Here is a 57,671-nt window from a genome sequence, read left to right as displayed (position 1 = left end):
TTCGCCAAGACGCTCGAGCCCGAACATTTCGTTCGCTTCGTCTATCTTGACGGTTTCAATGCCTTGGGCTGTCCAGCCAAGCGCATCACTGATTGCCACTCCAATTGTTTTGGAGCCGACATCTAATCCCATTGTGCGCATAATTATTCCCCGTTATTCTTTTTGATATAAAACTTGACCAATTCTTCAAGTATTTCATCCCGCTCCAGTTTGCGGATCATATTGCGTGCATCCTGATGGCGAGGAATATAAGCCGGATCACCGGATAATAGATACCCGACGATTTGATTGATCGGGTTATAGCCTTTTTCCTCTAAAGCAGCATGGACTTGCAACATTACCTGCTTTACGTCCTGCTCCATCGATTCATCGGATGAATCGAATTTCATCGTGCGATCAAATGAGCTCACGACAAACACCTCGCTTTCGGAATATGTGGTTTGCATTTCGTTCCTGTTGCTGAATCCCATTATAACTGAAAGCGCGGATTTGTTAAACCTATTTGACTAAAGTGTAGACGGATTCGAGCGCTGCATCCAATTGTTCCGGATTTTTAGCACCTGCCATCGCCATATCCGGACGGCCACCGCCCTTGCCTCCGCATTGCTCAGCCACGTGCTTGACAATGTTGCCGGCATGGTAATCGTTGCCAGCAATGTTCTTCGTCACGCCTGCTGCGAGCATCACCTTGTCGCCGTCACTCGATCCGAGAACGATGACTGCCTGTTCGAACTTGCTTTTCAGATCATCGATCATCTGGCGCAATTGGTTATTGTCTTTTACTTGGACTTTCGCCGACAAAACTGTCACATCTCCGACTTGTCTAGCAGATTGGAGCAATTCACCAGATTGGGCGTTGGAAATTTTCTGCATCAACGATTCGTTTTCGCGCTGCAAATTCTTGATTTCGGTTTGGGCCGCTTCGACTTTTTGGACCAAGTCGCGCGGATTCGTTTTCAATACTGCGGCTGCTTGGTCAAGCGTCTCTTCGCTTTGTTTCAAGCTTTCGAATGCACCTTTTCCAGTCAATGCTTCGATGCGCCGGATGCCTGCCCCGATACCGCCTTCTGAAACGATTTTAAAGACGCCAATTTCCGATGTATTCGCCACGTGGACGCCGCCGCACAGTTCCAGCGAATAATCGTTGATCGCTACGACGCGCACGACATCGCCGTACTTTTCACCGAACAAAGCCATTGCGCCCATCTCTTTCGCTTCCTTGAGATTGTGATAACCGGACTCGACTTCGATGCCTTCCCATACTTTTTCATTCACTGCCTGTTCGATTTCAGCAAGCTCCTGCTTTGTCACTTGGCCGAAATGGGAAAAGTCGAAACGCAGACGGTCCGGGCCGACATAAGAGCCTGCCTGGTTGACGTGCGTACCGAGTACATCCTTTAATGCTTGGTGCAATAGGTGGGTCGCAGTATGGTTTTTCACCGTGTGGCTGCGCTGTGATACATCCACTTGCGCTTTGACGGATGCTTTTGTCAATTCACCGGACTCGATGATGACATTGTGAAGATTCTGGCCATTCGGTGCTTTTTTCACATCAAGGACTGCCGCCGACACCAAATCATTTGTCAGCGTTCCTTTATCCGCTATCTGTCCACCGCTTTCTGCATAGAATGGCGTGCGGTCGAGAATCAGCTGAACTTCTTCCCCTTCTTGTGCGCTGTCCACCAGTTCGCCGTCTTTGACAATGGCGACGATTTCTGCATCCTCAATGGCTGTATGGGTATAGCCGATAAATTCACTTTCATCTTTGATGTTACCGAGCACTTCGGATTGCGTCTGCATCGAGTTGACGTTTTGGCGAGCGCTTCTTGCGCGTTCGCGCTGTTCATTCATCGCTATTTCGAATCCGGCGTGATCGACCGACAACCCTTCATCTTCTGCATATTCTTCCGTCAATTCGACAGGGAAACCGTACGTATCATATAAACGGAAAACATCTGCACCCGGGATTTCAGTCAAGCCTGCTTGCTTCTGCTTGTTTGCCACAGTGGACAAAATTTCCAGGCCGTCATGCAAAGTTTCCAGGAAACGTTCTTCTTCGAGTTTCATGACGCGGATGATAAAGTCTTCTTTTTGTTTCACTTCCGGGTAGAAGCTGAACATGATTTCACCAACAACCGGCACAAGCTGGTACATGAACGGCTTTTCGATGCCGAGTTTTTTCGAGTAACGGACAGCACGGCGCAACAAGCGGCGCAATACATAACCGCGGCCTTCATTTGACGGCAAAGCCCCGTCCCCGATAGCGAATGCGACGGTGCGGACGTGGTCGGCGATTACCTTGAACGCCATGTCCTGCTCCTGATTTACGCCATATTTTTTGCCGGAAATATAAGCGGTTTTTTGGATGATCGGCACGAACAAATCCGTGTCGTAGTTGGTCGGTACATCCTGCACGACCGAAGCCATGCGCTCCAAGCCCATGCCGGTATCGATATTTTGTTTCGGAAGCGGCGTATACGTATGGTCCGCGTTATGGTTGAACTGGGAGAACACCAAGTTCCAGATTTCCAGATAGCGTTCGTTTTCTCCGCCCGGGTACAATTCAGGGTCTTCAGGATCGTTGCCGTAGCTTTCGCCTCGGTCATAGAAAATCTCGGAGTTCGGTCCGCTTGGGCCTTCCCCAATATCCCAGAAATTCCCTTCTAGACGGATGATGCGCTCAGCCGGCACCCCGACTTCGTTGAGCCAGATCGCATAGGCTTCCTCGTCTTCCGGGTGGATGGTGACGGACAATTTTTCAGCGTCAAAGCCGATCCATTTGTCGTCCGTTAAAAATTCCCACGCCCAGTGGATCGCTTCTTTTTTGAAATATTCGCCGATCGAGAAGTTCCCGAGCATCTCAAAGAACGTATGATGGCGAGCCGTTTTTCCGACATTTTCGATATCGTTCGTGCGGATCGATTTCTGCGCGTTGACGATGCGCGGGTTTTCCGGGATGACACGGCCATCGAAATATTTTTTCAATGTCGCGACACCACTGTTGATCCACAACAGTGACGGGTCTTCAAACGGCACGAGTGGTGCACTCGGTTCTACGTCGTGGTCTTTTTCTTTAAAAAAGTCGAGATACATTTGTCTGATTTCTTCAGCTTTCAAATTCTTCATCAAAATTCCTCCTTCGGCATAATAAAAAGCCTTCATCCCCTATAAAAAGGGACGAAGGCTCTGATTCGCGGTACCACCCTGGTTACACAGGCTGTTGCCTGTGTCTCTCAAGCGCCTTAACGCGGCGGAACGGCAGTGATTAGCTGCACTCGGGAGTAGCGTTCAAAAGATGCGGCAGAAGGCCCTTTCAGCCAAGGGGAGCCTTTTTCTAAGCAGCCGGAATCCATCTACTGTCTCCGTCTAGGTGTTGTGTATCTGTTATAAATTGAATTATAGAAAACCACGAGGGCCTTGTCAAGCGCCCTCGTGGTCGGCAAAGTCACGTGGTGTGACGCCGTCCATGCCGATCATCGGATGGATCAGGTGGACATTTTGCTGCGTTAAGCTTTTTGTCCCTGCCGCTTCCTGCGTTTCCGGCTGTTGTACCTGCTGCTCAAGGGCTTGTTCTTCGCTTTCTGGGCTCACTTTCAGACGGTCTGCCAATGTCGTCAGCCGGCTTGAATCATCGGTCCGTTCCACGCCGTAGCGGAAGACGCCCGGATCTCCGCATAGAATGAGGAAATCACGGCTTCTGGTAATGCCGGTATACAGCAGATTGCGACGCAGCATTTTCATATAGCCGCGGACGACCGGCATGATAACCGTCGGGAATTCAGAACCTTGCGCTTTATGGATCGAACAACAATACGCCAGTGTCAGCTGGTTTAAATCACTGCGCTGATAAGACACTTCGATGCCGTCGAATGAGGCGACGAGCAAGTCTTGTTTTTCCACCGTCTCTTTCGCTTTCATGATGGCGACGATCTCGCCCATGTCGCCATTGAAAACATTGCTTTCCGGTTGATTGACGAGCTGCAATACCTTATCGCCGATGCGGTAAGTGATATCGCCGAACGCCAGCTCCTTGCGCTTTCCGTCGTCGTTCGGGTTGACCATTTGCTGGATCATCTTGTTGAGCGCATCGATGCCCGCAGGCCCTTTGTACATCGGTGCAAGCACTTGGATGTCTTTGATTGTGTGACCTTTGGCGAGCGCGCTTTTGACCACTTTCTCGACGACCATCGGAATCTGTTCCGCCCCCGCCCGGATGAACGAGCGGTCGGCAGTTTTCGCTTCGATATTGTCCGGCAGTTTGCCGGCTTTCATCTGATGCGCCAATTCGATGATGGACGAGCCGGAACTTTGACGGTAGATTTCCGTCAGTTCGACCGTCGGTATGCGGCCGGAGTTGAGCATATCGCGCAGCACCTGACCTGGCCCGACCGGCGGCAATTGGTCTTGGTCTCCGACGAAAATCAATTGGGCATCGCTCGGCACCGCTTTTAGCAATTGATGCGCAAGCCACGTGTCGACCATCGACATTTCATCGATGATGATCAATTTGCCGTCGATTTCCTTTTCGGTTTCTTCTTCCCGCTCCTGTCCATTAAAGCCGAGCAGGCGATGGATTGTCATCGCTGGCAATTCTGTCGATTCGCTGAGGCGCTTTGCGGCGCGTCCTGTCGGTGCGGCCAAGATGATCGGGAATGGCTCTTTTTTCTTGGCATAATCTTTCGGGTCGAGCGATAAACCGTGAAGTTCCGCATACACTTCCACCAGTCCGCGGACAACTGTCGTCTTACCGGTCCCAGGCCCGCCGGTCAAGATCATCACTGACGAGTTAAGGCTTTTCTCGATGGCATCGATTTGCGTCTCGGCATAATTCACCCCAAGCCGCTCTTCTGCTTCACCGAGCGCTTTACGAATTTCCGAGGACGGGAATCCAGCACGCGCTTCTTGTTCTCCGAGCAATGTTTCGAGCTTCGTTGCGATACCGACTTCCGAATAGTAAAGCGACGGCAAATAAAGGCGGGTTTCTTCGCCCGCCACTTTGCCTTCGTCGTTCAATTCAATCGCCGCTTGTGAGATCGCCGCGACTGGAATGTCTTCGCGCTGGCTCGCTTCTAGCATTTGCTTGACGAGCGGAATCAAGTTTTTGGCATCGACGAAAACATGGCCTTCCGAGAGCGAAGCCTGGTTAAGTACGTGGATGATCGCCGCTTTGATGCGGTCCGGATGGCTGCCCGTCAAGCCGAGCTTCGATCCAAGTTCATCTGCACGGTGGAAACCGATGCCGTCAATTTCTTCAATGAGCTTAAACGGGTTTTTCGTTAAGACATCAATAGTTTCTTCGCGGTACGCCTGATAGATCCTCATGCCAATCTGCGGGCCGAATCCCCAATCGTTCAATTGAATCATGACACGTTCGAGCCCGAGGTTCATCTGCAAAGTCGAACGGATCGTTTCTTTCTTATCGTCCGATAACCGCGGCACATCATCGAGTGCTTGTGGGTCTTCAAGAATTTTCTTGATGGCGCCGGTGCCCAGTTTTTTGACGATCGTTTCGGCGGTTTTTCGGCCGATGCCGTTGAACAAATCGCTCGATAAATAATGGACGACGCCTTGCTCGGTTTCCGGCACTTCCTTCTTGAAAGTTTCCGCCTGGAATTGCACACCATATTTCGGATGGTTTTTCACCGTTCCGGTGAAACGGTATTGCTCTTCAAGCGATAGTTTCGGGAAATATCCGGAAACGATGATTTCTTTTTCGGTATAGGAGGAGTTGGTTTGCTGGATTTTCAATTTGATGATGGAGAATAGGTTTTGGGGATTGTGAAATATCGAGACGACCGGATGACCGAGCACAAATTCACTTTCTTTTTGGAATAAATCAAACTGTCCGGACATGGGGCCGTCTCCTCTCTTTCACTTATTGCAATCGTTCGTTGATCATATCGTAGGCATAGCGTGCCATTTCGTTATTTTCATCCAATGTAAAGGCGCGCTGCAGATGATACATCGCATCTTCCGTGCGGTCGCTTGATACGGCGTATAAAACACCGAGGTTGTAATGGACATCCGAATTGTCGACATCCAGCTCCAAAGCAGCGACAAACTGCGCTTCGGCCATGTCGAATAATTCCAATGAAGCGAGCGCAATGCCGTAGCTCAGGCGCGCCTGCAGATCTTGCGGGTCCAGTTCGACGGCACGCTGCAAATACGGCAGCGCCAGTTTCGGCTGGTCGATGCGTTCAAAGCATTTGCCGATCATGTAATGGGCATCCGATCCTTCGATGCCGTTTTGGACCGCTTTTTCGTAGAGTTTCAATGCCTCTTCGTAGCGTTCGGCATTGTAGTACAGATTCGCCAAACCATAAAAGGCTGTCGCCGACTGTTCGTCGAGCGTCAGCGCTTTTTGGAAAAAGCGCTCTGCACGGTCGGTTTCCCCCATCGAAGTCAGGACATGGCCGAAATTGATGTAGCCAAGCGCATCTTCTGGATGTTGTTCAATCGCCTGCGTAAAAGCCTGGATCGCATCTTCTGCACGGCCATCCTGCAAAGCCTTGATGCCGATTTCATTATAGTTCATTGCTGATTCCTCCATCATCCTACGTAGTCCAGCTGTTGACCTTGTTTGAAGACGCGATCGATCGTGCCGCCGCCGAGGCATTCATCGCCGTCATAAAAAACGACTGCCTGTCCCGGAGTGATGGCGCGGACCGGCTCATCGAACGTCACGACCGCTTCGCCGTCCTTCATGTCGACTGTCACGCCGACGTCTTGTTGGCGGTAGCGGAATTTCGCTGTGCACTGGAATGATTCTGCGGGTGCCTCGCCATTCGTAAAGTTCAAATTGACTGCCGTCAAGCTATCGGAAAACAGCGCATCGTGGTGGATGTTCTGCCCGACATACAGCACGTTTTTCTCCAAGTTTTTGCCGATGACGAACCACGGGTCTCCCGCACCACCGATGCCGAGCCCTTGACGTTGGCCGATCGTGTAATACATGAGCCCATCATGAGACCCTTTTTTTACGCCGTCCAATGTTTCCATTGAACCCGGTTGAGCCGGCAAATATTGGCCGAGAAACTCCTTGAAATTGCGTTCCCCGATAAAGCAGATCCCTGTCGAATCTTTTTTGGTCGCTGTGGCAAGACCCGCTTCAAGCGCGATTTCACGAACTTGTTTCTTCGGCATATCGCCTAATGGGAACATGACTTTCGACAATTGCTCCTGGTTCAGTTGGTTGAGGAAATAGGTTTGGTCTTTGTTATCATCAACACCGCGGAGCATATGCGTAACGCCGTCTTGATCCGTCTCCACGCGCGCATAATGGCCCGTTGCGAGATAATCCGCACCGAGGCTGAGGGCATGTTCAAGGAATGCCTTGAATTTGATTTCCTTATTGCACATAACGTCCGGGTTAGGCGTGCGTCCGGCTTTGTATTCTTCGAGAAAATACGTGAACACTTTGTCCCAATATTGCTTCTCGAAATTGACCGCATAATACGGAATTCCAATTTGGTTGCAGACGCGGATAACATCTTCATAATCTTCTGTAGCGGTACAGACGCCGTTTTCGTCGGTATCGTCCCAGTTTTTCATGAAAATGCCGATGACGTCATAACCTTGCTGTTTCAATAAATGAGCGGCCACCGAAGAATCGACTCCTCCGGACATGCCGACGACTACACGTGTATCTTGCGGAGCTTTTGTTTCCATAATGTATTCACCTTTTCTATTTTTGCGCCAGGCGCTTGGTAATTTGAACCGTTTTTTCGGCTGCTTGCGTAATTTCTTCTGCTGTCAGCCCAATGCCGAAACTAAAGCGGATCGAGTTGCGCAGCTCTGGTGCATCTTGCCCGTACATCGCCACTAAAACATGGGACGGGTCGATCGAACCGGCTGTACAGGCGGAGCCGCTCGAGGCGGAGACACCTGACAAGTCCAAGTTGACGAGAAACGATTCGATATCGATTCCCGGTATGCTGATATTGAATATATGCGGCAGCTGCTCGCTGCCGTTTTCTTTAAAATCGATGGCATTTTCCGAAAAGACAGTGCGAAAAATTTCCTTGTACTCCATGAACGACTGGCGTTTTTCATCCATCGTCTCCTGTGCAATCTGCACTGCAGTGGCAAATGACTGGATGGCCGGGACGTTTTCTGTGCCGGCACGGCGTTTACGCTCTTGCTCACCGCCGAACATAAGCGGCTTGAGTGCTGTGTTTTTGCGCTGATATAAAAAGCCGATACCTTTAGGGCCGTTTACTTTATGTGCCGAAACCGATAATAAATCGACGTTCAACGCATCGACATCGATCGGCAGCAAGCCGTATGCCTGCACCGCATCGGTATGGAAGCTGACGCCTGTCCCTTTCAGCAATTCGCCGATTTCTGCGATTGGCTGGATCGAACCGATTTCGTTGTTGGCGAGCATGATCGTCACGAGAATGGTGTCGTCCCGAAGCGCCTGTATGACGTCTTGCGGATTGACGCGGCCAAATTCATCGACCGGCAAATATGTCACCTCATAACCGGCTTTCTCCAGTTCCTCGCAGGCATGGAGAACAGCATGATGTTCGGCTTGGCTAGTAATGATGTGGCGGCCTTCCTTGGCGTTCGCCGTGCCAAAAATCGCCAAATTGTCTGCTTCTGTTCCACCGGATGTAAAAATGATTTCGGGGTCTTGTGCCCCTATGCTGCTAGCTAATAGATGACGCGCTCCATCAAGGACACGTCGTGCGCTGCGCCCGGTTTGGTGAATGCTTGACGGATTGCCGTAATGCACGGACAGTGCCTCTGCAAAAACTTTGGCCGCTTCCGGATGCATCGGCGAAGTCGCTGCATGATCCAAATAAATTTGCTTCATTTTAATTTAACTCCTTATATATAGAACATATAATGCTCGGTGTCATCATCTTCTGTTTGGGCCAGGTCTTCGATCGTTGTCGTATCGAGTACGTTTTTCACAGCGTCGCGGATGCGCACCCAAAGTTCGCGCTGGGGCTGCTTTTCGTCTTCGATGCCTTCGACCGGCTGAATCGGCCCTTCAAGCACCCGTATGACATCACCTGCGGAAATTTCTTTCGGGTGGCGCGTCAGCATATAGCCGCCGTAAGCTCCGCGTACACTTTTCACGAGTCCGGAGTTGCGCAGCGGCGCTACCAATTGCTCCAAATACGCTTCCGACAACTCATTGTCCGCCGCAATTTTGCGCAGCGGAACAGGTCCTGCGCCGTATTGTTTTCCTAATGCAATCATGATCGTTAAGCCGTAACGGCCTTTCGTTGATATTTTCATATAACTACTCCCCTAAACCTAATCGTCAATTCTTCAAATAAGTATAGCATATCTCACCGGACATAGGCTTTCAATGACTTCCAAGCTGCAATTCGCTATACTGATGAAATGAATAGACGGAAGGAGTTTTCCTTGTGCAAAATGAACCTCTTGCTTTTCGCATGCGTCCGCGGACAATCGATGAAGTCGTCGGCCAAAAAGACGCCATCGGGCCGCATACCGCACTTTATAAAATGATCAAAAGCGGCCACGTGCCGTCCATGCTGCTATACGGCGACCCAGGCATCGGTAAAACCTCGATCGCCCACGCCATCGCCGGCACCTCGGACTTGCCTTTCATCGCGCTCAACGCCACGACGTCAGGTAAAAAAGATGTCGAAGGGGTCGTTCAAGAGGCGCGCATGACCGGCAAAGTGCTGTTGTTTTTAGATGAAATCCACCGCTTTAATAAATTGCAGCAAGACGCCTTGTTGCCGCACGTGGAGTCGGGTTCGATCGTGTTGATCGGCGCCACGACGGAAAATCCATTCCATGACGTCAACCCGGCGATCCGCTCGCGCTGCGGCGAAATCAAGCAACTCAAGCGGCTGACACAAGGAGATATCGTAGAATTATTGAACAATGCCTTGTCCGATGAAAAACGCGGGCTCGGCCGCGAAAAGATCCGCATTTCCAAAGAGCAGGTCGAACGCATCGCAGAAGGCACGAATGGCGATGCGCGCAAAGCGCTGACGATGCTGGAATCGATCGTCATCGCATCCGACGAAGAAGACGGCGAATATCTTGTTGATGACGCCATCATCGAACAGATGATCAAGCGCGTCGGCGTATTCGGCGACAAGAAAGGCTCTCATTTCTTTAATCTATTGTCGGCGCTCCAGAAATCAGTGCGCGGCAGCGATGTCAATGCGGCGATGTACTATCTTGCCCATTTGCTTGAAAACGGCGACCTTACTGCGGTAACCCGTCGATTGCTGGTCATGGCTTATGAAGATATCGGCCTCGCCAACCCGGCAGTCGGCGGCCATGTTCTCGCTGCGTGCCAAGCGGCGGACCGTCTTGGTCTGCCGGAAGCACGCATCCCGCTCGCGCAGGCGGTCGTAGAAATGTGCTTGTCGGAGAAATCCAATTCCGCTTATCGCGCGATCGACGCAGCCACTGCCGCCATTAATAAAGGCCAAGTTGGCGAAATACCGCCTCATCTGCGCGATACGCATTACGCCGGAAGCGCTGAACTCGGGCACGGAGGCTACAAATATCCGCACGATACGCCGATCGGCTCATTCGGCGGCTGGACCGACCAGGATTATTTGCCGAAAGAATTGAAAAAAGCGGAATTCTACAAGCCGGTCGTCGCGGGCGAAGAAAAGAAATTTGCCGGAATCTACGAAAAGCTTAAAGGATTCCGCAACAAAAAATAAAACAATCTGCTTGAAATTCAAATTAGAACAATAAAAACGGACAGAGAATGTTTTCTTCTCTGTCCGTTTTTCTTTTGATTATTGGTTGACGCGCTGGATGTGGATCGATTTGGTGATTTGGTTGACGACCCAGCTTGCAGCGATCAAGCCGACTGTCGACGGGGCAAAAGCATTTGACGATGGCGGCATTTGCGCTTTGCGGATCGGCGCATCTTTTTTGCCGACTGTTTCGACGATATCTTCGCGCACCACGATCGGGCTTTCATCGGAAAAGATGACCGGAACGCCTTTGCGGATGCCCGCTTGCTTGAGTTTCTTGCGAATCACTTTCGCCAGCGGGTCGGTATGCGTCTTGGAGATGTCCGCAATCCGGAAGCGCGTCGGGTCCGTTTTGTTTGCTGCGCCCATGCTCGAGATGACCGGTATGCGTCGGCTATAGCATTCTTTGATCAAATGCACTTTATAGATTAAGGTATCGGATGCATCGATGACGTAATCTGGCTGGTGGCTGAAAAACTCTTCGAACGTATCTTCAGTGTAGAACATATGAAGTGTGACGACTTCACAATCCGGATTGACGTCAGCGATGCGATTTTTCATCACTTCGACTTTGGACTGGCCGATCGTCGAAATGTTCGCCACTAATTGGCGGTTGATATTGGTAATATCCACGTTGTCTTTGTCGACAAGGATAATTTTTCCGACGCCGCTTCTCGCACAAGCCTCGGCCGCAAATGAGCCGACGCCTCCGATGCCGAGTACGGCAACTGACGATCCCTTCATCAGTTCTATGCCTTCTTTACCGATGGCGAGTTCATTTCTTGAAAATTGATGTAGCATATTAACACTGCCCTTCTGAATTCAATGTTGATTGACATAATAGGGATTATACACACAGAAATTCCCCCCGGCAAATGCCGGAGGGAATTGGTTTTTAATGGAAGAAGAATCCCGATCGTGCCGTCCTTTGTGGTGCGCATCGTTTGAACCCGCTTATAGCAGGTGGGTGACCGCATCGTCACTTATAACTTCCGGTTAGGGCATGTTAGCCATGACAATATGTAGGTCTCCCGACGACAAAATGTTGGGTCAAAATCGAATTGCTAAAAACGAACACATCAGGATTCTCTATACACGTATAGTAGCATAACCATAATAGATGTACAAGCCTTTTACTCTGAATCTTTTTCACTATTCTGAATAGTTACAGCTAGGCTTAATTCCTCCAATTGTGCAGAAGATACGGCACTAGGTGCTTGCGTCAGCATATCGCTAGCTGATGCAGTTTTCGGAAAGGCGATCGTATCGCGCAAGTTCGTTCGGCCTGCAAGAATCATGACGAGACGATCTAGCCCGAATGCAATGCCCCCGTGCGGCGGCGTGCCGTATTCGAATGCCTCCAACAGGAAGCCGAATTGCTCGTTCGCTTCTTCTTTGGAGAATCCGAGCACTTCGAACATTTTCTCTTGGATATCGCGGCGGTAAATACGCGCCGATCCTCCTCCGAGTTCATAGCCGTTCAACACTAAGTCATATGCTTGGGCGCGGACGTTTTGCGGTTCGGTCGATAATTTGTCGAGATCTTCCTCAAACGGCATCGTAAATGGATGATGCGCTGCATAATAGCGCCCGTCCTTGTCGTCGTACTCCAGTAGCGGCCAATCGGTGATCCACATGAATTTGAAAATCGATTGATCGATCAAATCCAGGTCTTTGCCAAGCTTCAAGCGCAGTGCCCCGAGTGCATCAGCGACAACCGTTTTCGAATCGGCGACGAAGAGCAGCAAATCGTCCGCCTCCGCTCCGGCTGTAGAGATCAAGTTGTCAGTTGCTGACCCTTCGAAGAACTTGGCAATCGGACCTTTGACGCCGCTTTCTTCCACTTTTAGCCACGCCAAGCCTTTCGCTCCGTAGCGCCCGGCAAATTCGCCGAGTGCATCAATGTCTTTGCGAGAATAATTGGCTGCTTGGCCTTTCGCGTTGATCAATTTCACTTGCCCGCCGGATTCAATAGCTCCGGTGAATACTTTAAACGCCGAGTCTTTGACAAGTTCCGAGACATCGGTCAATTCCATGCCGAAACGCACATCGGGTTTGTCGGAACCGAAACGGCTGATGGCGTCTTGGTAGCTCATACGCTCGAATTTCGCATCAACGTCGATACCTTTGACGTCTTTCATCACTTGGATCATCAAACGTTCGTTCAATTCGATAATGTCTTCCATCGTCTGGAAACTCATTTCCATATCGATTTGCGTGAATTCCGGCTGGCGGTCGGCACGCAAATCCTCATCGCGGAAGCATCGTGCGATTTGGTAATATTTATCTACGCCAGACACCATAAGCATTTGCTTGAACAATTGAGGCGATTGCGGCAATGCGTAGAATTCGCCGTCATGGACGCGGCTCGGCACGAGGTAATCACGAGCGCCTTCCGGTGTGGATTTCGTCAAAATCGGCGTTTCGACATCCAAAAAGCCTTCATTATCGAGGAAATTTCGTACAGTTTTCGTGACATCCGAGCGCATTTTCAAGGTTTCGAACATCGCCGGGCGACGCAGATCCAAATAGCGGTATTTCAAGCGCAAATCTTCACTGACATCGGTTTGGTCTTCGATGGCGAAGGGCGGGTTTTTCGCTGCGTTGATGATTTCAGCATTGTCGACTTGAACTTCGATTTTCCCCGTTTTCATCGATGCATTGATTTGCCCTGCTGCGCGTTCTACGACGAGCCCATCGATATGGACGACATATTCATTGCGCAAGGACTCACCGATTTTCGCAGCTGATTCGGAGATTTCTGGATTAAAGACGACTTGGACAATTCCTGAACGGTCGCGGACATCGACAAAGATCAGGCCTCCAAGGTCACGGCGTTTCTGGACCCAACCTTTCAAAGATACGCGCTGGCCGATGACCGTTTCGTTCACTTCTCCACAATAATGTGTTCTCGACATAATTATTATTCCTCCATTGATTTTGATTTCTGTATGGTGTCAGCCAATTGTTCAAAAGGCACTTGCTGCTGTTCACGTGTGGCCATTTCTTTTACTGCCGCTTTGCCGCTTTCTAGTTCCGTTTCGCCGATGACGATAACGAAGCTTGCTTGTTTACGGTCTGCAGACTTCATTTGCGCTTTCATTTTTCTATCGGAGAAATCCATGTCTGCTGAAATGCCGCTGGCACGCAAATCGCGCACCGTCGCGACAGCTTTTTTCTTCGACTGTGCATCCATCGCGATCACATAGACATCGAGCGTTTGGCCGGTGCCGATTTCCACTTTCTCCATTTCGAGCGCGAGCAGCAAGCGTTCAATGCTCATCGCAAAACCGATGCCTGGAGATTCCGGACCTCCGAGGTCTTCGACAAGCCCGTTATAGCGGCCACCACCTGCCAGTGTGGTGATCGCGCCAAAGCCTTGTGCATCGCTCATGATCTCAAATGCCGTGTGGTTGTAGTAATCGAGCCCTCTCACCAAGTTCGGGTCGACGACATAGCTGATGTCAAGCTCATCCAAATAGCCTTTGACTTGTTCGAAATAAGCACTCGACTCTTCGTTTAAATAATCGGTCATTGAGGGAGCCGTGGCCATTAGCGGATGCTCACGGTCCACTTTGCAGTCGAGTATGCGCAGCGGGTTCTTCTCCAGGCGGGTCTGGCAATCACTGCAAAATTCACCGATTGACGGTGCGAAATGTTCTATCAGCGCTTGTTTATGCGCCAGGCGGCTTTCCGTATCGCCGAGTGAATTGATCACCAAGCGCAAGCTTTTCAAACCGCAAGCTTTATAGACGTCCATTGCAAGCGCAATGACTTCCGCATCGATTGCCGGGTCTTTCGAGCCGATCGCTTCGACGCCGAATTGGACAAACTGGCGCATGCGGCCGGCTTGCGGACGCTCATAGCGGAACATCGGTCCTGTATAGTATAGTTTCACCGGCTGGTCGGGCTGTCCGAACAATTTGTGTTCGACATACGAACGCACGACGGAAGCCGTCCCTTCCGGACGCAAAGTCAGCGAACGGTCGCCGCGGTCCTGGAACGTGTACATTTCCTTTTGGACGATATCGGTGGTATCGCCCACACCACGCTGGAATAATTCCGTCGACTCGAAAACCGGTGTCCGGATTTCCTTGTACTGGTATAGATTGCATAATTCTTTGATCTTGCGTTCGACCTCCTGCCATTTGGCAGATTGGTCCGGCAGCACGTCATATGTGCCGCGCGGTGCTTGGATATTCCCCATTTTCCTCTCTCCTTTTCCATACAAAAAAGCCCCCGCCCCTTGCATATGCAAGGGACGAGAGCTCGTTTAAGCTTCCGCGGTTCCACCCTAGTTGACGCAAAATCCTGCGCCCTCTCTGTCCGGATAACGGCCGGAACCGTCTTAGCCTAATAAGCGCCGTGCGCCGTTCAGTAAAGAGCTTCAAGAGTGTTGTTCATCGCCGATCTCTGCGGGAAAGCTTTCAGCCTAGGGCTCTCCCTCTCTTTTCAGTCGATTCATGCAATTACTTTCTCCATCGTCAGCAAAATTATATAAGTAGAATAAATCAATCTTAATCAGCTGAAGAAATCTTGTCAAGCTTTTGCATACATTGCCTGATTTTTTTGATATTATGATGAAGATGAACTTTATTTAGGAGGACCGCTATGCAAAGACGACTATTACTTACATTGCTTATTTTTATTCTGGCCTTATCGGGCATTGCCCCTCTAGCTGTCTCCAATAGCGCACAAGCGGATAACGGCGAAGTGTCCGCAACTGGTTCGACCGTCAACATACGGAGCGGCCCGGGCTTGAGCTCGGACGTGATCGGTTCAATGAAACAAGGCGATACAGCGCAGCAAATCTCGCGCAGCGGCGATTGGATTGAAATCCGCCAGGGCAATACACAAGGCTGGGTCGCTTCTTGGCTGGTCACTTCCAGTGAGACAGATAACGGCGCTGGACAAAAAATTGCAGTCGCCACAGTCGACAGCTTGAACATCCGCGCGCAAGCCTCCTTGTCGGCAGCTGTCTTATCCAAAATGAACGCCGGAGAACAAGCGGCCGTCATCGAAAGCCACGGTGACTGGACAGAAGTTCAGTTTCGCAATGTACGAGGTTTTGTATCGACACAATACATAAGCTTGAATGCTCAAACCGAAGAAACTGCCGCGACTACCCATGCTGAGTCTACCGCGACAGCGCTTGAACAATTGTCTTCGTTCCGCATTGCGGTGGATGCCTTGAATGTCCGCGCAGAACCGAGTTTGAATGCAAAAGTCCAAGGTTCCGTCAAAAAGGGTGAAGTATTCGCTGTTCAAGGAATGGAAGGCAATTGGGTCAAACTGGCGTTATCTGAAAACGAGGCCGGATGGGTTTACGCCTTTTATGGCGAACTTTCAGACCAGCCCGCTCCTCAGCAAGCCGAGACAGGTGATGAGTCTGAGGCTGAAGAAACACCAGCCGGGACAGAAACCGTCACCGTTTTGACGGATGGCACAAACTTGCGTGCTCAAGCAAGCACATCAGCAGAAGTCGTATCGAGAGCCGATGCCGGAACGCGCTTGAACGTTTCGGCTAAGCAAGGCGAATGGTATGTCGTGACGCTTGAGAACAACGAACAAGCCTTTATCGCCGATTGGGTCGTCAGCACTGAAAACGATCCCCTGGCTGAGGCCGCTGAGCAACCCGAAGTTATCCGCCAGGTCGGCACTTTGAACGGATTGACGATCGTGCTCGATCCTGGACACGGCGGCAATGACGGCGGAACGGTCGGTGTCCGCAACACGAAAGAAAAGGATTTGACCTTGAAGACGGCGGAAATCCTGTCCCATCATTTGCGCTCAGCCGGGGCGGAGGTCGTCATGACCCGCCAATCGGATGTCTATGTCGACCTGCGCAAACGTGTGGCGGAAAGCCACCGTGTGGCAGCGGACGCCTTTGTCAGCATCCATTATGATGCGACCGATGACAGCAGCGTGTCCGGATTCACTTCCTATTACCAGCATTCCTATCAACAGCAGCTCGCCGAACACATTAACGGCGGATTAGCCGGGAAAATCTCGTTGAACGATCGCGGCGCAAGACCGGGCAATTACCTCATCTTGCGCGATAATCGCCAAGCTGCCGTGCTCGTCGAACTTGGATTTTTAAGCAACTTCAATGAAGAACGCATCGTATCGAGCGACCAATTCCGTGAACAAGCAGCACTCGGTCTCTACAATGGCCTGATCAGCTATTTCGATGCACAGCTAACTCCATAATCAAAATGCCCCGCTCTCCTACACGAGAGCGGGGCATTTTGTTGTTCATGATTGAAACAGATGAGTGCTTTACTATTGCATCAAAAAAGAAGAGACAAATTCCTCGTCTCTTCTTTTGATTAATTGGCTCCATTGGATTCGATCACAATGGTCACCGGTCCGTCATTGACGAGCTGAACATCCATCATGGCGCCGAATACGCCGGTTTCGACCGTTAAGCCGTGGCTTCTCAGTTCATCATTGAACTTCAGCCATAACGGCTCTGCTTGGTCAGGACGCGCTGCTGCGACAAAGCTTGGGCGGCGCCCTTTTTTGACGTCTCCGTATAGCGTGAACTGGGAAATCGACAACACGCCGCCTTCCGTTTCATCGATCGAGCGGTTCATTTTGCCGTCTTCATCTTCAAACAAACGCAGCCCGGCAATTTTCTTCGCGGCATATACTGCATCAGCTTCTGTATCGTTATGAGTGATTCCGACCAATAGCACATAACCGGAATCGATTGCTCCTGTAATTTCTCCGTCGACGCTGACGGATGCTTTTTTCGAACGCTGTAATACGACTTTCATAAGCCCTCCTTAATTCGTTACGCGGGTGACCGAATAGACGTCAGGTATTTGCTTGATGCGCTCCACTACACGGTTCAAATGCGAGATGTGCGGAATCATGATCGACAAGTTGATCGTTGCGATCTTGTCTTTGTCTGCACGCCCGCTGACGGCGGTGATCGTCGTTTTCGTCTCGCTGACCATGTGCATCACTTCGTTGATCAGGCCGGTTCTATCATAGGCCTGGACTTCGATGTCGATTTGGTAGGATTTGTTTTCAGGCGAGCCTTCATTTTCCCACTCTACCGAAATGAGGCGATCGTGTTCGTCGGCTTGGATATTCGGGCAGTCCGCACGGTGCACCGAGACGCCGCGGCCTTTCGTGATAAACCCGAGAATAGCATCTCCCGGGACCGGATTGCAGCATTTCGACAGGCGGATCATCATATTGTCGATGCCGCGGACGATGACGCCGGATTCCGTCTGCTTTTTCGGCTGGTTGGACTTCATTTCCACGGTGATTTTCTCGATCGCTTCTTCCTGTTCGCGCTTTTTGCGCTGGCGCTCAGCTAGGCGGTTGACCACTTGCTGCGCGGTGATGCCATTAAATCCGACGGCTGCATACATATCGTCTTCACTGGCGAAATTGTATTTCTCGATGACCCGTTTGATGTTCTCAGGCGTCAGTACTTCTTTTACCACAAATTCCTGAGCTTTGATTTCTTTTTCGACTTGATCGCGTCCTTTATGGACATTGTCCTCACGCACTTGCTTTTTGAAAAACTGCCTGATCTTGTTTTTCGCTTGTGTCGACTTGGCGATCTTGAGCCAGTCGCGGCTCGGCCCGATCGATTGCTTGGACGTCAAGATTTCGACGATATCCCCAGTATTCAATTCGGTATCGAGCGGGACCATTTTGCCGTTCACTTTGGCGCCGATCGTCTTATTGCCGATTTCGCTATGGACACGGTAGGCAAAGTCAATCGGGCAAGAGCCATCCGGCATTTCAATGACATCGCCTTTTGGCGAGAACACATAGACCATGTCGGAGAACAAATCGAATTTCAGCGATTCCATGAATTCTTCCGCATTGTCCGACTCGTTTTGGAAATCCAGAATTTCACGGAACCAGGACAACCTGGAATCGACTGAGGAAACCGGTTTGTCGGATACTTTGCCTTCTTTATAAGCCCAATGCGCCGCGACGCCGTATTCCGCGATGCGGTGCATTTCTTCCGTGCGGATCTGCACTTCCAAAGGGTCTCCCTGAGGCCCGATGACCGTCGTGTGGAGTGATTGGTATAAATTCTGCTTCGGCATGGCGATATAATCTTTAAAGCGGCCAGGCATCGGCTTCCATGTGGAATGGATGATACCGAGAACGGCATAGCAGTCTTTGATGCTATCGACGGTAATGCGCACTGCCAGCAAATCGTAAATTTCATTGAACTGTTTGTTTTGCATCGCCATTTTTTTGTAGATGCTGTAAATATGTTTCGGGCGCCCGAACAAATCGGCCTCAATGCCGACATCGTCCAATTGGACACGAATTTCGCCCATGACATTATTCAAATAATCTTCCCGCTCGGTACGCTTTTTTTTCATCAAATTGACGATGCGGTAATATTGCTGAGGATTCAAATAGCGCAGTGCCGTATCTTCAAGCTCCCATTTGATTGTATTGATCCCAAGACGGTGTGCAATCGGCGCGAAAATTTCAAGCGTTTCATTGGCTTTGATGCGCTGCTTCTCGACTGATTGGTATTTTAAGGTACGCAAATTGTGCAAGCGGTCGGCAAGTTTGATCAGAATGACGCGGATATCCTGCGCCATCGCCACAAACATTTTCCGGTGGTTCTCCGCTTGCTGTTCTTCTTTCGACATGTACTTGATCTTGCTCAGCTTGGTGACGCCATCGACCAATAAGGCCACTTCCTCGTCAAATTCACGGACGATATCGGCACGGCTCACCTCGGTGTCTTCTACAACATCATGCAAAAAACCCGCTGCTACTGTGGCCGGATCCATTTGCAGTTCAGCAAGGATCCCGGCCACCTGCACCGGATGCACAATATACGGTTCGCCGGATTTCCGGAATTGGCCATCATGGGCTTCATAGGCTAGCTGGTACGCTTTTTTTATCGTTTCCACATGTTCTGCATTCATATAGGACGCAACCATCTCGAATACATCTTCAACTGTTCTCACTTGATCTTTCGCCATAATTGCCCACCTTGTTTGTTTTATTTCCAGAAGAGTATTTCTTTATTATAGATACTTCACAGGCTAAAAGTAAAGCCTTTATCCCTTTTGTCGACTCTCCCGAAAATACCCCAGGGGGCTACAGTCTGTCAGCTTGTTGGCTGCGGATGCCATCGACCATGATCCATTTGCTGTCATCTCCGACCGCTACGGTCTTTTTCGATGAGTCGACGCTCATGATATTCTTGACGCGGACGTTGCGCGCGCTTTGCTTGCCTCCCATGATCGAGATGTCCGACCCCGCCGTGCGGAAGCCCCGGACGACGCCATTCGACAAGGAGATATGCTCGGCTCTGTATTGCACCGCAGAAGCCGGACGCCCTTTGTAATCATAGAGCGGATCGCCTTCAAACAAAAAGCGGTTGATCGCCACGTTGCGGTAACCTGAAATGACCAGTGAGCGCGGTGACGATTCATTGTATAACCGGGTTTCAATCGGTGCGAGCGACACGAGGCGCTGCGCTTTGATATTGAACGCAGACAGCGACTCCGGATCGTCTTTCAAGTGGTGGCCGATATGGCGGAAATTATAGGAGCGGTTATCATTGACGGACAAATGCCCGGAGATGAATACGCCGGACGCCGCAGATGAATTGGCGTGCGCCTTGATTTCGATGCCGCCGAAGCAGCGAGACGTGGAATTATTGAACAGCCACACATGGCGCGAACCGTCATCGATTTCAATGCCGTTCGAATTGGAAAAGCCTTTTTTATGCGCTTTGCCCGATGGATCGGAAAAATGGCAATTGGAGACGAAGACATAATCGCTATGATGGGTCGTCAAGCCGTCATCGCCAAAGCCGAAGCCATTGACTTTATCGACCCAAATATATTTGCTGCCGCCCCTGCCGCGCATCCCGTCCCCTGCGTAATTGTATAAGGGCGATGTGATGTCGATGCAGTGGAGTCCTGGATTGATCGCTTCGACATCCCGCACCCAACCGTACATGACGCGTGCAAAGGTCAGGCAGCTTGAGTAATTGCCCCAGGAATTGGTGCGTTCGGTCTGTCCGAGCCGTTCGACGTTCCAGTCGAGGCTCAGGCTTTCAATGGCGATATTGCGATTGCCCGTCGCATAATTGCTATTCGTCAGCAAACGTGACCGCCGTGGAGCGCGCGGATGCAGTTTGATGACCGTCGCTGTTTTGCCCGCGCCAACGATACGGCTCCAGGACGGCACGCGGATGCCTTTAACAATATAAATACCCGGCGGGACCGTCACTTCAACACGGCCGTTGCCGAGCGCTTTTTTGAATGCCTCGGTGCAGTCACTGATGCCATCGCCCAAAGCTCCATAATCGCGTATATTGACGCGCCGATTGATCGTCGAGTCGAGTTTTTTGTATTCACGGTCGAGTTTTCCTTTCCATTCGGGAAACAAGTCCTGACCGAAAACGATCGTTCCGTAGCCGTTGTCATCTGCCACTTCGTATTCATCGGCAAAGACCGACCATAATTTCTCAAAAAAATGGACCGGCCTCTTGATGCGTGCGCTTGAGAGTTCTTTCTTGATGTCATTGAACATCGCTTCGGTTTCCCTGGTAGTCTGTTCAAGAGGAGTCGCATCGTTAAGCAGTCGAACTATCAATTCATTGTTCTGCACAGGGTCATACCGTCTGTCCAACTCGATCATAAAAATCACCTCTCTCGCAAGTTACTTTCTCTTCCATACCCCACATACAGAAAAAAAATCACTTTGCCTTTTGGGCAAAGTGATTTTCTTAATATTGCATCAAAGTTGTGACATCATAACCGTCAAGATTTTTGCGGCCATCCAAATAAGTTAATTCGATCAAAAATGCACAGCCGACGACAATACCGCCGAGCTGTTCGACCAGACTGATCGTCGCGTTGATCGTGCCGCCCGTTGCCAGCAAATCGTCCGTGATCAACACGCGCTGACCCGGCTTGATGGCATCGTTATGCATCGTCAAAACGTCTGACCCGTACTCCAGGCCGTATTGTGCGCGGATGACTTCGCGCGGCAATTTGCCTTCTTTACGGACCGGTGCAAAGCCTATGCCGAGTGCGTAAGCTACTGGGCAACCGATGATGAAGCCGCGTGCTTCCGGTCCGACGATAATTTCTGCATCGACTGTTTTTGCGTATGCAACGATTTGGTCAGTTGCGTATTTATAGGCATCGCCATTGTCCATCAAAGATGTAATATCCTTGAACTTGATTCCTGGCTTCGGCCAATCTTCTACGATGGTCACATATTGCTTTAAATCCATATTTCTTCCTCCTTGGCCGACACTTGGGCGTCAAACCACTCTTTTAGGTCCCGATAAGATGCATACAATAGCTTATGTTCCAACGCAATCTGCTGTTCGCGCTTTTTGTAAGCGGGCGCTTCCGACAAATCACGTTTTCCAGGAGCTTGTGCAATCTCGGTAATTCCATTGTTAAGTGTAACAAAACCGAGTTCAAAAAACACCTGAAGCATGAAAAATAATGTCTCCCGGCTCCAACCTTTATGTTTCGCCAGCTCATCGCCGTTTTTGCCGAAGTCGAAACTACCGCGTTTTTTAACGAACGCAAACAGCCATTTGAATTGGTCACGGTCCGGGATGCGTTCGAAGTATTGCGAATCCGCTGCATAAAAATGGGCGTAAACGCGTTTTGGGCGCATTTGCTTCAAGACGGATGCCAATTGCTCCTCGCTGTCCGGCAAATCGAGCAGGATCAGGTGCTCTTTTGTTTTCGCCACATCCGCAAGCGACCCAGCCAAGACGATCGGCCCTTCCAACAGTGTGCGGAATGCCGATTCGGTTTCCGGCTGGAACGCGACAAACACATGCTTGTCTTTTGGAATCAGCTTGGACCAGCGGCTCACTTGGCGGATGCCGCGGATGTCGAATAATTGCCATTCATCCGTGCGGATATCTTCCACCAGCATTTGCGGTTTTTTGCGACCATTCCATTCGTTGATCTGCAAATCGCCGATAATGTCGATCTTGACGTCAGGCGTCAGCTCATCTCCGAGCTCACCGATGCCAAAGCCGACCGCATCGAGCGTCATGCCGTTTTGTGCCAATTCCATTTTCAAATGCGTTTGGTTGGCGCCGATTTTTCGGATGCTCGCAACGTTGACGCCGTGCAAGTAAAACTTCGGCTTCGAAAAGCCCATGCCGAAAGGCGCCAGTTTGCGCATGCCTTCAATGGTATCGATATCCACTTCATTAAGTGTGACCGGGATATCAATCGCCACGACCGGCACCAAATCTTCTTCGGTTAAAGCCGTTTCCGCTTGCTTATTCAGGCGCTCACGCAGATCGTCCACATCATTCGCTGACAGTGTCATGCCCGCTGCCATCGGATGTCCGCCGAAATGAGGCAAGATGTCACGGTTTTTGGCCAATTCCTCATATAAATGAAAACCTTCGATGCTGCGTGCAGAACCTTTAGCTTTGCCGTTCGCCATGTCGAGCGACAGAACGATCGACGGCCGGTAGTATTTCTCGGTCAATTTGGAAGCGACAATCCCGACAACGCCAGGGTTCCACCCTTCCTGTGCAACAATGATAACGCGCGGCAGCTGTTCACTATAGCGCGCTTCGACTTGTTCGATCGCCTGCTCAGAAATCGCTTTGACGATTGCTTGGCGTTCCTTGTTCAAAACGTCCAAACCGTCAGCGAGCGAACGGGCTTCCGACGTGTCATCGGTTAAAAACATGCGCACGGCCGGGTCGGCTGATTGCAAACGGCCGATCGCATTGATGCGCGGGCCGAACATGAAACCGATCGTTTCTTCAGTAATGTCGCTTTGTTTGACCCCTGCCACATCAGCAAGTGCAGCAATAGCCGGCATTGGCGAATCCTGCAAAGCGCGCAAGCCTTCTTTGACCAGCACACGGTTTTCACCATGAAGCGGCACCAAGTCAGCAATCGTGCCGATTGCGACCAGTTCCGTCAAATGATCCGGGATGTCGCCGTACAAGGCTTGTGCCATCTTGAACGCCACACCGACGCCCGCCAGTTCGCCGAACGGGTAATTGCCCTCGGGATGTCGCGGGTGGATGATCGCGATTGCAGCGGGCATTTCGTCTCCGATATCATGATGGTCGCTGATGATGACGTCCATGCCAAGTTCGTTCGCCAAGTGCACAGGTTCGATTCCCGATACACCATTATCGACCGTGACGATCAATTGGACGCCTTCTTCGTGCGCTTCTTTAAACAGCTCGGCATTCGGGCCGTAGCCGTGATCGAAGCGGTTCGGAATCTTAAACGATACATTTGCGCCTAAATCCTGCAGCACAGTCATCATGACCGTCGTGCTCGTCACGCCATCGGCATCATAATCACCATAGACGAGAATCTTTTCTTGCGCTTCGATTGCTTGCTGGATGCGCGCTACCGCCACGTCCATATCTTTCATCAAAAACGGATTATGTATACCGCTCAAGTCATCGACCAGAAATTCCTGTGCTTTTGCTGCCGTGTCGATTCCACGCGTGACAAGAATCTTTGCCAGCACTGAAGGCAGCGATAGCGCTTGTTGTATTTCCTTAACGGCTTGTTCATTGGGAGTTGTCAATTGCCATCTTTTTTTCGATTCGATCATAAATTCTCACTTCCTCACCCGTTCATTATACAACATCCCAGAGCAGACAAAAACCTTTCGGCAGAGCGCCGAAAGGTTCATTTTTTAATGTTCGTCGCGGCGCGTGTCCGGACGCTGGTCTGGGGTGTCGTTCGTGCCGAATTCATTGCGTCTAGGCTGCGAGCGAAGCGAATCGTCCACATCATGCGTCCGTTCTTCACTTGTGACAACCATCGCTTCTGGCGTCACGCCAGCTCTTTGGTATTCAGCGATTTCGTTCTGTTGCGTAGCGATCAGTGATTCTTTGACAGCCACTTCTTTTTGAAGTGTTTTGACTTTGCGGTTCAAATGGTAGGTACGCGTCATCGCGATGATGCCGGACAACAAGAAGCCGAGCAGCGCCGCTACGAGAATGACGAGAATAAGTGGCCACTGTGCTTCGCCAAAGCCGTAATTGACCGGTACATTGTCTACGTTTAAAACAGCAAAAATAGCGATGATGATAGCAAATACAAGACCGAGCAATAAAAGCCATTGCACTTTCATGGGATTTCATCCTTTCTCTTTCAAACTAAAGTACACCATGCCGCCATCCAAAAGAAAAAACGGACAAGGTATCATCTATCTATACCCTGTCCGTTTCTGCTATTAAACTTATACGACCGGTTCGTCCGAGCCCCATTTGGACTCTTGTTCTTTCTTCTCGATATCGATCGGCCCTTTCTTTTTCAACTCGCCTTTTTTCATGACGAGCCATAGCTGGGCAGCGATGAAGATCGAGGAGTATGTTCCTGCGATCAATCCGATCAATAATGCGATCGAGAAGTTGGTGATCGATGGTGCGCCGAAAATGAGCAAGGCGAGCACGACAAGGAATACCGTCATGACGGTATTTACTGAACGCGTCAATGTTTGGCGCAAGGACGTGTTGACGATGCGTTCCAATTGCTCGACCGTTTCTACCTTCTTCACTCGGCGCATATTTTCACGGATTCTATCAAAGGTCACGATCGTATCGTTGATCGAGTAACCGACAATCGTCAGAACCGCCGCGATAAAGGTGATGTCCACTTCCAGCCTCAACAAGCTGAATACCGCGATGATGAAGAACGTATCGTGAACCAATGCTGCAACAGCCGCGACACCCATGCGCCATTCAAAGCGGAAAGCAACATAGATGATGATGCCGACTGCCGCAATGGCGAGTGCCATCATGGCGTTTCGTGCAAGTTCACGGCCGACCGTATCGGATACAGTCGAGACGTTCGGCTCAATGCCGAATTCCTCTATGGCCGCTGACTTCAAGCTATCGATTTCTTGCTGGCTGAATTCCTCGCTATAGCGGACGACGCCGATCGATGAACCTTCACCCGACATGACGATGCTTGAAGACGGATAACCCGTCTCATCCAGGAAGTTCTCCACTTCCTCAGCAGTCAACGGCGATTCAGAAGTGATTTCAACACGTGTACCGCTGGAGAAATCGATTCCCAAATTCAATTGGAAGATCGACAATACCACCATGCCTGACAAGATCAACGCCAGTGATGCGGCAAAGAATTTGCGGCGGTTGCCGGCAAAGTCAAAACGATCATAAGGTGTCTTCAAGTCGGTAATGTGCAAGTCTTCTGATTTATCATGGAGATGTTTATTATTCAGGCCGAACCAGCGTGGCTTACCATCCAAGAATCCGCTCCATACCCATAAACCGAGCAATAGCCTTGAACCCCATACGGCGGTCAAGAAACTGGCAAGGATGGAGATGATCAAAAGCGTAGCGAAACCTTTAACGGAACTGGTCCCGAAATAAAACAGCACCGATGCAGCTAGTAACGTTGTTATATTGGCATCGATAATGGCCGAGAATGAAGATCGCGCCCCTGCACGGAATGCATCACGCACTGATTGGCCGGTCCGCAATTCCTCGCGGATCCGCTCATAGGTGATGATATTGGCATCGACTGCCATCCCGACACCTAGCATGATTGCCGCAATACCCGGCAAGGTCAATACCCCGCCGATCCATTCGAAAATCAAGAGAATCAAATAAACATAAGCGGATAAGGTGACAACGGCAATCGCTCCTGGGAATCGATAGAACAGCAGCATGAAAATCAACACGGCTGTAATACCGATTCCGGCAGCGACAGTCGTTTGATCAAGTGCTTGTTCACCGAATTGAGCCCCCACAGAAGTCGAATAGATTTCTTCGAGTTTCACAGGCAATGCCCCGGCATTCAAAATACCGGCCAAGTTTTGTGTTTCCTCTACAGTAAAGGAACCGGAAATTTCAACACTCGGTGAATTGATGCGCTGGGAAACGCGCGGGTCAGAGACGAATTTCGGATCTGGCTTTAAGCGTTCTTCCTGGTAGGAATCGACGCCTTCTTCAAAATCCAGCCAGATTACGAGCACATTGTCTGGAGCCGGCATTTGGGAGATCTCGCTAGTGACTTCAGCGAATTTCCCCGGGTCGTTCAATTGAAGTGTCACAATCGGCTGGCCTTCCTGGTTAAACGTTCCAGTCGCGCCGCCTTGCGTCAAATCGTTGCCCGCAAGCATGACATTATCTTCCGCGTCACGGAACGATAAATTCGCTTCGGTCGACAAGAGTTCACGGGCAGTCGATTGATCTTCGACACCTGCTAATTGGACACGGATCCGGTTGCCGCTTTCGATTTGAATGCTCGGTTCACTGACCCCAAGCACGTTGATGCGGCTCATGAGCGCATCTGTCGTATCGGAAACAACGGAATCCGTAATTTCCTGCCCGTCTTCTAGCGGCTCGACTTGATAAAGAACTTCAAATCCGCCTTGCAGGTCCAATCCAAGCTTGATGTCTTTGGCGATCGGCAAACTCGTCGTGCCGATCAAACCGATCAGCAGAAATACCAGCAGGAAAAAGGCGATGATGCGAGATCTTGCTTTCATATGTATAGTTCCTCCTCAATATAGCACACAGCACTTTCATTATCGGTGACGTGTTAAAAGGTGTCAAATCCCACGAGATTTGCCACGCGCTGGGCGCAGAAGCTGCTGCAGGTCCTCCATGTTTTCCTCCGCAAAAAAATTCACCGTCTTAAAGGCTTCGACCTGATGGTAAGCGACAAAATCGGAAGCGGTCAAGTCCATGATATCCGACACCATTTCGTGAAGGCGCATGTTCTCGATATTCTTCTTTTTCCAAGCTTTTTTCAGGCAAAAATCCCAAAGCGCTTCCGGCGTAAACGTTTCGTATTGCAAATACGTAAATTCGCTGCATTTGCTCTCCAATGCCGGCAACACTTGCGCGTATTTTTCCGGGTAGCTGTTCATGGTGGTTCTCCTTTCTGCAGTTCTCTTTCCATTGTACCTTCCAAATGGAAATTTTAGAACAATCGTATCAAAATTTTTGGAAAATTGTTTAATTTATTTGTCTGACATCCGGCCGATGCGGGCCATCAGATTTCCCCATTGACGAAAAAAACGCCTCCCGGATGGAAGACGGTTTTTCATTAGTTCCTATTCAACGATACGGGCGATTGCCTGACGCTCAAACTGCATACGCGTGCCATCTGCCACCGTAATGTAGATTGTTGCATCGTCTACAGCGTCGACCTGGCCGTGCAAGCCGCCGATCGTGACAACGCGGTCCCCACGCTTTAATTCTGACTGCATGTTAGCTGTCGACTTCTGGCGCTTTTGTGCTGGGCGGATAATGAAAAGCCACATCAGCAAGAACATCAATAGTAAAGGTGATAACGCAATTAATGTTTCCATTGTTCAATTTTCCCCCTTTCGTGTTCTCTATAGGTTTCGAACTCAGAAATTTTTTGCATTCGGCTTGTTGAATCCGTACGCTTCAAAAAATTCTTCGCGGAAATCTCCCAGGCGGTCTTCACGAATCGCTTGACGCACCTGCTCCATTAAGTTTAACAGAAAATGAAGGTTATGATAACTCGTAAGGCGAATTCCGAATGTTTCATCGGCACGCAATAAATGATGTACGTATGCACGGGTGTAATTTGTGCATGTATAGCATGTGCATTTCTCATCGATCGGCGTGAAATCGCGCTTGAATTTCGCATTTTTCAAGTTCAAACGGCCTTCACTGGTCATGAGTGTGCCATTGCGCGCAATGCGTGTCGGCAACACACAGTCGAACATATCGATGCCACGGATCGATCCGTCGATCAACGAATCCGGCGAGCCGACGCCCATCAAATAACGCGGCTTGTCGAACGGCATGAACGGCGTCGTGAATTCGAGCGCTCGGTTCATGACGTCTTTCGGTTCACCAACCGACAATCCGCCGATCGCATAGCCTGGAAAATCGAGCGCGACAAGGTCCTCCGCGCTTTGTCTGCGCAGATCTTCGAATTCGCCGCCTTGGATAATGCCGAACAAGCCTTGGTCTTGCGGACGTGCATGTGCGGCCAGGCAGCGTTCCGCCCAGCGCGACGTGCGCTCGACGCTCGATTTCATGTATTCATGCGTCGCCGGGTAAGGCGGGCATTCGTCAAACGCCATCATGATGTCAGAGCCGAGGTCGTTCTGGATTTCCATCGCCTTTTCCGGGCTCAAGAACAATTTGTCGCCGTTCATGTGATTGCGGAAATGAACGCCCTCTTCTTTAATGTTGCGGAACTCGCTTAGCGAGAACACTTGGAAGCCACCGGAATCGGTCAAAATTGGGCGGTCCCAGTTCATGAACTTATGCAAGCCGCCAGCTTCTTTGATGACGTCATTGCCGGGACGCAGCCATAGATGGTACGTATTGCTCAAAATAATGCCCGCGTTCATCGCTTTCAATTCTTCCGGGCTCATCGTTTTGACGGTCGCCTGCGTCCCGACCGGCATAAATGCCGGCGTTTCGAACGAGCCATGCGGCGTATGGACGATGCCAAGGCGCGCGCCTGTTTGTTTGCATGTTTTGATGTGTTCGTATGTTACTGCATGGGTCATGAGTTGGTCTCCTTTTTCTGTGGTTCAATAAACATCGCGTCGCCGAAACTGAAAAAGCGATAACGTTCTTTCACAGCCTCGTGATAAGCATTCAAAATGGCATCCCGGTTCGACATTGCGCTGACCAGCATGACGAGCGTCGATTTCGGCAAGTGGAAATTGGTGATCAAGCCGTCCACCGCACTGAAGCGATAGCCTGGGTAGATAAAGATATCGGTCCAGCCGCTGTCTTCTTGCATTTTGCCATCAAACTTCTGCGCCACCGATTCAAGCGTACGCGTCGAAGTGGTACCGACCGATATGACATTGCCGCCTTTTGTTTTCGTTTCATTGATCAGATCCGCGGTTTGCTGAGTGATGCGGTAAAATTCTGCATGCATTTCGTGGTCTTCGATCGACTCCACCGATACCGGACGGAATGTGCCAAGCCCGACGTGCAAAGTGATAAAAGCGATGTTGACGCCTTTGTTGCGGATCTCGTTGAGCAGTTCATCGGTGAAATGAAGCCCGGCTGTCGGCGCCGCCGCGCTGCCGCGTTCTTTGGCGAACACCGTTTGGTAGCGATCTTGGTCTTCGAGTTTTTCACGGATATACGGCGGCAAGGGCATTTCGCCCAATTGGTCGAGGATCTCATAAAAAATGCCGTCGTACATAAATTTGAAATGACGGCCGCCATGGTCCAGCACGCCAGTGCATTCAGCGCGCAACAGACCGCCGCCGAACGACACGATCGTGCCAACTTTGACTTTTTTTGCCGGTTTGACAAGGGTTTCCCATACGTCTTCTTCGGTCTGCTTCAAGAGCAGCACTTCAATATTGGCACCGGTTTCTTCTTTGGTGCCCATCAGGCGCGCCGGAAGAACGCGCGTGTCGTTCAAAACCAGCAAATCACCTGGATGCAGATGGCCGAGAATATCGCGGAAATGCTTGTGCTCGACTTCTCCTGTCTCTTTATCCATTACGAGCAAACGGCTCGACGTGCGGTCTAAGAGCGGGGTTTGCGCAATCAGCTCTTCCGGCAGCTCGAAATCAAAATCATTTACATTCAATTGGGTTTCATTCGTTAGTTTAGTCATTCAGGCATCTCCATTTTAAAGTGTTCGTAGGCTAATTGTGTCACGGTGCGGCCTCTTGGCGTGCGTTGAATAAAGCCGATCTGCAATAGGTACGGCTCGTAAACGTCTTCGATCGTCGTCGATTCTTCGCCGATGCTCGCAGCGATCGTATCGACGCCGACCGGGCCGCCGCGGAAGCGGTTAATCATGCCGACCAATAGTTTATGGTCGATATGGTCCAAGCCGAGCGGGTCGACTTGCAGCATTTCCAAAGCTTGCTCCGCCATATCGGTCGTGATCGATCCATTGCCGCGCACCATTGCGTAATCACGCACCCGCTTGAGTAGACGGTTGGCGATACGCGGGGTCCCGCGGGAACGGCGTGCGATTTCGATGGCTGCGAGCGGATCGATGTCCGCTTCAAACAGCTCTGCACTGCGCTCGACGATTTGGGTCAATGCTTCGGTGTCGTAATATTCGAGTCGCGCCAATACGCCGAAACGGTCGCGCAGCGGTGCAGACAAAGCGCCTGCACGCGTCGTCGCGCCGATCAAAGTGAAGGGCGGCAAATCGAGTCGCACAGAGCGCGCGGTCGGACCTTTGCCGACGACGATGTCGAGGCAGAAATCCTCCATCGCCGGGTACAGCACTTCTTCGATCGAGCGATTCAAACGGTGAATTTCATCGATGAACAACACATCTCCTGGCTCTAACGACGACACGATCGCCGCCAAGTCGCCGGGACGTTCAATCGCAGGGCCTGACGTCATTTTGACGCCGACTTCCATTTCATTGGCGATGACAGTCGCCAGCGTCGTTTTCCCGAGCCCAGGAGGCCCATACAACAGCACATGGTCAAGCGATTCGCTGCGCATCTTGGCCGCTTCGATGAAAATCTCCAAATTGTGCTTCACTTTCTGCTGGCCGATATATTGCGACAAACGCTGCGGCCGCAACGATTGTTCAAAGCGCTCATCAAATTCAGAAATTTCGCCGTCGATAATTCGTTCTTCCATGGCGCTCGCCTCCTTTTCTTACGTTTGTTTCAGTAATAATTGCAAGGCTTTTTTCATAAAGCCTTCTGTATTGAGTTCAAGGCCTTTTAATTTCGGCTTCACTTTGGTGATCTCGCGCTCTGAATAGCCGAGCGCTGACAAAGCGAGCATCGCTTCTTCAAGCTCCGCTTGTTCTTCGCCGAACAATTGCGGCTGGGCTTCATCCACATAAGACTCCCCGAAGAATTCCGTCAGCTTGCCTTTCAAGTCCAGAATCATCTGGCGTGCGGTTTTTTTGCCGACGCCTGGGAATTTCACTAAGTAATTTTCATCTTCCTGCTCGATCGCTTCGATGACGTATTGCGGCTGGCCAGATGCCAATATCGCAAGCGCGCCTTTCGGACCGATGCCGGATACGCTGATGAGCTTGCGGAACAATTCACGCTGCTCAAGCGTCGGAAATCCGAAAAGGAATTGTGCGTCTTCGCGCACGTGATGATGCACAAAAATCTGTAGCTCGTCCGAACCGAACGAATAAGGATTCGGCGCAAAGATCTGCCAGCCGACTCCCTGCTGTTCCACTACTAAATATTCAGGCGTCACACGGGTGACATGGCCTTTTATGTAATCGTACATAGCAATCGCCCTTTCATTTTCAACCAATTGATTATACCATATTCCGGCGCCTGCTACGAAGAAAGCTATCCGCTCTATTCATCCGGTTTTGGCAATTGAATTCGATCAACTAACAATCAGCGGGACACCCCTTCCCGCTGATTGAAGTTACTCTTTATGCTAAAATGGTTTATAGCATGATTTTGGAGCGGAGGGTTTGCATGAAGAAACTATACGGCGAAGAACGCCGCACAGTGTTGTTAGATGAATTAAAGCAAGTGAGGCGCCCGATGACCGGCAGTGAGCTCGCGAAACTTGCGCAAGTATCCCGCCAAGTGATCGTCGGTGACATGACATTGCTGAAAGCAAAAGGCGAACCGATCATCGCCACAAGCCAAGGCTATTTGTATTTAGATCCTAGCGGCAACCAACAAGTCAGCCGCCGCATCGCCTGTAACCATAAGCCGGAAGAAACCGAAGATGAGCTGCGCCTATTGGTAGGCTTAGGAGTCACCGTCAAAGACGTGTCGATTGAACATCCAGTCTATGGCGAGCTGACAGCCGGCATCCATGTCTCGACACCCCTTGAAGTCGACCTTTTCATGCAGCGCATACGTGAAACCGGGGCGAGTTATTTGCTCGAACTGACCGAAGGCACACATATCCACACGATTACTGCAGAGCTTCCTGAAACGCTCACGCAAGCAGTCGAAGCCATGAAACAGCATGGCTATTTGCTCGAAGAAAACGACTAAGCACTTCCTCTTGAATGCACACAATAAAGAAAAGCAGCGGACGCAAAATCAATGATTTTGCGTCCGCTGCTCTTTTTATATTCTTATCATTTTCCATAGCCTTAAGACTTATACGTGTAATAAGAACCGAGCGTTTTCACACCGCAGCCGAGTGCTGAGAGTTCCTCGAACGCTCCGCGCATCATCGCCGCATTTTCATCTTCCAACACATCCGCAATAAAGAAGTAATTGCCGAGTCCGGTTTTGAGTGGCCGTGATTCGATCTTCGATAAATTCAGCTGGCGCCATGCGAAAACCGACAGCACTTGATGAAGCACACCTGATCGGTCATCTTTCGGCGGCGTGATCATCAAAGTCGTCTTGATTTGCGGCTCGTGTCCCGAATCCGTCAACTTATGGTTGCTTCTCGACAACACGAAAAAGCGTGTATGGTTGAAATGGAAATCATGGATGTCGCGCTGCACGATATCCAAGCCGTATTTGCGCGCTGCGTAATCATTGGCGATTGCCGCAATATTGCGCTCCGGCAATTCCGCCACCATTTTTGCAGCCGCCGCCGTCGAACTGTATTGCTCGAGCGGCGTATTTTTATAAGTGTAATACAAAAATTTATGGCATTGGGCCAGTGCATGCGGGTGGGAATAAATCGCCTCGAACGATTCTGCATCGCGGTTGTCCGGATGAACGAGCAAATGCTGCTCGATCGGCGACAGCACTTCTGCCGTCACGTACAGTTCCGCTTCGTGGAACAGATAATCCACTGTCAGCGGCACCGAACCCTCAAGCGCATTCTCGAGCGGCACGACCGCGTAATCGACCGTTCCCTCTGCGACCGCTTCGATGCATTCGGGAATGGTCGTAAAGGGCATGAGCTGCTCTTTCGGAAAGACTTTGGAAGCCGCTAAATGAGTAAACGACGCTTCCGGACCTAAAAACGAAATTTTCTTTTTCTCTACTGCCATCGACTTATTCCCCCTACATTATGACGAACCGCTGGATACCACATCGGCCGACTCGACGAAATCGAGTTTTTTCAATTGCTGCAAAAACATATCCAATTCCACATCCATAGCCGTCACATCAAGTGATAGCGTTACATTCGCACGCCCTTGAATCGGGATGGTTTGGTGGATGGTCAATATATTACAGCCCATCTTCGCCACGGCTTGGAGCAAAGTGGCAAGCGTTCCTGAGCGGTCTTCCAATTGAAGAAAGACCGTCAGAATCCGTTCTTTCACGATCGAATGGAACGGGAACACCGCATCGCGGTATTTATAAAATGCTGAACGCGACAAGCCGGTCTGGGCGACCGCATCCAAAATGGACATCCGGTCGCGCTGAAGCAATTTTTTCACTTCGAGCGTCTTGACCATCGCTTCGGTCAGCACATCTTCCCGCACCAAATAATAGCGTTGTTCGGAAATGTCTTTCATTCAAGTTACCTCCGCATCAGTCGGTAAATTCAAACTCAAATTCGAGCAGACGGACTGTATCGCCGTTTTCTGCCCCTCGCTCGCGCAATGCATCATCAATGCCCATGCCGCGCATTTGGCGGGCAAAACGGCGAATCGAATCTTCACGCGAGAAGTCGGTCATCTTGAACATACGCTCGATTGCGTAACCGGAAAGGACAAAAGCACCGTCCGAATCGCGAGAAATATCGAAACCGTCGCCCAATTTTTCGTGTTTGTACAGAACTGTACCTGCTGCATCCGGATCCACTTCATCTTCCATCGGGAATTCCGGCGTGACTTCGATCAAGTCGGCAATCGCGAACATCAGATTGCTCAATCCCTTTCTCGACAATGCCGAAATCGGGAACACTTTAGCATCTTCTGGCAATTTCTTGCGGAACGCTTCCAAGTTTTCTTCCGCATCCGGCATGTCCATTTTGTTGGCGACAATCAGCTGCGGACGTTCTGTCAAACGCATATTGTATTGTTTCAATTCTTCATTGATGGTCACATAATCCTCATACGGATCGCGGCCTTCCATGCCGGACATATCGACGATGTGGACGATGACGCGTGTCCGCTCGATGTGGCGCAGGAATTGATGACCAAGGCCAACGCCTTCATGCGCGCCTTCGATGAGCCCAGGAAGATCCGCCATGACGAAGCTGCGATGGTCTTCCGTTTGGACCATGCCGAGATTCGGGACGATCGTCGTGAAATGATACGCGCCGATTTTTGGTTTCGCCGCAGAAACGACCGATAGCAATGTGGATTTCCCGACGCTCGGGAATCCGACAAGGCCGACATCCGCCAATACTTTCAGTTCCAGGACGACATTGCGCTCAAAGCCCGGTTCGCCTTTTTCCGATAGTTCCGGAGCCGGGTTTTGCGGCGTCGCAAAACGCGAGTTGCCGCGACCTCCGCGGCCTCCGCGTGCGATGACTGCTGTTTGGCCTTCTTCGACCAAATCCGCAATCGTCTCGTCTGTGTCCACGTCGCGGACAATTGTGCCCGGCGGAACTTTGATAATCATATCGTGTGCTTTGGCACCGTGCTGGTTTTTGCTCATGCCGTGCGTACCGCGGTCCGCTTTGAAAATCCGTTTGAAACGGAAATCCATGAGTGTGCGCAAGCCTTCATCGACTTGGAAGACGATATCCGCGCCTTTTCCTCCGTCGCCGCCGGCTGGGCCGCCGTTCGGTACATATTTTTCGCGGCGGAATGCTACCATGCCATCCCCGCCGTCGCCACCTCTTACATATACTTTTACGTGATCGACAAACATATTATCCCTCCATCTGTGCGTGGATCTCGACTTTCGAGCGATCCGATCCGCACGCTTTACCAATTGCTAATTGCTGTGAATCTAAATCCAGTGCTGACCAGTCGCCTGGCCCTGACAATTCCAAGAAAAACCGGCCATCTACTTCCAGTAAGCGCATGTCCACCGGGTACGGCCAAGCATCCGAAAAAGCCTGCTTGATGCTGTTTGCAAAAGCTTCCAGCCAGTCGTGAAGCACATCGTCTGAGATCGCTGGCGCCCGTTCCGCCTCGCACATCAACGTGATGTGCAGTTCAGGATGGCGCCAGGCCGAAGTCAGCAGCCATTCTTCAGTCTTTGGCAATAAAAGTGCTGACAGCCGGCTGTTGTGCATAGCCGCTTCGGCATACGTACGAATGAGCGCTTGCGCTTTTTCCGCACGCCCTAAATCAAGATTCAATTTGATTAGCTGCAGCTCATTCAAAAAATCATGGCGCGCATGCCGAAGCGATTGTGCCACTGTTAACTTGTTGTCCATACCGCACTTCCTTTTTTGCACTTTGTCCAAGTATACCAAGTTTGGGATGAAAATTCCCGCGACGCAATCCGGACAGTCGATAGTTCAAAAGAAAAAGGACTGCGAAAGCAGCCCTTTTCGTTTTTTATTAAGCTTCCTGAGCAACCGGGTAGACGCTCACTTTCTTCTTATCGCGGCCGTAGCGCTCGAAGCGTACTGTACCGTCGATTTTCGCGTAAAGTGTGTCATCCCCACCACGTCCAACGTTCTCGCCTGGATAGATTTTCGTACCGCGTTGACGGTAAAGAATAGATCCGCCAGTTACGATTTGTCCGTCAGCACGTTTAGCGCCAAGGCGTTTTGATTCCGAATCACGACCGTTCTTCGTTGAACCAACACCTTTTTTGGATGCGAAAAACTGAAGATTTAATTTCAACATATGTCCCACCTCCTAAGCTGTGAAGGTTATTTTTATAAAGTCTGCATAATCATGTTCAATCGTTTCCAAAGAAATGATCATTCCGCGTACGAGCAGTTGAACCTGCTCATCCGTTTTAGAGTCAATGTTCTTTGGAAAGCCGATTTTCAAAAAACCGCTCTCTGCCTGTTCGATATCGGGTTCAATTCCCGTCAGCGCCATGATGGCGTTTACTGCCCCAAAGGATACAGCTGAAGCGCCGGCACATACAAGATCCTGGCCGTGATCGGCAAAATCCGCATGCCCCGACATTTCAAAGCCCGTAATGCGGCTGCCGGTTTGATGAATCATCACCTGAATCATTCTTACAGGTTGATCGCGTCAACAGTCAATTTTGTGTATGGCTGACGATGACCTTGTTTTTTGTGATAGTTCTTTTTCGCTTTGTATTTGAAGACAGTGATCTTTTTCGCGCGGCCCTGTTTTTCAACTTTCGCTGTAACAGTAGCTCCTTCAACGAAAGGAACACCTACTTTAGAATCGTCTCCACCTACAAATAGAACTCTATCAAATGTTACTGTGTCGCCAGCTTCTGCGTTCACTTTCTCAACGTAGATCTCTTGACCAGCTTCTACTTTGATTTGTTTTCCACCAGTTTCAATAATTGCGTACATATCCTTGCACCTCCTCTTAGACTAAGACTCGCCTCTCCAGGTGATCTCGCGATGCTTTAAGACCCGGTTCGAGCGGTTGTAGCACGGGTGCGCTACAAACATAACATTAGAATAATATCATGCGGGGCATACCCGCGTCAATACACAACTGAAAAGAGTTGAGAATGCCGCTTTGTAATTTCGATGAGTCTTGCGAGATGAAGAATGCGGAAATATTAAAAGGGTTCGATTGGGTGTCATCTTACGATTTTGCCTCCCGCTTTGGGTTGGCCTCTTGCCATAAGCCAGATAGAGCGCCTGTCTTACGGCATCGGCTCACCCGCGGCGCGGTTCGGCTGTGAGATTTCATGGTGACTTATGTGTTAAGGAGTTGCCGGTTCTGTATGCAGTGCCGTCTAGTTGGGGAATCGCTTCCCAATCAGGATGTATGAGGTGTGGAATAAAATGTGCTTGGATGTTTCGTGTGTTTGACTTTGTGTCACTTTGAAATTTGCCTCAGCTTACCAGGACAGCGACAACTAAGATGAACCATAAATAAAACACGGAAACAATTCGACAAGCAACCGCCAGCTTTCTTAATATATGCCACATCAAGGAAGCGATTCCCCAACTAGCTGGCAACTCTTAAAGAAGCAGATTTGATTAAACAACTTGCACACATAGAAATATTTGAGCCGCCCAGCGTCAAGGGTGGGCCGACGCAATAAGACAGATGTTCTTCCTGGCTTATTGCTAAAGGCCAACCCAAAGCAGGGTGGCGACTATCTAGGTGACACTCAACTACAGAACAGAAACTATTGCATAGACAAACCCTCGCTCTCATCACTCATATACTGACAGGAAAAAGAGTCCATCTCAGCCTCACGCAAAATATATTGGCGAATCTATTCGCGATGCGCTAAAACTTGCACTCGTAACAATTTCGGTAGCGCTGGTCTTCTGCTCTACTTTCACTCCATCCAAATCTCCAACAAAAAACGCCACCGCAGATGCAGTGGCGTTAAGCTTAATTATTTACTTGAAAAAATCGATTTCAATTTGCCGAACATGCCTGGCTTCGGCTTGTCCATGGTCATGAGTGGAACCGATTCTCCGAGCAGGCGGCGTGCGATGTTGCGGTAGCCAAGTGCTGCAGGGTTCGATGGGTCCATGACGACCGGTTCGCCTTTGTTCGAGCTGGAGATGACACGCTCGTCGTCCGGCACGATGCCGAGCAGATCGATCGATAGATGTGTCGTGATTTCGTTGACGTCGAGTGCATCGCCCGCTTCCATCAAATGCGGACGGATCCGGTTGATGATCAGCTTCGGTGCATCCAGGTTTTCTTCTAGCTCCAGCAAGCCGATGATGCGGTCAGCGTCGCGCACGGCGGAAATTTCCGGTGTCGTGATGACGATGGCGCGGTCTGCGCCTGCAACAGCGTTCTTGTAGCCTTGCTCGATGCCGGCTGGGCAGTCGATGATGATAAAATCATAGTCAGGCTTCATGCTTTCGACCAGTTCTTTCATCTGTTCCGGGTTGACGTCGTTTTTATCAGCTGTCTGTGCTGCCGGAAGCAGGAATAATTTGTCTTCAAAACGCTTGTCTTTGACGAGCGCTTGGTGAATTTTGCAGCGGCCTTCAAGCACATCGATCAAGTCGTAGATGATGCGGTTTTCGAGGCCCAAGATAACATCCAGGTTGCGCAAACCGATATCGGTATCGATCAAGCATACTTTTTTGCCTTGAAGAGCCAATGCAGTGCCGAGGTTCGCAGTAGACGTCGTTTTGCCGACGCCTCCCTTGCCTGATGTAATTACGATAGCTTCTCCCACACTAGCTTCCTCCTTTAAACGTAGAAATTTGCGGACGCAGGAATCTGAGTTCCTGCAAACGGTCAATGATGATTTTGCCACTCGTATGTAAATAAGCGCATTCCATTTCAGGCTGCTCCGACAAGCTGTCCAGTTCGTCGGTCATCGTTTCGATTTCGTCAGCGATCATGAGATGCGTTGCTTCGAGCCATGAGGCTGCAATGACGGCTTCGCGGTTGCCCGCAGCGCCAGCATGTGCGATGCCTTTTAGGCGCCCGAGCACATAGACATTTCCGCCCGCTTCGATGCGGCCGTTTTGGTTGACGTCGCCGATGACGACCAAGTCGCCTTTCGCACGCACGACTTGACCGGAACGGACGATGCCGACGTATGTTTCCGATTGGCGCTCAGCAATCATGCGGTTGCATTCTTCCACGGTAACGACATCGCATTTCGTGCCGATTACTTTCATTTTCGAATTGTCGTGGATCGTTTTTTTGATTTCATCCAATTGCTCTTGGCTGTAATGGCGGTTCGCCAATTGGATCTGCACTTCCGCTTCGCCTTCAAGCGCCGGATCGGATACTTTCTTCTTCAGCTCTTCTAGCAACTCCGTATAAGAAGCCATGTCGTTCAGCTGGATGAGAAGCCCTTTGTTCGTCCCTTTAATGTTTACGATATTTTTCAAAAAAACTGTCACCTGCGCTTTCTTTAATATAACCCGAGCCTGTTTTCACGCTGTGGATCTTGTGTCACCATCATCGATCTGAATACCCAGCCGACGAGCCCCAGGTATAGCGAGTTGGCGATCAAAGTCGGCCACAATCTAGTGGTCAGGAACGTACCGGCCGGCGCCGCTGTTAAACCGATCAGGAGGAAGAACAAATAAAGTGCCACTTCCATCACTAGCAGCAAACCAAGTGCCAACAGCGTCGCTGACAGCAGATTTTGCGGAATCTTTTTGAAAACGTACGCGGCGATCAGGCAGACAGCCGGATACAGAAAAGAATATAATCCAATAATATCAATGTAAAAGACATCATACAAGAGGCCGAAGAACAAACCATAGAACAAGGCGTGGCGCAACTCGTAGAAAACAGTCAAAAAGATCAGGAATAAAATGAGAAAGCGCGGGACGATGTAATAAAGCGCACCGCCAATTGACAACGGTGAGAACAAGCCGAAGATCGGTTCAACGAAAAACAGTACGAGACAGACGACCGGAACGAGAAATCGAATCATGATTCCTCATCCTCCTCCGCCGTCAGCCCGTTGTCTTCTCCGTCTACTTCCGGCATGAGCCGGTCGGCAATGACAACGTGGTTGAGCATTGAGAAGTCAGCGGCCGGTTTGACATAAGCGAGATTGGTCAGTCCGAACTCGTCGATCGTCACTTCGGTGATTTCGCCGATGACGACGCCTTTCGGGAAAATTCCGCCGAGTCCGCTCGAGACGACTTTGTCGCCTTCTTGCAGTTCAACCGAGAAGTCGATGCGTTTGAGCAGCAGTTCGCGGCGTTCCGCGTCATAGCCTTCGATCAAGCCGAACACATCATCTTCCCCGAGCACCATCGCAGAGACGCGGTAGTTCGGGTTTTGAGTCGTCACCAATTCGACGGTCGAGGTGGTCGGTGTAACGATGGTGACTTTACCGATCAAGCCTCTAGATGTCATGACGGCCATGTTTTCTTTGACACCATGGTTGGTGCCGCGGTTCAAAATGATTTTTTCTTCCCATTGATCGGGATTTCGTGCGATGACGACCGCTTGGATCGGGTTGTAATCGCGCAAGTCTTCTTCTTTGTCGACCAGTTCTTTGAGTTCCTCATTTTCCGAACGCAAATCGGTCACTTCCGCTTGCACCCCCGCAAATTCCTCGAGGCGTGCTTTTAGCAGGCGGTTTTCTTCAAACGTGTTGATCAGCGAATCGACGTTGTCGAACACACCGGTGACAAAATGGGCCGGCCGTGAAAATACCGATTGCCCCGCACCGACCGCTTCTTTGACGATCTGCGCAGGCAGCGTCACTTGCCCGCGATCCCGAAGCGTCAAGGAGATGAGTGCGACGAGCAGGATAACGCCGATCAACAGCAGGATAAGCCGCTTATTCGATAAAAACTGTGGCATATGAGGCGATCCTCCTTAATTGATTGGCTCATGTAGTATGGGTAGAAATCATTTAGGGCGTTCAATGGCGGAACGGTAACGGTCGAAATTCTCCAACGCGCGACCGGTTCCAAGTGCGACCGAATCTAGCGGATGATCAGCGATGAACACCGGCATTCCGACCGCTTCCGCGATCATTTTGTCGAGGTTTTTCAGCAGCGCCCCGCCGCCAGTCAAGAAGATGCCGCGGTCCATAATGTCGGACGCAAGTTCAGGAGGCGTTTTTTCAAGCGTAGTCCCGAGCCCTTCGACGATTTTCATGACAGGCTCTTTTAATGCGAGCGCTATTTCTGTTGCGGTGATGGTCAATGTTTTCGGGAATCCCGTCAACAAATCGCGGCCGCGAACTTCCATGGATACGTCCGCCTCTTCATCGTTCATCACGGCTGCGGTGCCGATCCCCATTTTCAGGTTTTCCGCGGTGCGTTCGCCGATGATGACGTTATAGGTTTTGCGCACATACTGGATGATCGCTTCATCCATCTCGTCCCCGCCGACGCGGATCGATTCGCTCGATACGATGCCGCCGAGCGAGATGATGGCGACTTCCGCCGTTCCGCCTCCTATATCGACGACCATGCTGCCGACAGGTTCCCATACCGGAAGGCCTGCGCCGATTGCAGCAGCAAAAGGTTCTTCAATCGTATACGCTTCGCTGGCGCCGACTGCGCGCGCTGCATCCAATACGGCGCGCTGTTCTATAGAAGTAACTCCGTACGGCACGCAGATCAGCACTTTGCCGCCGCGCCATTTGCCCGGTGCTTTGCCGGTTGCCTGCGCGATGCAATGCTTGATCATGGCAAGCGTCGTATCGTAATCGGAAATGACACCGTCTTGCATCGGGCGCAGCGCCACAATGTTCGCAGGCGTCCTGCCCAACATATCGCGCGCGCGCTTGCCGACAGCGACGATTTCATTCGTGCGGGTGTTTTTGATGACGATCGACGGCTCGCGCAGCACGATGCCGCGTCCTTTTAAATAGACGAGCGTATTCGCGGTGCCGAGGTCGATGCCGAGGTCTTTCGAAGCAAATCCAAACACATTGATCTTTCCCTTCTTATGTAAACCGGCGGTACCGGCAACAGCTTTGCACAATACCACCCATTATAGAACATCCGGAAAAAAATATACAGTGCTACATGAACCCCTTTTCTTTCAATGAGGTGAATTGATGATCGCCGATGATGATATGGTCCAGCAGTTCGATGCCGATGATCGAGCCAGCTTCCATGAGCCGCTTCGTGACATCGATGTCTTCCGGCGAAGGGGCAGGGTTTCCGGAAGGATGGTTGTGCGCACAAACGATCGATGCGGTCGAGCGTCTGACGGCTTCGCGGAAGATTTCTCGGGGATGGACGATGGAGGCGTTAAGACTGCCGACAAAAATTGTTTGACGGTGCATCACTTGGTTTTTGATGTTGAGGAACAAACAGACGAAATGTTCTTGCTTGAGTGAAGTCATGTCGTCCATTAAATAGGTCGCAGCATCTTTCGGGGAACGGATCGTAAACCGCTCATCGGTTTGTTTGGACGACAGACGCCGGCCGAGTTCGACCGCAGCCAAAAGCTGGACTGCTTTCGCTTCGCCGATGCCGTTGATCGCCGTCATTTCTTCGATGGCGGCATGCTTGAGTTCGTGGAGGTGTTCGAATTGCTTGAGCACGCGGTTGGCCAAATGCAGCACCGATTCTTCTCGCGTTCCGGTGCGCAGTAAAATGGCGATGAGCTCTTGGTTGGATAAGCTCACCGCCCCTTGTTTGATAAGCCGCTCACGCGGGCGGTCAGCGGCGTGGACATCACGGATCATGAGCGCTTGATCATTTGGCATAATCATGCGCTCCTTCGATCTGTGTATAGCCCGCACGCGTCAATTGCTGCAAGAGTTTGGCGACAGGCAACCCGACGACCGCATGATAATCACCTTCAATGCCTTCGACGAACAGCCCGGACAAGGTTTGGATGCCGTAAGCGCCAGCTTTATCGTAAGGGTCTTCGGTATCTGTATAGGCATCGATCCAGCTCGCTGGCAAGTCATAAAAACGTACTTTGACGCGTTCGTGGAATGACAGTTCACTCGCTCCTTGGCGCACCGAAACTGCCGTGATGACTTCGTGGACCTGCCCGGACAAGCGCTGGAGATAGCTCATCGCCTGTTGTTTATCTTGCGGCTTTAACAGGATATGCCCGTCCAATACGACGATCGTATCCGCCCCGATCACCAGCGCGTCTTTTTGGCGGCGGGCGATTTCTTCGGCTTTTTGTTGTGCGCACGCCATGACATAGCCGAGCGGCGTTTGGAATGCTTTCGGGTCAGGCTCCGCCTGTTTGCTCGGCGTCACCTCGAACGGAATGCCGAGCATGCCGAGCAGTTCACGGCGGCGCGGTGATTGTGATGCTAATACGAGCGGATATTTCGATGTAAACTTCATAATTAAAACCCCTCCTTTTTTACAGTCATCATACCATTCGGCAAGATCGACGGCAAAATGGCGAAATCCAGAATTTGACCGGAATTCCAGGGTCATATCTTCAATTTCAAGATAGCGCTTTCATCAGAACGAAGAGTATGGGCAAAGTTTTTTGTGTCTGCCGCATATTTTTTGATAGCTGGAAAGCCCGTCATCAAGCCATCTATTGTTATCATCAAATATTATTCAAAATTAGCGCAATTGGCACTTCAGGAATAAGCTTTTCTTATGATTATGAACGTTTTATAATGGATAACAGCTTTAATTTTTTGAAAATTACTATTACGAAATAATTAGATAGTCTTTTTCATATCCAACGCTTGAAGGGAGTTTGTCTATTTTGAAAAAACAAAGACGAGGATTGTTCCAAAAATCCCTCGACCGCATCGAAACGATCGGTAATAAACTGCCGCACCCGGTGACGCTTTTTGCGGGGCTGGCGATACTCGTGCTGGTCATTTCGGCCGTACTTGCCAACCTCGGCATCTCGGTTGAACACCCCGGGCAAGAAGGTGAAATCGTCGAAGTCAAGAACTTGCTCAATGCTGAAGGCATTCAATACATATTCGGCAGCATGGTCAGCAACTTCATCGGCTTCGCACCGCTCGGCGTCGTGCTCGTAACGATGCTCGGGATCGGCGTTGCCGAACGCACCGGATTGATCTCGGCATTGTTGCGCGGTTTCGTATTATCGATTCCGAAATTCCTGATCACCGGCGGTCTAGTCTTCGCCGGTATCATGGCCAGTGTCGCGTCTGACGCAGGATACGTAGTCTTGCCGCCGCTTGGCGCAGTTATTTTCGCTGCACTTGGGCGCCATCCGCTCGCGGGTCTTGCCGCCGCGTTTGCCGGTGTTTCTGCCGGCTTCTCGGCGAACTTGCTGCTATCTGCAACAGACGCCATGCTTGGTGAACTGACGATCTCCGCCGCTGCGATCATGGATCCGGCATATGCGGAAGGCATGAACATCGCGATGAACTATTACTTCATTATCGCATCTGTGTTCTTGTTGACGATCGTTGGTGCTGTCGTCACCGAAAAAATCGTCGAACCGCGCCTGGGCGAATACAAAGGCGAGTTCCGCGAAGAAATGAAAGGCTTGACGACACTCGAGAAAAAAGGTTTGCTATGGGCTGGCGTCGCGACACTTGTCGGCGTCATCTTGACGGCACTGCTCATCGTTCCAGAGAACGGCGTGCTGCGCGGTGAAGACGGCGGCATCGTCCAATCACCGTTCATGAGCTCGCTCGTCCCGATCATCACGATCTTGTTCTTCATTCCAGGCCTTGCCTACGGAATTGCAACGAAAAACATCACCAGCGATAAAGATGTCGCAGAGCAAATGTCCGATACGATGGCTTCCATGGGCGTCTTTATCGTCCTCGCGTTCACTGCCGGACAATTCGTCGCCTACTTTGCGGAATCGAACATCGGCATGGTACTCGGCGTCTACGGTGCCGAAGCGCTGGAATCCTTGAGCCTCACCGGCATTCCGCTGATCATCGGCTTTATCATCGTCGTCGGGATCATCAATTTGTTCATCGGTTCCGCTTCCGCGAAATGGGCGATGCTGGCACCGGTATTCGTACCGATCATGATGCAGCTCGGCTATTCACCGGAATTGACGCAAATGGCGTACCGCATCGCGGATTCGTCCACGAACATCATCACACCGCTCATGACGTATTTCGCGATCATCATTGCATTCGCACAGAAATACGACAAGAAAATGGGCATCGGTACATTGATCTCGGTCATGTTCCCTTACTCGATTTTCTTCATGGCCATTTGGACCGTCATGCTGATTGTCTGGATGCTCTTCGGCATCGATCTCGGGCCAGCTTCACCGATCCATTACAACAACTAAAGAACAACAAAAGCGACAGCACCGAAATCCGGTGCTTTCGCTTTTTTGTGTATTTATGATAGTGAGTCTCTTTGGTTGATATTCCGCAAAACAGCTAAGCTTGTCGCGGGTGAGCGCCAAGCCGCTTCGTCGCTACGCAAAAACATCTGCTCCCACATTTACTACGTAAATGCCAGGTTGTTGAGAAACAATAAGTAGCTGGGTTTTCCGAAGCGTATCGCTCGCTTTCCGTGGGGCGGGAATCGAGCCTCCTCGCTCGCTCTGCTCACTGTGGGGTCTCTCAAACCCGCTAGTCCCACAGGAGTCGAGCGAATGCTTCTCCAAACACTTAAACATTTCTCTGATTCTCTGGTCTAGCGAAAAGTAGCTCATTCTTAGAATTGATTGTGGATTATCCACTTATTCAACGCTCTGACATTTACTACGTAAATGCATGGCAAACGAATAAGCTCAATTATCTTTCACTTATTCGCTTGCAGGGTCTTGGTTTTCTCGCTTTCCTGCAGGCATCTATGCTGTTTTGCTCCATATCTTCAGAAGATAACAGATGTACTCTTAGCGCTTTTTTAGTTTACATAATATTAATATGCTTACATCACTAAACTTACATACCAACCGATCCATTGTTCGCCCCATAAATAGACGAGGACGGCGGCGAGCGCGATGGACGGGCCGAACGGGATCGGTGTTTTACGCCCTTGCTTGCGGATGCGCAAAATGAAGATGCCGACGATGGCACCGATAAACGAGGCCAGGAAAAGCGTCAGCAAAGTTCCCGCTGTACCGAGCACCAAGCCGATGACAAAAAACAATTTAATGTCGCCGCCGCCCATGCCGCCTCTTGAAATCGTGGCAATTAGCAGCAAGACAGAAAATCCGACGAGCGCGCCCACTAGCGAATCCCACCAAGGATCGAGCGGCACAATAAATCTCAAAACGAGCAGCACCGACGCAAATGGCAATAACACTTTATCCGGGATGAGCATATAGGCGATGTCCGACACCGTGATGATGACGAGCATCGACACGAATAACAAGCCAATGATCAATTCCGGCGTGAAGCTGAACTTCAAGAACACGGCAGTGAACAACACGGCGGTGATCGCTTCCATCAGCGGATAGACCCAGTGGATCGGCGTGCCGCAGCTCCGGCATTTGCCGCGCAGGAATAGATAAGAGAACACCGGCACCAAATCGAGTGCCGTCAGCCGCCTGTCGCAATTTGTGCAATGGGACGGCGGATAGGCAATTGATTCATTTTTTGGCACGCGCAATCCGACGACGTTATAAAACGAGCCGAAGACGAGCCCGAAGACAGATGCAAAAACGGAATAGACAGCAATCATAATGTCCCTCTTTCATTAGTGAGTTTACGTAACGTTTACAAACAAAGAGAAAAGGAAATCGCAATGATTTCCTTTTAGTCTCCTTCAGATGCACTTTCTTCGACGGTGATGTCGACATCGATTTCGAGATCCTGGTCGATCTGTTCTTCGTCGTCTTCGATGGCGAACTCCGTGCCGTCGTTGGCCGGCAATGGATCTTGCTTGTTCGCTGGCGCCGGGGCATCGATTTTCGGCACGGTGTCGCCTAACGCAATCAAGTCTGGCCGGTAGTACGCCGCGAATGACAAAGTCACTTGCAGGCGTTCGGTTTCTTCAACCACTTCACGGATTTCCGGATTCGCGCCGAAATTGATCGACTCGATGACCAGTATGCGCTCCATCGTTTCGATTTCAGAGATGAAATCGGTAATTTCGTTATAATCTTCCGCCGTAAACGTTACGGTCGTTTCGACTTCTTTTAAGTTTTCCAAGCCTTCGACCGGAACCGGCAGCGCCACATCGGCTTCAGTGAGCGCGATGGCTTCAACTTGTGTGCCGGACAGCAGTTCTGCCTGTTCAATCTGCAGTACCATCAATTCAGATAAAGGTTCGATCGAGACTTTTTTCTGAAGCTCGAGTGTACTGACCGGTTCCCCTTCCGGCAGCTCTTTTACTTGAGTTTGCAGCGCCATCAGCACGTCGCGTTCCGAGCGCAGCGATTGCTGGGCTTGTTCGCGGGCGTCTTTCGCAGGTGCATAGACGAGGAAATAGGCGTACAGTCCGAGTGCTAACAGAAAGAAGACGGCGAGTGCGATGAGCGCTTTTTCTTTTTGGCTTTTTGTCATGCTGCTCATGCGGCGTCATCTCCTGATTCCTCTGTCTCCACGTCCACATCGACTTCTACGTCGGTTTCTTCAGTTTCGGTCGTTTCCGGCGTTGCTTCTTCGACAGGCTCCACAGCTTCTGCGCCCTCTGTTTCTTCGCCGCCTTCAACCGGAATGCGGTCGTCCTGGAAGATCAATGTATAGGTCGCCAAAAATCGCGGCTCGCTCGGATCGACGATCAGTTCCCCTTCTGCTGCTTCTTCGAACACTTCTGTTGCGACGCTATCGAGTGTGGCGGACGTCAGCAGTTCAGACGCTTTCAATTGCGCCAAATAATAAGCCGATTCGCGGGACGCATCGAATTGGACGGTCAACTGCGCTTGGTCAAGTCCTATATAGGAGAATGTCTGGAAAAAACCGCGCGTCGGCAGCAGCGACACGAGTTCTTCCAATAGCGGAATGGTATCGAATTGATAGCTTTCCGCCCAGTCGACCGTCGCCTGGAGCTGCTGCTCTTCGTTCATGCCTTGGCGCGCTTCGAGTTCGGCGCGGATTTCGGTTTGTTCTGCGATGACCGCGTCGGCCTGTGCTTGAATTGCCTGCAGTTCGTTCGCTTCGGCTCTCGCCATCATGCCGAGCACTGCCCAAATGATGACGGCAAGCAATAAAATCGCGACCGCCGCGATTAAAACAGCTGGGCGGTCGCGCTCTTTTTGGGGCAGTAAATTAATATCGACTAACATTTCTACACCTCTTTCAGCGCAAGGCCGATTGCCCGGTTGAACCTCGCCGGTACGATCCGGTCGCCCGCTTCGATGCCGAGCTTGACGAGCGGCTCGACGTCCAGCTGAAAACGCTCCGACAAACGATCGCAAAACGCTTCCCAGTCGCCGAATTCACCGTTGCAAATGACTTTCGTGATGCCTTGTTCGCCTTCGTTCATATTATAGCGGTAGAAATTGCCGAGCTTTTCGGCTTCTTCTTCGACCGCCAGCAATAGCTGCAGCGGGTCTGTCGGGTCGTTGACGAGTATTTCGAGGTCGACCGGCCGCATGAACATCGGGAAATGCTCGTGGAAAATCGACACCGTCATTTTCTTTCCTTGAATGTCGATGAGCATGATGTGCTCGTCTTCCGGAATGTCGTGCTCGAGATACGCCAAACGGTATAAAGCGAGCGGCGCGATGTCTGCAACGAGCGGTTTTAGTTTCACGCCGTCAAAAGCGTCTTCGTAATCTTTGATGACCGATTCTTTCGAAGCGATGATGATCGCTTCCGGTTCGTCGGTGTCCGGATGGTATGGCACCACATCGAACACCGGGTCTTCAAACGGCAAGTACAAAGTCGAGCCGATTTCGATAAAGAAATGCCCTTTTAATTCGTCGGCTTCGACGTCTTCGGGGTAAGGGACTTTGCGGATAATAACAAATTCGTCAGGGGCGAGGAATCGGACTGACTTTTTGGAGAGACCCCACTGATTGACAGCCTTACCGAGTTCCGCAATTAGCGCCTCTGCATCTGCGATTTTGCCGTTGTCCATGATGCCTTCGGGAAGCAAAATCTCTTCCGCCTGGACCAGTGACACCGGCTCCGCCGACTTCAGCTCAACATAGCGGATTGCATCTTGTTCTATCGTAATCGTCGCTACGCGCGCTTTTTTCTGGAAAAACGGTAAGGCCATTTGATCAGCTCCTTCGGGAATTATTGAATTGGTTAGTTCGAAATACTTCTATTACCAGTGTCACTGCCTTTTTGAGGGTCACTAGTGATGCCATTCACTGTTGCTCCAGTGAGTGTTAAGGTTTTTGCACCAGAATAAATAACAGGGTCCGCAGTAGTAATCGTAAGTGGATTTGCATTATTTACAACTGTTTTGTCTTTTGCCGAAGACAGTTTACCTGGAGAATCTAAAAAGCCTTCTGATATTAGTGTTTCTGTATCAACACTTGTTTCTGCAGAATTGTCTGTAAAATAAATATTGGCAGCTGATATTACATTTGTAGCATCGGACTTAACTGCACTGTAACGACTGTTCTCAATAATATTCCCAATCGCCGGAATAGCAATGGCCGCGATGATCGCGATAATAACGATAACTGCCAAAAGCTCAATCAGCGTCATACCCTTCTGGTCTTTCAATTTCTTTTGCATGAATTTCTTCATTCTCTTTTCCCCCTATCATATGGTTAAGTAAGTACCACTTTCAGTACAGCTCAATTATATCAATGGTCACAGATTAAACAATATGTTTTTAATGTTTTTTTAGAAAATTTTTCTTTTTATTTTATCTATATTACCTACAAATTATCTACATTTTGGAACATCTCAAACATCGGCATCATGATAGCGAGTACTATAGTCCCGACTAATGCTGCTAAAAAGACAATCATCAATGGCTCTATTAACGCTTTCAATCTATCTGTCTCCGCTTCGACTTCTTTCTCGTAAAATTCCGCTACTTTGGCAAGCATGTGATCTAACGAGCCGGTCTGTTCACCGATGGCAATCATATGCGGAATAAGCGGAGGGAATGCCCAATGCTGCTTCATCGGCGCAGTCAACGAGCCGCCTCGTTCTAGTGAATCGCGCGATGCGAGCAGCACTTTCGACATGACCGCGTTCCCCACGACTTTTTCGGTCATTGTCATCGCCTGCAAGATCGGCACGGAACTGGTGAACAGCGAGCTGAGCGTTCTCGTTAAGCGGGCAAGTGCGGATTTCTGCAGCAGCTTTCCGAAGATCGGGATCTTCAAGACGAGCGTATCGAGTACCATGCGGCCTTGCGCACTTTTTTTCATGAGAAAAATGGTGCCGACAAAGATCACCGCAAATAGCACGAGCAGATACCAATATTGCACGGTGAATTCACTTGCTCCCATGACGAGCTGCGTTACGAGCGGTAATTCGCCGCCGAAGCCTTGGAACATATCGACGAACATCGGCACAATCGTTGAGAGAAGAAAAATCACGACCCCCATCGCAAGAATGCCGACAACCACCGGATAACTCATCGCCGAGATGACTTTCTGCCGCGTCTGGTACGCTTTGTCGTAATGCGTCGCCAGACGTTCCAGTGAGTCATCAATGTTCCCTGACAGTTCCCCCGCTTTCACCAAGTTGACCGTCAGTGGCTCAAACACTTTCGGGTATTTCGCCAGCGAGTCCGACAAGGAGTTTCCTTTGCGCAGTTCTTGTTCGATTTCTGCGAGCGTTTTGCGCAATGCTTTCGATTCGACTTGCTGGGACAAAATTTTCACTGAATCGACGATGGTGACACCCGCACGCATCAATGTCGAGAACTGGCGCAAGAACATGATGAACTGGTCGCGTTTGACCGGATTGCCGAAGCTGATGTCTTTTTGCAAGGCTCCGACCGGCACTTCGCGGATATCGATGACGCGTATGCCTTCTTCACGCAGCCGCTGCACCGCTTCTTTGCGGTTGGCGGAGGTGATAAAACCGGCACGCACTTTTTTTCGGTCTCGCCCTTCGTATCTATAGCGCGCCACTTACTCCTCGCCTCCGATCAAGTACGGTGCCGCGATTTGTTTTGTGATGAGGCCTTTGTTGAACAGTTCCTGCACCGACGTTTGCATCAGGTGCATGCCCGCTGCCCGGTTGGTCAAGATGACGTTGGGGATTTGGTGCACTTTTTCGGTGCGGATCAAGTTGGCGATCGCAGTGTTGTGGATCATGATCTCGGTCGCAGCGACGCGCCCTTTGCCGTCTGCTGTCGGAAGCAGACGCTGCGAGATGACGGCTTTCAGGATGCCGCCGAGCTGCGTGCGGATTTGTGCATGCTGCGCCGGCGGGAAAACATCGATAATCCGCTCAACCGTTGATGCGGCACTCGATGTATGGAGCGTACCCATAACTAAGTGGCCGGTTTCTGCAGCGGTGATGGCGGTCATGATCGTTTCCAAGTCACGCATCTCACCGACCAGGATGACGTCGGGGTCTTGGCGCAAAGCGGCGCGCAGGCCGTTGGCGAATGATTTCGTATCGAATCCGACTTCGCGCTGGTCGATGACCGAAGTGCCGTGCCTGTGCATATACTCGATCGGGTCTTCTAAGGTGATGATGTGCTTGGTCATATTTTCGTTCATATAGCGGATCATCGCTGCCAAAGTCGTCGATTTACCCGAACCGGTTGGGCCGGTCACGAGAATGAGCCCTTGGTGCGTGTCAGCCAGCTTCTTCAGTGTATCCGGCATTTTCAAATCATCGATCGACGGGATGATCGTCGGGATCGTCCGGAAGGCATGTGAAATCGATCCGCGCTGGTGGAACGAGTTGACACGGAAACGGGAGACACCGGGAATCGCATAGGAATAATCCATTTCGCCTTTTTCAAGGAAAGTATCCCATAAACTTTCCGGCATGAGTGCTTTGGCGATTGCTTCGGTGTCTTCCGGCATGAGCCGCTCTTCCCCGTAGCGTTTGAGTGTCCCGTGCATGCGGAAGACGGGCGGGATGCCGGTTGTCATGTGGACATCCGAGACGCCGAGTTCGCGCGCTGTGGTCAGCACTTTGTCGATAAATTGAATAGCTGTATCAGTTGTCATATTAGTCACTCATGGCAACGCGGAGCACTTCTTCCGTCGTCGTCATGCCCTCCTTCACTTTTAATAAACCATCGTCAATCAAAAAGATCGTCTTGTTGGCGACGGCAATTTTGCGGATTTCTGCAGCGGTGCCGCTTCTATTGATGACGTCTTTGATCGCATCGTCGACGACCAGCACTTCGTGAATCGCCATGCGGCCTTTATAGCCGCTCATATTGCATTGTGAGCATCCCGCGCCGCGCGCGATCGTTTCGATGGAGATGCCGCGCCTTTCGAAAATTTCCTTTTCACGTACGCTAGCTGGCTGGATCTCTCGGCAGTCCCGGCAGACGCGGCGGATTAAGCGCTGCGCGATGACCGCATTGAGTGAGGCGGTGACGAGGAACGGTTCGATGCCCATGTCCATGAGCCGCGTGATGGAGGCGATCGAATCGTTCGTATGGATGGTGCTCAATACTAAATGCCCTGTTAATGACGCACGAATCGAAATATCGGCCGTTTCCTTGTCGCGGATTTCCCCGACCATGACGATGTCCGGATCTTGGCGCAAAATCGACCGCAGCCCTGCAGCGAAACTCAAGCCGACGTTGGCGTTCACTTGAATTTGGTTAATGCCTTCTAATTGGTATTCCACCGGGTCTTCTACGGTGATGATGTTGACTTCTTCGGAATTGAGCTTATTGAGCGCCGCATATAAAGTCGACGATTTCCCAGAACCGGTCGGCCCTGAGATGAGGACGATGCCGTTCGGCTTATCGATTTCTTTCATAAAGCGTTCCATATTGGTCTCATTGAATCCGAGCTTGGAAATGTCGGTCAAGTTTTGGCTTAAATCCAAAATCCGCATGACGATCTTTTCCCCGAACACCGTCGGCAGCGACGACACACGCAAATCGATCGCACGGAAGTCGACTGTCGTTTTGATGCGGCCATCTTGCGGGATGCGGTTTTCGGTGATGTCGAGATTGGCCAAGATCTTGATGCGTGCGGTGATCATTTGCTGCATCGTTTTTGGCAAGACACGCTCTGTGCGCAATGTGCCGTCGATGCGGTAACGCACGATCAATTTGCCTTCATGCGGATCCAGGTGGACATCGGATGCTTTCATGGAGACCGCGTTCGACAATAGCTGATTGACGAGCTTGACAATCGGCGCGTCAAGGTCGCTCAACTCGTCGTCTTTTTCTTCATTCGCCGCCGGCAAATCTTCGAGCAATTCGTCATACGATTCTTCTTCGTAATATTTGGCGATGGTCTTTAAGACGTCTTCTTTTGATGCGATGGTCGGCTCGATCTGAAAACCGGTCGCTAAGCGAAGATCGTCGATGGTGATGAAATCGGTCGGGTCGGTCATGGCGATAAACAATTTATCGCCTTCGGTTTTCAGCGGCACCAGCAGTTTGCGCTTGGCAAACTCTTTCGGCACAACGTTGAAAAGCATGGGATCGAAAGGATAGCGGAACAGCGTGACGTGTGGGATGCCCAGCTGCATTTCCAAAGTTTCGATCAATTGCTGTTCGGTGATGAGCCCGCGCGCGAGTAAGGCATCGCCCAGTTTTTGGTCGTTCGTCTTGGCGTCGAGAGTTCCTTGGAGATCTTGCTCTGTCAGCAATCCTTGCTCGACGAGTATGTCGCCAAGCTTTCTGCGTTTGATGGCCATGCTACTCCCCCTTTTTGTTCAGTTACGGTTGAATCTGTTTGCCGCTTTTATCGTATTGCGCTTCTATTTCCGGTTCGGTATCCGCATCATTTGCGTCCGAATCAGAATCTGTGTCTGTATCATTTTCTCTATCAGTTGACGGTGTGTCAGTGCTATCATCCTCGGTGCCTGGAACAACTGTCCCGTCCGGCAACACTACTCCTTTTTCGTAAGTAAGTTCAGCTGGGTCGTGGATGCCGTTATTGTTTATATCGACAAAATCCTCATCTCCTGACACTGGCCAGTCGACTACTTCACTACCACTGTTAACGAGTTCTGCCGCGTCATGGACGCCGTTATTATTAAGGTCGACAAAGTCCGGATCACCCGCTAGCGGCCAATCGATGACGGTTTCATTTTCTGGCGCAGCTGCTTCCGGCTGCGTCAATGGATACACTTCAATGCGATGCACCGGCGGGTAGAAATCGCTGGAAACCCGCTCGACTTGCACTTCTTTGCCGTCATCTAGCATCGTGCGAACGACTTCGATGCGTTTGCCGTCACGGCCTTCTTCGCGCACTTCACTGCCGCTCGAGACAAATGCGCTGAATTGCTTGATGAGTCGCGGTTCGATGTCGATGTCGCCTGTAGTGGAAATTTTGTATTCGTGGACGAATGGCAATCCGTGGATCGATGCCACCAACTTGCCGTCCTGGACGTACGTATTCAAGGTGAAGCTGCTGGCATTGGGGTTGGAAAACGCAAAATCCACACCGAGCGAACGGTTGATCGCCGCCTCTTCCCCCGCCGGTACATTTTCCGGAACGGATTCACTGATGCTGCGCTGCTCGACAAGGAAATTTGTGCGCAGCATCGCACCATAAATGGCGGAGGCGATTTCGGTCAATTCAGCATCAGTCACTTCAAAAAGAGTCAATTCTTCCAAAGACGCTAAAAAGGAAAATGTCTCATCCGGCGCGAGGATCGTGCCATCGAGTGCCTCAAGCACTTGTTTCGTGTCCGCTGTTTCTAAGCTATGCGAAAAACTGGCCTGCGCTACGACATCCGGACGCATTTCCAAGGCATCGCTGCTGATATCGGTGCGTGACACTGTCTGACCGCCTTCTAACGCCCTTTCCAGCTGAAGGTGGACAGTGGCGATGTCCGCTTCGGTAAACGGAATATCCTTGAATTGCTTTTTCAGAAATGACCGCGTCTGCGATTCGGACAAATCGAAAATAAACTGATTTTGAGCGCCGCTTTGTGCACGCTCCAATGTTTCATCCAGTGCGATTTCCACATCTTTTAACGGATACTGCGCCGTTTCGTCCAAATACGTCACGTGGAGCTCCGCCGATTCGCGGAATGTCGCCGTTTGCGTCAAAAACATCGATTTGGCGTCCGCCACTGCCATATTGGAAACATCGGTGGTGCCAATATATGTGTATTCATCATATGTTGCCGACGGAAAGACCCACTCGTCGACTGCATAGGCGCCTGCATTCGCTGTTCCAAACACTAAAAGGGCGGCTCCGAACACGCCGCCGAACACTTTGCCGAATTGCTTATTGTCCATCTTAATTCCCCTTTCCGACCGGGCCGATGGACTCCATGCCAAATACCTTCTCGGGTTTCTCTATCGGTGCTTGCTTTGGTGTTTGTGTGATTTGTTCTGCAGCTGGTTGAGGCTGTTTTTTCGATGCTTCTAATTGCTTTGATTCTTCACGCACTCGATTCTTAAATGCCTGCCGTTCCGCTTTCAGTCGTTCTTTCTCGATCTGTTCACGTTCTATGATTTTCATATATAGAAGAGTTGCGACGAGTGACAAAGCAAGAATCGCAAGAAAACTCATGTACCATGCAAAATTGCCTTGCATCCAGATCGCAATTGCCGATGCAGAAACGACTCCACCTACTAATGCGATTTTCTTCGTGGCCGGTACCGCTTTGAAGCTGAAAAATGCAATAGCTGTGATGATCGTAGATAGGATGAAAAATAACAAAAAACGAATCATGGTGTAACCTCCAATATAAGTGCGTCTATATGACATCTGCTGCTTTGATATCCAGTTGAATCCCGGAAGTGCTTTTAATATTCCACTTCAAAATCAAATTCAGTATCGCTAACAATCGGTGATGACACCGGGACAGACTGTGTACTTTTTATAGCGATTCCACAATTCAACAGAAATGTTGCGTAATTATCATTTCTTTTCACAAACAGTTTTGTACGATTGACTGCATCTGCGCCTGTCAGCGCAAACACATTTGCTGGATCCGATGAATAATAAACGATGCTGCCGCTATTAGTCACTTCCACAGTGGCTGCAAGCCGAGCTAAGTCTGGTTTAGAAATACGGTCGATATCCATACAAAGGCGTGAGTAATTGTCGATTTGAAATTGCCCACCTATATACAAACGGCTATCTGTACCGCTGTCTTTCCCCAATACCATCAAGTTCGTATAATTTAAGTTTTTAATATTACCGGTGATGTTAAGTTCTTTTAGCACAATTGACTGTTTTGACAAGTTCTTTCCTAAGTTGTTCAAGTTTGAGTTGGCTGTCAAGGTACCGGTAATAACCAGGTTTCCATTCACCAAGTTATTCATATTATTGGTGGCTCCTGTATCATCGGCTCTTACAACAACATTTGTTCCAAGAAAATCCAAGTTATTGCAATTGGCCGAGCAGACGTTTTGTTGAAAATCATCGACATGAACCCAAAAGTCTTTTGGATCCAGTTTTGGTGTAGTATTCGCTGCCGTTATGAGCCCAATGAAGTCTGACAGTTTTTCATTGCCGGTCATTTTACATTCGAACGGCGCAACCGCATTTTTGGCAATAACGGCAGTCAATAACGAACTGCAAGATTGAGTCGGCGGATTGATTTTAAAGATATCGTTATAAGTTGCATCTTCTTTCCCTGCGATAATTTTCTGCTCAACGTTATAAACTTCCCCAGGGTTCAAAAACGATGGCGGTATTTTTATCGAAAATAAGCTGCTTAATGTTTTTTCTGAGCTGCCGGAAGCACCGATCACTTTTACTCTCACTTTCAACAGGCCGGCATCCACTATTCTATTGACTAAAGCCTGATTAACAGTCGATAATTCCGTGTCCGTATAAGACACATTTTCTAATGACCAAGCTTGTGGCTCATAGTTTGCGACAGTTTCGCTGAATGATTGTGTTTTCACACCGTTTATTTTAATCAGCTCGTTTATTTTATTGAGAGTCTTTTTTACATAGAGCTGTTTCATTCTTGAGTCGATATCTTTCTCCCAGGCAATTCTTTCAGCTTGTGTATCGCAAGCAGAAATGTCTATAGCTTTTAAACAATCTACCAATAAATTCAGTTCTGCCGTGGTCGCAAAAGAAACTTCTTGGCGAATTTGATCGAGTGCTCTCTCAAAATCAGTTGAATAATAAAGCACGCCCATTTCTGCGGCTGCCACTGATTGATTGGATACATCCACAGCTTGCTCTTGCTTCGCATGATTAATAGATCCTGCCATAAACGTGGCAGATATACTCATTATCAAAACAACCAACAACAGGACGACTAAAAGTGCGTAACCCCGTTCATTTTTGACATACCTCATGTCTGCATCCCCCTCAAGTTTTACTCGGTTAAAATTCGGGTCAATGTTGTTTTGACTTTAACCGACCTTGCCGGATTAGCAGGATCAGTAACGTTCAAGCTAAGGTCCAGATGTTTTTTCTTAGGATCAATTATTTGTGCAGGATCCCACCCCATAAAGTCCACCCCATTAATGGTGCCTGTATAGACATAATGATTTGCCATGAGGCTTGTGAATCCCTCACAATTTAACGCTGTTACTGAGCTTCCATTGCATGTATTAATTTCCAAGGTGCCCGCATTCATCCGCAAATAATAATAATCGTTTCTTCGATGCTCGTTTGTAATGGTGGCCACGATCAGATTCGCTTCCTGCTGCAATTGCGTTTTGTTTGTTTCGGATGCCGTATGCTTGAAACCTATGGATAAAGCAGTCCAAGCAATGGCAGCGATGATCGATACAAGTGCCAATGCCGCTAT

General features: G+C 50.2%; 54 protein-coding genes, 1 other RNA gene and 2 other annotated features (2 of these 57 cut by a window edge). Of the genes, 4 read left to right on the top strand and 51 right to left on the bottom strand.

The window, feature by feature from the left end:
• From ruvX to cymR, 8 genes are all read right to left on the bottom strand, one after another.
• Positions 1-141 carry the 5' end (the start) of a Holliday junction resolvase RuvX gene (ruvX, locus tag ACFO5U_RS03570; protein ID WP_377276768.1) on the bottom strand. The gene continues 276 nt to the left of window position 1, outside the view, so 141 of the gene's 417 nt are visible here — the first part of the coding sequence; the start codon lies at positions 139-141; its stop codon lies off the left edge, out of view.
• 2 nt (positions 142-143) lie between these two features.
• Positions 144-410, bottom strand: a complete 267-nt coding sequence (locus ACFO5U_RS03565; RefSeq protein WP_191715929.1) for an IreB family regulatory phosphoprotein — start codon at positions 408-410, stop codon at positions 144-146.
• Positions 411-498: 88 nt separating this feature from the next.
• Entirely contained in the window at positions 499-3,126 is a 2,628-nt protein-coding gene (gene alaS, locus ACFO5U_RS03560; RefSeq protein WP_377276766.1) for an alanine--tRNA ligase, read from the bottom strand.
• Between the two features lie 294 nt (positions 3,127-3,420).
• Complete coding sequence (gene recD2, locus ACFO5U_RS03555; RefSeq protein ID WP_377276764.1) at positions 3,421-5,853, bottom strand: SF1B family DNA helicase RecD2; 2,433 nt, start codon at positions 5,851-5,853, stop codon at positions 3,421-3,423.
• Positions 5,854-5,875: 22 nt separating this feature from the next.
• Positions 5,876-6,535: a tetratricopeptide repeat protein gene (locus tag ACFO5U_RS03550; RefSeq protein ID WP_377276763.1), complete on the bottom strand. Its 660-nt coding sequence runs from the start codon at positions 6,533-6,535 to the stop codon at positions 5,876-5,878.
• A 14-nt stretch (positions 6,536-6,549) separates the two neighbouring features.
• Complete coding sequence (mnmA, locus tag ACFO5U_RS03545) at positions 6,550-7,668, bottom strand: tRNA 2-thiouridine(34) synthase MnmA (RefSeq protein WP_377276761.1); 1,119 nt, start codon at positions 7,666-7,668, stop codon at positions 6,550-6,552.
• A gap of 16 nt (positions 7,669-7,684) precedes the next feature.
• Positions 7,685-8,818: a cysteine desulfurase family protein gene (locus tag ACFO5U_RS03540; protein WP_377276759.1), complete on the bottom strand. Its 1,134-nt coding sequence runs from the start codon at positions 8,816-8,818 to the stop codon at positions 7,685-7,687.
• A gap of 14 nt (positions 8,819-8,832) precedes the next feature.
• Positions 8,833-9,249, bottom strand: coding sequence for a cysteine metabolism transcriptional regulator CymR (gene cymR, locus ACFO5U_RS03535; RefSeq protein ID WP_377276757.1), 417 nt, complete (start codon positions 9,247-9,249; stop codon positions 8,833-8,835).
• A 134-nt stretch (positions 9,250-9,383) separates the two neighbouring features.
• Here cymR and ACFO5U_RS03530 point away from each other — a divergent pair, with 134 nt between their 5' ends.
• A complete protein-coding gene (locus tag ACFO5U_RS03530) occupies positions 9,384-10,670 on the top strand; it encodes a replication-associated recombination protein A (protein ID WP_377276755.1) in 1,287 nt (428 codons plus the stop codon).
• Positions 10,671-10,748: 78 nt separating this feature from the next.
• Here the strand turns inward: ACFO5U_RS03530 and ACFO5U_RS03525 are convergent, their stop codons facing one another.
• The 4 genes from ACFO5U_RS03525 to hisS all read right to left on the bottom strand — a co-directional run bounded on the left by ACFO5U_RS03525 (position 10,749) and on the right by hisS (position 14,916).
• Complete coding sequence (locus ACFO5U_RS03525) at positions 10,749-11,510, bottom strand: tRNA threonylcarbamoyladenosine dehydratase (RefSeq protein ID WP_377276753.1); 762 nt, start codon at positions 11,508-11,510, stop codon at positions 10,749-10,751.
• 104 nt (positions 11,511-11,614) lie between these two features.
• A non-coding RNA gene (gene ssrS / locus ACFO5U_RS03520) (6S RNA) lies at positions 11,615-11,798 on the bottom strand.
• A 44-nt stretch (positions 11,799-11,842) separates the two neighbouring features.
• Positions 11,843-13,630, bottom strand: coding sequence for an aspartate--tRNA ligase (gene aspS, locus ACFO5U_RS03515; RefSeq protein ID WP_377279445.1), 1,788 nt, complete (start codon positions 13,628-13,630; stop codon positions 11,843-11,845).
• A 2-nt stretch (positions 13,631-13,632) separates the two neighbouring features.
• Positions 13,633-14,916: a histidine--tRNA ligase gene (hisS, locus tag ACFO5U_RS03510; protein WP_377276751.1), complete on the bottom strand. Its 1,284-nt coding sequence runs from the start codon at positions 14,914-14,916 to the stop codon at positions 13,633-13,635.
• A gap of 47 nt (positions 14,917-14,963) precedes the next feature.
• Positions 14,964-15,203: a binding site (T-box leader), on the bottom strand.
• A gap of 117 nt (positions 15,204-15,320) precedes the next feature.
• Between hisS and ACFO5U_RS03505 the strand changes: the two genes are divergently transcribed.
• Positions 15,321-16,919 (top strand): SH3 domain-containing protein, encoded by a 1,599-nt coding sequence (locus ACFO5U_RS03505; RefSeq protein ID WP_377276749.1) that lies wholly within the window; start codon positions 15,321-15,323, stop codon positions 16,917-16,919.
• 119 nt (positions 16,920-17,038) lie between these two features.
• Here the strand turns inward: ACFO5U_RS03505 and dtd are convergent, their stop codons facing one another.
• From dtd to ruvA, 13 genes are all read right to left on the bottom strand, one after another.
• The gene (dtd, locus tag ACFO5U_RS03500; RefSeq protein WP_377276747.1) at positions 17,039-17,488 is read right to left on the bottom strand and encodes a D-aminoacyl-tRNA deacylase; all 450 of its coding nucleotides are present in this window, start codon (positions 17,486-17,488) and stop codon (positions 17,039-17,041) included.
• A gap of 9 nt (positions 17,489-17,497) precedes the next feature.
• The gene (locus ACFO5U_RS03495; protein ID WP_377276745.1) at positions 17,498-19,690 is read right to left on the bottom strand and encodes a RelA/SpoT family protein; all 2,193 of its coding nucleotides are present in this window, start codon (positions 19,688-19,690) and stop codon (positions 17,498-17,500) included.
• Between the two features lie 118 nt (positions 19,691-19,808).
• Positions 19,809-21,362, bottom strand: coding sequence for a glycosyl hydrolase family 28-related protein (locus ACFO5U_RS03490; protein WP_377276743.1), 1,554 nt, complete (start codon positions 21,360-21,362; stop codon positions 19,809-19,811).
• Positions 21,363-21,450: 88 nt separating this feature from the next.
• Positions 21,451-21,963 (bottom strand): adenine phosphoribosyltransferase, encoded by a 513-nt coding sequence (locus ACFO5U_RS03485; protein ID WP_377276741.1) that lies wholly within the window; start codon positions 21,961-21,963, stop codon positions 21,451-21,453.
• Positions 21,954-24,296 carry a single-stranded-DNA-specific exonuclease RecJ gene (gene recJ, locus ACFO5U_RS03480; RefSeq protein ID WP_377276739.1) on the bottom strand — a complete coding sequence of 781 codons (2,343 nt, stop codon included), beginning with the start codon at positions 24,294-24,296 and terminating at the stop codon, positions 21,954-21,956. Before recJ ends, ACFO5U_RS03485 begins: the two co-directional genes overlap by 10 nt.
• Before the next feature lie 84 nt (positions 24,297-24,380).
• A complete protein-coding gene (locus ACFO5U_RS03475) occupies positions 24,381-24,821 on the bottom strand; it encodes a LapA family protein (protein ID WP_377276737.1) in 441 nt (146 codons plus the stop codon).
• A 108-nt stretch (positions 24,822-24,929) separates the two neighbouring features.
• Positions 24,930-27,206, bottom strand: coding sequence for a protein translocase subunit SecDF (gene secDF, locus ACFO5U_RS03470; RefSeq protein WP_377276735.1), 2,277 nt, complete (start codon positions 27,204-27,206; stop codon positions 24,930-24,932).
• A gap of 63 nt (positions 27,207-27,269) precedes the next feature.
• The gene (locus ACFO5U_RS03465; protein ID WP_377276734.1) at positions 27,270-27,590 is read right to left on the bottom strand and encodes a post-transcriptional regulator; all 321 of its coding nucleotides are present in this window, start codon (positions 27,588-27,590) and stop codon (positions 27,270-27,272) included.
• A 186-nt stretch (positions 27,591-27,776) separates the two neighbouring features.
• A complete protein-coding gene (gene yajC / locus ACFO5U_RS03460) occupies positions 27,777-28,034 on the bottom strand; it encodes a preprotein translocase subunit YajC (protein ID WP_377276732.1) in 258 nt (85 codons plus the stop codon).
• Between the two features lie 42 nt (positions 28,035-28,076).
• Positions 28,077-29,219 (bottom strand): tRNA guanosine(34) transglycosylase Tgt, encoded by a 1,143-nt coding sequence (gene tgt / locus ACFO5U_RS03455; RefSeq protein ID WP_377276730.1) that lies wholly within the window; start codon positions 29,217-29,219, stop codon positions 28,077-28,079.
• Positions 29,216-30,268 (bottom strand): tRNA preQ1(34) S-adenosylmethionine ribosyltransferase-isomerase QueA, encoded by a 1,053-nt coding sequence (gene queA, locus ACFO5U_RS03450; protein ID WP_377279444.1) that lies wholly within the window; start codon positions 30,266-30,268, stop codon positions 29,216-29,218. Before queA ends, tgt begins: the two co-directional genes overlap by 4 nt.
• A 23-nt stretch (positions 30,269-30,291) precedes the next feature.
• Positions 30,292-31,290 carry a Holliday junction branch migration DNA helicase RuvB gene (gene ruvB / locus ACFO5U_RS03445; RefSeq protein WP_377276728.1) on the bottom strand — a complete coding sequence of 333 codons (999 nt, stop codon included), beginning with the start codon at positions 31,288-31,290 and terminating at the stop codon, positions 30,292-30,294.
• Positions 31,291-31,308: 18 nt separating this feature from the next.
• Positions 31,309-31,905 carry a Holliday junction branch migration protein RuvA gene (gene ruvA / locus ACFO5U_RS03440; RefSeq protein WP_377276726.1) on the bottom strand — a complete coding sequence of 199 codons (597 nt, stop codon included), beginning with the start codon at positions 31,903-31,905 and terminating at the stop codon, positions 31,309-31,311.
• A gap of 200 nt (positions 31,906-32,105) precedes the next feature.
• On the opposite strand from ruvA, the gene ACFO5U_RS03435 reads away from it, so the two are divergent.
• Positions 32,106-32,639, top strand: coding sequence for a transcription repressor NadR (locus tag ACFO5U_RS03435; RefSeq protein ID WP_377276724.1), 534 nt, complete (start codon positions 32,106-32,108; stop codon positions 32,637-32,639).
• A gap of 101 nt (positions 32,640-32,740) precedes the next feature.
• Here ACFO5U_RS03435 and pheA read toward each other — a convergent pair whose 3' ends face one another.
• From pheA to ACFO5U_RS03365, 14 genes are all read right to left on the bottom strand, one after another.
• Positions 32,741-33,601: a prephenate dehydratase gene (gene pheA / locus ACFO5U_RS03430; protein ID WP_377276722.1), complete on the bottom strand. Its 861-nt coding sequence runs from the start codon at positions 33,599-33,601 to the stop codon at positions 32,741-32,743.
• An 18-nt stretch (positions 33,602-33,619) separates the two neighbouring features.
• A complete protein-coding gene (locus tag ACFO5U_RS03425) occupies positions 33,620-34,072 on the bottom strand; it encodes an ACT domain-containing protein (RefSeq protein ID WP_377276721.1) in 453 nt (150 codons plus the stop codon).
• Between the two features lie 16 nt (positions 34,073-34,088).
• The gene (obgE, locus tag ACFO5U_RS03420; protein ID WP_377276720.1) at positions 34,089-35,378 is read right to left on the bottom strand and encodes a GTPase ObgE; all 1,290 of its coding nucleotides are present in this window, start codon (positions 35,376-35,378) and stop codon (positions 34,089-34,091) included.
• Between the two features lies 1 nt (position 35,379).
• A complete protein-coding gene (locus ACFO5U_RS03415) occupies positions 35,380-35,892 on the bottom strand; it encodes a Spo0B domain-containing protein (RefSeq protein WP_377276718.1) in 513 nt (170 codons plus the stop codon).
• Between the two features lie 127 nt (positions 35,893-36,019).
• The gene (gene rpmA / locus ACFO5U_RS03410; protein WP_377276716.1) at positions 36,020-36,310 is read right to left on the bottom strand and encodes a 50S ribosomal protein L27; all 291 of its coding nucleotides are present in this window, start codon (positions 36,308-36,310) and stop codon (positions 36,020-36,022) included.
• A gap of 12 nt (positions 36,311-36,322) precedes the next feature.
• Positions 36,323-36,652, bottom strand: coding sequence for a ribosomal-processing cysteine protease Prp (locus ACFO5U_RS03405; protein ID WP_377276715.1), 330 nt, complete (start codon positions 36,650-36,652; stop codon positions 36,323-36,325).
• Positions 36,653-36,654: 2 nt separating this feature from the next.
• Entirely contained in the window at positions 36,655-36,963 is a 309-nt protein-coding gene (rplU, locus tag ACFO5U_RS03400; protein ID WP_377276714.1) for a 50S ribosomal protein L21, read from the bottom strand.
• Positions 36,964-36,977: 14 nt separating this feature from the next.
• Positions 36,978-37,051, bottom strand: a sequence feature (ribosomal protein L21 leader region).
• 922 nt (positions 37,052-37,973) lie between these two features.
• On the bottom strand, positions 37,974-38,777 hold the full coding sequence (gene minD / locus ACFO5U_RS03395) for a septum site-determining protein MinD (protein WP_377276713.1): 804 nt from the start codon (positions 38,775-38,777) through the stop codon (positions 37,974-37,976).
• Between the two features lies 1 nt (position 38,778).
• Positions 38,779-39,444, bottom strand: coding sequence for a septum site-determining protein MinC (gene minC, locus ACFO5U_RS03390; protein ID WP_377276711.1), 666 nt, complete (start codon positions 39,442-39,444; stop codon positions 38,779-38,781).
• Positions 39,445-39,467: 23 nt separating this feature from the next.
• Positions 39,468-39,998, bottom strand: a complete 531-nt coding sequence (mreD, locus tag ACFO5U_RS03385; RefSeq protein ID WP_377276709.1) for a rod shape-determining protein MreD — start codon at positions 39,996-39,998, stop codon at positions 39,468-39,470.
• Entirely contained in the window at positions 39,995-40,882 is an 888-nt protein-coding gene (gene mreC / locus ACFO5U_RS03380; protein ID WP_377276708.1) for a rod shape-determining protein MreC, read from the bottom strand. Before mreC ends, mreD begins: the two co-directional genes overlap by 4 nt.
• A gap of 48 nt (positions 40,883-40,930) precedes the next feature.
• Positions 40,931-41,962 carry a rod shape-determining protein gene (locus tag ACFO5U_RS03375; protein WP_377276706.1) on the bottom strand — a complete coding sequence of 344 codons (1,032 nt, stop codon included), beginning with the start codon at positions 41,960-41,962 and terminating at the stop codon, positions 40,931-40,933.
• Between the two features lie 94 nt (positions 41,963-42,056).
• On the bottom strand, positions 42,057-42,749 hold the full coding sequence (gene radC / locus ACFO5U_RS03370; RefSeq protein ID WP_377276704.1) for a RadC family protein: 693 nt from the start codon (positions 42,747-42,749) through the stop codon (positions 42,057-42,059).
• On the bottom strand, positions 42,739-43,350 hold the full coding sequence (locus ACFO5U_RS03365) for a Maf family protein (protein WP_377276702.1): 612 nt from the start codon (positions 43,348-43,350) through the stop codon (positions 42,739-42,741). The genes radC and ACFO5U_RS03365 overlap by 11 nt, the downstream gene beginning before the upstream one ends.
• A 379-nt stretch (positions 43,351-43,729) precedes the next feature.
• Here ACFO5U_RS03365 and ACFO5U_RS03360 point away from each other — a divergent pair, with 379 nt between their 5' ends.
• On the top strand, positions 43,730-45,256 hold the full coding sequence (locus ACFO5U_RS03360; protein WP_377276700.1) for an AbgT family transporter: 1,527 nt from the start codon (positions 43,730-43,732) through the stop codon (positions 45,254-45,256).
• 590 nt (positions 45,257-45,846) lie between these two features.
• Here ACFO5U_RS03360 and ACFO5U_RS03355 read toward each other — a convergent pair.
• The 12 genes from ACFO5U_RS03355 to ACFO5U_RS03300 form a co-directional block, all read right to left on the bottom strand.
• Complete coding sequence (locus ACFO5U_RS03355; protein ID WP_377276699.1) at positions 45,847-46,602, bottom strand: prepilin peptidase; 756 nt, start codon at positions 46,600-46,602, stop codon at positions 45,847-45,849.
• Between the two features lie 74 nt (positions 46,603-46,676).
• The gene (locus ACFO5U_RS03350; RefSeq protein WP_377276698.1) at positions 46,677-47,435 is read right to left on the bottom strand and encodes a pilus assembly protein PilO; all 759 of its coding nucleotides are present in this window, start codon (positions 47,433-47,435) and stop codon (positions 46,677-46,679) included.
• Positions 47,432-48,148: a PilN domain-containing protein gene (locus ACFO5U_RS03345; protein ID WP_377276697.1), complete on the bottom strand. Its 717-nt coding sequence runs from the start codon at positions 48,146-48,148 to the stop codon at positions 47,432-47,434. Before ACFO5U_RS03345 ends, ACFO5U_RS03350 begins: the two co-directional genes overlap by 4 nt.
• 2 nt (positions 48,149-48,150) lie before the next feature.
• Entirely contained in the window at positions 48,151-49,086 is a 936-nt protein-coding gene (gene pilM / locus ACFO5U_RS03340) for a type IV pilus biogenesis protein PilM (protein ID WP_377276696.1), read from the bottom strand.
• 32 nt (positions 49,087-49,118) lie between these two features.
• Positions 49,119-49,568, bottom strand: a complete 450-nt coding sequence (locus ACFO5U_RS03335; RefSeq protein WP_377276695.1) for a prepilin-type N-terminal cleavage/methylation domain-containing protein — start codon at positions 49,566-49,568, stop codon at positions 49,119-49,121.
• Between the two features lie 134 nt (positions 49,569-49,702).
• A complete protein-coding gene (locus ACFO5U_RS03330; RefSeq protein ID WP_377276693.1) occupies positions 49,703-50,914 on the bottom strand; it encodes a type II secretion system F family protein in 1,212 nt (403 codons plus the stop codon).
• Complete coding sequence (locus ACFO5U_RS03325; protein ID WP_377276692.1) at positions 50,915-51,970, bottom strand: type IV pilus twitching motility protein PilT; 1,056 nt, start codon at positions 51,968-51,970, stop codon at positions 50,915-50,917.
• A gap of 1 nt (position 51,971) precedes the next feature.
• Complete coding sequence (locus ACFO5U_RS03320; protein WP_377276691.1) at positions 51,972-53,630, bottom strand: GspE/PulE family protein; 1,659 nt, start codon at positions 53,628-53,630, stop codon at positions 51,972-51,974.
• 22 nt (positions 53,631-53,652) lie between these two features.
• On the bottom strand, positions 53,653-55,185 hold the full coding sequence (locus ACFO5U_RS03315) for a VanW family protein (protein WP_377276689.1): 1,533 nt from the start codon (positions 55,183-55,185) through the stop codon (positions 53,653-53,655).
• A gap of 1 nt (position 55,186) precedes the next feature.
• Complete coding sequence (locus ACFO5U_RS03310; protein WP_377276688.1) at positions 55,187-55,624, bottom strand: hypothetical protein; 438 nt, start codon at positions 55,622-55,624, stop codon at positions 55,187-55,189.
• A 74-nt stretch (positions 55,625-55,698) separates the two neighbouring features.
• Positions 55,699-57,213 (bottom strand): hypothetical protein, encoded by a 1,515-nt coding sequence (locus ACFO5U_RS03305; protein ID WP_377276686.1) that lies wholly within the window; start codon positions 57,211-57,213, stop codon positions 55,699-55,701.
• Positions 57,214-57,233: 20 nt separating this feature from the next.
• On the bottom strand, positions 57,234-57,671 hold the 3' portion of the coding sequence (locus tag ACFO5U_RS03300) for a prepilin-type N-terminal cleavage/methylation domain-containing protein (RefSeq protein ID WP_377276684.1). Its footprint extends 39 nt past the window's final position; the window shows 438 of its 477 coding nt (coding positions 40-477); its start codon lies off the right edge, out of view; the stop codon is at positions 57,234-57,236.

The organism is Planococcus dechangensis, assembly GCF_042654465.1.
Classification (GTDB): domain Bacteria; phylum Bacillota; class Bacilli; order Bacillales_A; family Planococcaceae; genus Planococcus; species Planococcus dechangensis.
Note: the sequence above shows the minus strand (reverse complement) of the source record. Positions and strands in the feature narration are given on the sequence as shown.

Excerpts from the sequence above, each read along its gene's own strand:
- ACFO5U_RS03325 (WP_377276692.1), bottom strand. The coding sequence starts at position 51,970 with ATGACAACTGATACAGCTATTCAATTTATCGACAAAGTGCTGACCACA.
- hisS (WP_377276751.1), bottom strand. The coding sequence starts at position 14,916 with ATGGGGAATATCCAAGCACCGCGCGGCACATATGACGTGCTGCCGGAC.
- mreD (WP_377276709.1), bottom strand. The coding sequence starts at position 39,998 with ATGATTCGATTTCTCGTTCCGGTCGTCTGTCTCGTACTGTTTTTCGTT.
- pilM (WP_377276696.1), bottom strand. The coding sequence starts at position 49,086 with ATGGCCTTACCGTTTTTCCAGAAAAAAGCGCGCGTAGCGACGATTACG.
- ACFO5U_RS03540 (WP_377276759.1), bottom strand. The coding sequence starts at position 8,818 with ATGAAGCAAATTTATTTGGATCATGCAGCGACTTCGCCGATGCATCCG.
- ruvB (WP_377276728.1), bottom strand. The coding sequence starts at position 31,290 with ATGGAAGAACGAATTATCGACGGCGAAATTTCTGAATTTGATGAGCGC.
- ACFO5U_RS03365 (WP_377276702.1), bottom strand. The coding sequence starts at position 43,350 with ATGAAGTTTACATCGAAATATCCGCTCGTATTAGCATCACAATCACCG.
- obgE (WP_377276720.1), bottom strand. The coding sequence starts at position 35,378 with ATGTTTGTCGATCACGTAAAAGTATATGTAAGAGGTGGCGACGGCGGG.
- ACFO5U_RS03490 (WP_377276743.1), bottom strand. The coding sequence starts at position 21,362 with ATGATCGAGTTGGACAGACGGTATGACCCTGTGCAGAACAATGAATTG.
- ACFO5U_RS03415 (WP_377276718.1), bottom strand. The coding sequence starts at position 35,892 with ATGGACAACAAGTTAACAGTGGCACAATCGCTTCGGCATGCGCGCCAT.
- ACFO5U_RS03315 (WP_377276689.1), bottom strand. The coding sequence starts at position 55,185 with ATGGACAATAAGCAATTCGGCAAAGTGTTCGGCGGCGTGTTCGGAGCC.
- ACFO5U_RS03335 (WP_377276695.1), bottom strand. The coding sequence starts at position 49,568 with ATGAAGAAATTCATGCAAAAGAAATTGAAAGACCAGAAGGGTATGACG.
- yajC (WP_377276732.1), bottom strand. The coding sequence starts at position 28,034 with ATGGAAACATTAATTGCGTTATCACCTTTACTATTGATGTTCTTGCTG.
- cymR (WP_377276757.1), bottom strand. The coding sequence starts at position 9,249 with ATGAAAATATCAACGAAAGGCCGTTACGGCTTAACGATCATGATTGCA.
- ACFO5U_RS03485 (WP_377276741.1), bottom strand. The coding sequence starts at position 21,963 with ATGGATTTAAAGCAATATGTGACCATCGTAGAAGATTGGCCGAAGCCA.
- ACFO5U_RS03310 (WP_377276688.1), bottom strand. The coding sequence starts at position 55,624 with ATGATTCGTTTTTTGTTATTTTTCATCCTATCTACGATCATCACAGCT.
- recD2 (WP_377276764.1), bottom strand. The coding sequence starts at position 5,853 with ATGTCCGGACAGTTTGATTTATTCCAAAAAGAAAGTGAATTTGTGCTC.
- secDF (WP_377276735.1), bottom strand. The coding sequence starts at position 27,206 with ATGAAAGCAAGATCTCGCATCATCGCCTTTTTCCTGCTGGTATTTCTG.
- ACFO5U_RS03550 (WP_377276763.1), bottom strand. The coding sequence starts at position 6,535 with ATGAACTATAATGAAATCGGCATCAAGGCTTTGCAGGATGGCCGTGCA.
- ACFO5U_RS03320 (WP_377276691.1), bottom strand. The coding sequence starts at position 53,630 with ATGGCCATCAAACGCAGAAAGCTTGGCGACATACTCGTCGAGCAAGGA.
- alaS (WP_377276766.1), bottom strand. The coding sequence starts at position 3,126 with ATGAAGAATTTGAAAGCTGAAGAAATCAGACAAATGTATCTCGACTTT.
- ruvA (WP_377276726.1), bottom strand. The coding sequence starts at position 31,905 with ATGTACGATTACATAAAAGGCCATGTCACCCGTGTGACGCCTGAATAT.
- ACFO5U_RS03350 (WP_377276698.1), bottom strand. The coding sequence starts at position 47,435 with ATGAGCAGCATGACAAAAAGCCAAAAAGAAAAAGCGCTCATCGCACTC.
- ACFO5U_RS03435 (WP_377276724.1), top strand. The coding sequence starts at position 32,106 with ATGAAGAAACTATACGGCGAAGAACGCCGCACAGTGTTGTTAGATGAA.
- ACFO5U_RS03505 (WP_377276749.1), top strand. The coding sequence starts at position 15,321 with ATGCAAAGACGACTATTACTTACATTGCTTATTTTTATTCTGGCCTTA.
- mreC (WP_377276708.1), bottom strand. The coding sequence starts at position 40,882 with ATGCCACAGTTTTTATCGAATAAGCGGCTTATCCTGCTGTTGATCGGC.
- ACFO5U_RS03475 (WP_377276737.1), bottom strand. The coding sequence starts at position 24,821 with ATGAAAGTGCAATGGCTTTTATTGCTCGGTCTTGTATTTGCTATCATC.
- rplU (WP_377276714.1), bottom strand. The coding sequence starts at position 36,963 with ATGTACGCAATTATTGAAACTGGTGGAAAACAAATCAAAGTAGAAGCT.
- recJ (WP_377276739.1), bottom strand. The coding sequence starts at position 24,296 with ATGATCGAATCGAAAAAAAGATGGCAATTGACAACTCCCAATGAACAA.
- ACFO5U_RS03305 (WP_377276686.1), bottom strand. The coding sequence starts at position 57,213 with ATGAGGTATGTCAAAAATGAACGGGGTTACGCACTTTTAGTCGTCCTG.
- ACFO5U_RS03425 (WP_377276721.1), bottom strand. The coding sequence starts at position 34,072 with ATGAAAGACATTTCCGAACAACGCTATTATTTGGTGCGGGAAGATGTG.
- ACFO5U_RS03525 (WP_377276753.1), bottom strand. The coding sequence starts at position 11,510 with ATGCTACATCAATTTTCAAGAAATGAACTCGCCATCGGTAAAGAAGGC.
- mnmA (WP_377276761.1), bottom strand. The coding sequence starts at position 7,668 with ATGGAAACAAAAGCTCCGCAAGATACACGTGTAGTCGTCGGCATGTCC.
- ACFO5U_RS03405 (WP_377276715.1), bottom strand. The coding sequence starts at position 36,652 with ATGATTCAGGTGATGATTCATCAAACCGGCAGCCGCATTACGGGCTTT.
- dtd (WP_377276747.1), bottom strand. The coding sequence starts at position 17,488 with ATGAAAGTCGTATTACAGCGTTCGAAAAAAGCATCCGTCAGCGTCGAC.
- pheA (WP_377276722.1), bottom strand. The coding sequence starts at position 33,601 with ATGGCAGTAGAGAAAAAGAAAATTTCGTTTTTAGGTCCGGAAGCGTCG.
- ACFO5U_RS03355 (WP_377276699.1), bottom strand. The coding sequence starts at position 46,602 with ATGATTGCTGTCTATTCCGTTTTTGCATCTGTCTTCGGGCTCGTCTTC.
- radC (WP_377276704.1), bottom strand. The coding sequence starts at position 42,749 with ATGCCAAATGATCAAGCGCTCATGATCCGTGATGTCCACGCCGCTGAC.
- ACFO5U_RS03465 (WP_377276734.1), bottom strand. The coding sequence starts at position 27,590 with ATGAACAGCTACCCGGAAAAATACGCGCAAGTGTTGCCGGCATTGGAG.
- rpmA (WP_377276716.1), bottom strand. The coding sequence starts at position 36,310 with ATGTTGAAATTAAATCTTCAGTTTTTCGCATCCAAAAAAGGTGTTGGT.
- ACFO5U_RS03495 (WP_377276745.1), bottom strand. The coding sequence starts at position 19,690 with ATGGCGAAAGATCAAGTGAGAACAGTTGAAGATGTATTCGAGATGGTT.
- tgt (WP_377276730.1), bottom strand. The coding sequence starts at position 29,219 with ATGACCCATGCAGTAACATACGAACACATCAAAACATGCAAACAAACA.
- ACFO5U_RS03345 (WP_377276697.1), bottom strand. The coding sequence starts at position 48,148 with ATGTTAGTCGATATTAATTTACTGCCCCAAAAAGAGCGCGACCGCCCA.